General features: G+C 65.5%; 46 protein-coding genes, 1 tRNA gene and 1 pseudogene. 10 read left to right on the top strand and 38 right to left on the bottom strand.

From position 1 onward, the window contains the following. The 27 genes and pseudogenes from HMPREF3088_RS10740 to rho all read right to left on the bottom strand — a co-directional run. Positions 1 to 503 (bottom strand): annotated as a pseudogene (locus tag HMPREF3088_RS10740) (hypothetical protein); the annotation flags it as partial. Then, positions 500 to 1,720, bottom strand: a complete 1,221-nt coding sequence (mnmA, locus tag HMPREF3088_RS08250; protein ID WP_070759309.1) for a tRNA 2-thiouridine(34) synthase MnmA — start codon at positions 1,718 to 1,720, stop codon at positions 500 to 502. The pseudogene HMPREF3088_RS10740 and the gene mnmA, both read right to left, overlap by 4 nt. 29 nt (positions 1,721 to 1,749) lie before the next feature. Further along, complete coding sequence (locus HMPREF3088_RS08245) at positions 1,750 to 2,937, bottom strand: cysteine desulfurase family protein (RefSeq protein WP_070759307.1); 1,188 nt, start codon at positions 2,935 to 2,937, stop codon at positions 1,750 to 1,752. Positions 2,938 to 2,967: 30 nt separating this feature from the next. Further along, entirely contained in the window at positions 2,968 to 4,347 is a 1,380-nt protein-coding gene (locus HMPREF3088_RS08240) for an SLC13 family permease (RefSeq protein WP_070759375.1), read from the bottom strand. 210 nt (positions 4,348 to 4,557) lie between these two features. Next, entirely contained in the window at positions 4,558 to 5,508 is a 951-nt protein-coding gene (locus HMPREF3088_RS08235) for an electron transfer flavoprotein subunit alpha/FixB family protein (RefSeq protein WP_070759305.1), read from the bottom strand. Between the two features lie 62 nt (positions 5,509 to 5,570). Continuing rightward, positions 5,571 to 6,359 (bottom strand): electron transfer flavoprotein subunit beta/FixA family protein, encoded by a 789-nt coding sequence (locus HMPREF3088_RS08230; RefSeq protein ID WP_070759303.1) that lies wholly within the window; start codon positions 6,357 to 6,359, stop codon positions 5,571 to 5,573. A gap of 190 nt (positions 6,360 to 6,549) precedes the next feature. Next, positions 6,550 to 7,821: a class I SAM-dependent methyltransferase gene (locus HMPREF3088_RS08225; RefSeq protein WP_070759301.1), complete on the bottom strand. Its 1,272-nt coding sequence runs from the start codon at positions 7,819 to 7,821 to the stop codon at positions 6,550 to 6,552. 7 nt (positions 7,822 to 7,828) lie between these two features. Next, positions 7,829 to 8,743, bottom strand: a complete 915-nt coding sequence (locus tag HMPREF3088_RS08220) for an NUDIX hydrolase (protein WP_070759299.1) — start codon at positions 8,741 to 8,743, stop codon at positions 7,829 to 7,831. Between the two features lie 50 nt (positions 8,744 to 8,793). Continuing rightward, positions 8,794 to 9,654, bottom strand: a complete 861-nt coding sequence (locus HMPREF3088_RS08215; protein WP_070759297.1) for an ABC transporter ATP-binding protein — start codon at positions 9,652 to 9,654, stop codon at positions 8,794 to 8,796. 67 nt (positions 9,655 to 9,721) lie between these two features. Beyond that, the gene (locus HMPREF3088_RS08210; RefSeq protein ID WP_246818124.1) at positions 9,722 to 10,759 is read right to left on the bottom strand and encodes a tetratricopeptide repeat protein; all 1,038 of its coding nucleotides are present in this window, start codon (positions 10,757 to 10,759) and stop codon (positions 9,722 to 9,724) included. A gap of 89 nt (positions 10,760 to 10,848) precedes the next feature. Next, positions 10,849 to 11,589, bottom strand: a complete 741-nt coding sequence (gene nucS / locus HMPREF3088_RS08205) for an endonuclease NucS (RefSeq protein WP_070759294.1) — start codon at positions 11,587 to 11,589, stop codon at positions 10,849 to 10,851. Positions 11,590 to 11,624: 35 nt separating this feature from the next. Next, entirely contained in the window at positions 11,625 to 11,747 is a 123-nt protein-coding gene (locus tag HMPREF3088_RS10820) for a hypothetical protein (RefSeq protein WP_256374477.1), read from the bottom strand. A 134-nt stretch (positions 11,748 to 11,881) separates the two neighbouring features. Next, a complete protein-coding gene (locus tag HMPREF3088_RS08200) occupies positions 11,882 to 12,313 on the bottom strand; it encodes a DUF2550 domain-containing protein (RefSeq protein ID WP_141759456.1) in 432 nt (143 codons plus the stop codon). Positions 12,314 to 12,565: 252 nt separating this feature from the next. Beyond that, a complete protein-coding gene (locus HMPREF3088_RS08195) occupies positions 12,566 to 12,940 on the bottom strand; it encodes a F0F1 ATP synthase subunit epsilon (RefSeq protein WP_070759292.1) in 375 nt (124 codons plus the stop codon). Between the two features lie 11 nt (positions 12,941 to 12,951). Further along, entirely contained in the window at positions 12,952 to 14,400 is a 1,449-nt protein-coding gene (gene atpD / locus HMPREF3088_RS08190) for a F0F1 ATP synthase subunit beta (protein ID WP_012359967.1), read from the bottom strand. 2 nt (positions 14,401 to 14,402) lie between these two features. Next, positions 14,403 to 15,380 (bottom strand): F0F1 ATP synthase subunit gamma, encoded by a 978-nt coding sequence (locus HMPREF3088_RS08185; protein WP_070759290.1) that lies wholly within the window; start codon positions 15,378 to 15,380, stop codon positions 14,403 to 14,405. Positions 15,381 to 15,444: 64 nt separating this feature from the next. Then, positions 15,445 to 17,082 (bottom strand): F0F1 ATP synthase subunit alpha, encoded by a 1,638-nt coding sequence (gene atpA / locus HMPREF3088_RS08180; protein ID WP_070759289.1) that lies wholly within the window; start codon positions 17,080 to 17,082, stop codon positions 15,445 to 15,447. Between the two features lie 57 nt (positions 17,083 to 17,139). Continuing rightward, positions 17,140 to 17,958 carry a F0F1 ATP synthase subunit delta gene (locus HMPREF3088_RS08175; protein ID WP_070759371.1) on the bottom strand — a complete coding sequence of 273 codons (819 nt, stop codon included), beginning with the start codon at positions 17,956 to 17,958 and terminating at the stop codon, positions 17,140 to 17,142. 5 nt (positions 17,959 to 17,963) lie between these two features. Beyond that, positions 17,964 to 18,524, bottom strand: coding sequence for a F0F1 ATP synthase subunit B (locus HMPREF3088_RS08170; protein ID WP_012359963.1), 561 nt, complete (start codon positions 18,522 to 18,524; stop codon positions 17,964 to 17,966). Positions 18,525 to 18,672: 148 nt separating this feature from the next. Next, positions 18,673 to 18,915 (bottom strand): ATP synthase F0 subunit C, encoded by a 243-nt coding sequence (locus HMPREF3088_RS08165; protein WP_012359962.1) that lies wholly within the window; start codon positions 18,913 to 18,915, stop codon positions 18,673 to 18,675. A gap of 100 nt (positions 18,916 to 19,015) precedes the next feature. Beyond that, on the bottom strand, positions 19,016 to 19,816 hold the full coding sequence (atpB, locus tag HMPREF3088_RS08160) for a F0F1 ATP synthase subunit A (protein WP_012359961.1): 801 nt from the start codon (positions 19,814 to 19,816) through the stop codon (positions 19,016 to 19,018). A 347-nt stretch (positions 19,817 to 20,163) separates the two neighbouring features. After that, positions 20,164 to 20,676, bottom strand: coding sequence for a Cg1360 family ATP-synthase-associated protein (locus HMPREF3088_RS08155; protein WP_070759287.1), 513 nt, complete (start codon positions 20,674 to 20,676; stop codon positions 20,164 to 20,166). Beyond that, complete coding sequence (locus HMPREF3088_RS08150; protein WP_070759285.1) at positions 20,669 to 21,850, bottom strand: MraY family glycosyltransferase; 1,182 nt, start codon at positions 21,848 to 21,850, stop codon at positions 20,669 to 20,671. The genes HMPREF3088_RS08155 and HMPREF3088_RS08150 overlap by 8 nt, the downstream gene beginning before the upstream one ends. Positions 21,851 to 21,865: 15 nt before the next feature. Then, entirely contained in the window at positions 21,866 to 22,525 is a 660-nt protein-coding gene (locus HMPREF3088_RS08145; RefSeq protein ID WP_070759283.1) for an L-threonylcarbamoyladenylate synthase, read from the bottom strand. 89 nt (positions 22,526 to 22,614) lie between these two features. Beyond that, positions 22,615 to 23,625, bottom strand: a complete 1,011-nt coding sequence (locus HMPREF3088_RS08140) for a N5-glutamine methyltransferase family protein (RefSeq protein ID WP_070759281.1) — start codon at positions 23,623 to 23,625, stop codon at positions 22,615 to 22,617. After that, on the bottom strand, positions 23,626 to 24,741 hold the full coding sequence (gene prfA / locus HMPREF3088_RS08135; protein WP_070759279.1) for a peptide chain release factor 1: 1,116 nt from the start codon (positions 24,739 to 24,741) through the stop codon (positions 23,626 to 23,628). A 62-nt stretch (positions 24,742 to 24,803) separates the two neighbouring features. Beyond that, positions 24,804 to 26,528, bottom strand: a complete 1,725-nt coding sequence (rho, locus tag HMPREF3088_RS08130) for a transcription termination factor Rho (protein WP_070759277.1) — start codon at positions 26,526 to 26,528, stop codon at positions 24,804 to 24,806. Between the two features lie 537 nt (positions 26,529 to 27,065). Here rho and HMPREF3088_RS08125 point away from each other — a divergent pair. The 4 genes from HMPREF3088_RS08125 to HMPREF3088_RS08110 are packed head-to-tail and all read left to right on the top strand — an operon-like array spanning position 27,066 to position 31,898. Next, positions 27,066 to 28,835 (top strand): long-chain fatty-acid--CoA ligase, encoded by a 1,770-nt coding sequence (locus HMPREF3088_RS08125; RefSeq protein WP_070759369.1) that lies wholly within the window; start codon positions 27,066 to 27,068, stop codon positions 28,833 to 28,835. Between the two features lie 44 nt (positions 28,836 to 28,879). Next, entirely contained in the window at positions 28,880 to 29,923 is a 1,044-nt protein-coding gene (gene moaA / locus HMPREF3088_RS08120; protein ID WP_232620285.1) for a GTP 3',8-cyclase MoaA, read from the top strand. A 1-nt stretch (position 29,924) separates the two neighbouring features. Beyond that, positions 29,925 to 31,214 (top strand): molybdopterin molybdotransferase MoeA, encoded by a 1,290-nt coding sequence (locus tag HMPREF3088_RS08115; protein ID WP_015381448.1) that lies wholly within the window; start codon positions 29,925 to 29,927, stop codon positions 31,212 to 31,214. A 12-nt stretch (positions 31,215 to 31,226) separates the two neighbouring features. Continuing rightward, entirely contained in the window at positions 31,227 to 31,898 is a 672-nt protein-coding gene (locus HMPREF3088_RS08110) for a molybdenum cofactor guanylyltransferase (RefSeq protein ID WP_070759275.1), read from the top strand. A 75-nt stretch (positions 31,899 to 31,973) separates the two neighbouring features. On the opposite strand, the gene HMPREF3088_RS08105 is transcribed toward HMPREF3088_RS08110, so the two are convergent. Both HMPREF3088_RS08105 and HMPREF3088_RS08100 read right to left on the bottom strand, forming a co-directional pair. After that, a complete protein-coding gene (locus tag HMPREF3088_RS08105) occupies positions 31,974 to 32,228 on the bottom strand; it encodes a MoaD/ThiS family protein (protein WP_173362308.1) in 255 nt (84 codons plus the stop codon). 28 nt (positions 32,229 to 32,256) lie between these two features. Beyond that, entirely contained in the window at positions 32,257 to 32,826 is a 570-nt protein-coding gene (locus HMPREF3088_RS08100; RefSeq protein ID WP_070759274.1) for a molybdopterin-binding protein, read from the bottom strand. A gap of 177 nt (positions 32,827 to 33,003) precedes the next feature. Here HMPREF3088_RS08100 and HMPREF3088_RS08095 point away from each other — a divergent pair, with 177 nt between their 5' ends. Continuing rightward, positions 33,004 to 34,056 carry a ThiF family adenylyltransferase gene (locus tag HMPREF3088_RS08095; RefSeq protein ID WP_070759273.1) on the top strand — a complete coding sequence of 351 codons (1,053 nt, stop codon included), beginning with the start codon at positions 33,004 to 33,006 and terminating at the stop codon, positions 34,054 to 34,056. Positions 34,057 to 34,071: 15 nt separating this feature from the next. On the opposite strand, the gene thrB is transcribed toward HMPREF3088_RS08095, so the two are convergent. The 4 genes from thrB to argS form a co-directional block, all read right to left on the bottom strand. Continuing rightward, the gene (gene thrB / locus HMPREF3088_RS08090; protein ID WP_012359946.1) at positions 34,072 to 34,992 is read right to left on the bottom strand and encodes a homoserine kinase; all 921 of its coding nucleotides are present in this window, start codon (positions 34,990 to 34,992) and stop codon (positions 34,072 to 34,074) included. A gap of 5 nt (positions 34,993 to 34,997) precedes the next feature. Continuing rightward, entirely contained in the window at positions 34,998 to 36,338 is a 1,341-nt protein-coding gene (locus HMPREF3088_RS08085; RefSeq protein WP_012359945.1) for a homoserine dehydrogenase, read from the bottom strand. 181 nt (positions 36,339 to 36,519) lie between these two features. Further along, positions 36,520 to 37,908, bottom strand: coding sequence for a diaminopimelate decarboxylase (gene lysA, locus HMPREF3088_RS08080; RefSeq protein ID WP_012359944.1), 1,389 nt, complete (start codon positions 37,906 to 37,908; stop codon positions 36,520 to 36,522). Between the two features lie 12 nt (positions 37,909 to 37,920). After that, positions 37,921 to 39,585: an arginine--tRNA ligase gene (gene argS, locus HMPREF3088_RS08075; RefSeq protein ID WP_070759272.1), complete on the bottom strand. Its 1,665-nt coding sequence runs from the start codon at positions 39,583 to 39,585 to the stop codon at positions 37,921 to 37,923. A 123-nt stretch (positions 39,586 to 39,708) separates the two neighbouring features. Between argS and HMPREF3088_RS08070 the strand changes: the two genes are divergently transcribed. Then, positions 39,709 to 39,781, top strand: a tRNA-Arg gene (locus tag HMPREF3088_RS08070). 66 nt (positions 39,782 to 39,847) lie between these two features. Here the strand turns inward: HMPREF3088_RS08070 and HMPREF3088_RS08065 are convergent. From HMPREF3088_RS08065 to HMPREF3088_RS08050, 4 genes are read right to left on the bottom strand one after another with little or no spacing between them, the layout of a single operon-like run. Then, positions 39,848 to 42,742 (bottom strand): AAA family ATPase, encoded by a 2,895-nt coding sequence (locus tag HMPREF3088_RS08065; protein WP_070759270.1) that lies wholly within the window; start codon positions 42,740 to 42,742, stop codon positions 39,848 to 39,850. Between the two features lie 12 nt (positions 42,743 to 42,754). Next, positions 42,755 to 44,023 carry a metallophosphoesterase family protein gene (locus HMPREF3088_RS08060; RefSeq protein ID WP_070759367.1) on the bottom strand — a complete coding sequence of 423 codons (1,269 nt, stop codon included), beginning with the start codon at positions 44,021 to 44,023 and terminating at the stop codon, positions 42,755 to 42,757. Between the two features lie 13 nt (positions 44,024 to 44,036). Beyond that, positions 44,037 to 44,969, bottom strand: a complete 933-nt coding sequence (locus HMPREF3088_RS08055) for an SWIM zinc finger family protein (protein ID WP_070759268.1) — start codon at positions 44,967 to 44,969, stop codon at positions 44,037 to 44,039. After that, complete coding sequence (locus tag HMPREF3088_RS08050) at positions 44,966 to 48,145, bottom strand: DEAD/DEAH box helicase (protein WP_070759266.1); 3,180 nt, start codon at positions 48,143 to 48,145, stop codon at positions 44,966 to 44,968. The genes HMPREF3088_RS08055 and HMPREF3088_RS08050 overlap by 4 nt, the downstream gene beginning before the upstream one ends. Before the next feature lie 260 nt (positions 48,146 to 48,405). Here HMPREF3088_RS08050 and putP point away from each other — a divergent pair, with 260 nt between their 5' ends. The 3 genes from putP (at position 48,406) to HMPREF3088_RS08035 (ending at position 51,252) form a co-directional block, all read left to right on the top strand. Next, entirely contained in the window at positions 48,406 to 49,980 is a 1,575-nt protein-coding gene (gene putP, locus HMPREF3088_RS08045) for a sodium/proline symporter PutP (RefSeq protein ID WP_070759264.1), read from the top strand. 184 nt (positions 49,981 to 50,164) lie between these two features. Next, positions 50,165 to 50,719 carry an HNH endonuclease family protein gene (locus tag HMPREF3088_RS08040; RefSeq protein ID WP_246818123.1) on the top strand — a complete coding sequence of 185 codons (555 nt, stop codon included), beginning with the start codon at positions 50,165 to 50,167 and terminating at the stop codon, positions 50,717 to 50,719. A 47-nt stretch (positions 50,720 to 50,766) separates the two neighbouring features. Continuing rightward, positions 50,767 to 51,252 (top strand): hypothetical protein, encoded by a 486-nt coding sequence (locus HMPREF3088_RS08035; RefSeq protein ID WP_070759262.1) that lies wholly within the window; start codon positions 50,767 to 50,769, stop codon positions 51,250 to 51,252. Positions 51,253 to 51,430: 178 nt separating this feature from the next. Here the strand turns inward: HMPREF3088_RS08035 and HMPREF3088_RS08030 are convergent, their stop codons facing one another. Next, entirely contained in the window at positions 51,431 to 53,782 is a 2,352-nt protein-coding gene (locus HMPREF3088_RS08030) for a DEAD/DEAH box helicase (RefSeq protein ID WP_070759260.1), read from the bottom strand. A 248-nt stretch (positions 53,783 to 54,030) separates the two neighbouring features. Between HMPREF3088_RS08030 and HMPREF3088_RS08025 the strand changes: the two genes are divergently transcribed. Further along, positions 54,031 to 55,461 (top strand): amino acid permease, encoded by a 1,431-nt coding sequence (locus HMPREF3088_RS08025; protein ID WP_070759258.1) that lies wholly within the window; start codon positions 54,031 to 54,033, stop codon positions 55,459 to 55,461. The last annotated feature ends 63 nt before the right edge of the window (positions 55,462 to 55,524 follow it).

Here is a 55,524-nt window from a genome sequence, read left to right as displayed (position 1 = left end):
GAGCCGGTCGCGCTGGCCAGCCATTCGGCGGTCTCCGCCAACCCCGCGCCCAGCGTGAGGGCGATGTCCCGGAAGGCTGGGCGGTCGGCCACGATGGGATGCCCCGCCAGCTCCACGGTGGCGCCAAAGCTCCAGGGCCCGGCGGCGTTCAGCATGATCCGTGGGGCCCGACGTTCGGCAAGCACCGCGGGCACCAGGTCTCGGAGCTCCGAGAGATAAGACCGGGTTTGGCGGCCGATCAGGCTGGCCCCGTGGCTAATCTCCCAGCCCCGCGGGTTCGCGGCGAGGCTGAGCTGCGCGAAACCGGCGGTCAGGGCGGTGACGTCCAGCGCGACGTCCTTGACACCGGGCTGGCCTGCAGGCTGGATGCGGGGCAGGGAGATCCCACCCGGCGCGCCGGTATCCTCATCCACATCGACGCCGCGGAGAAGCGCGGCCTGCAGGGCGCTGTTCTGGTCCGGGTGCGTCGTGGCGAAGGACTCCCACCAGCCGAGACGTGTCATCGCTGGGCGTCCTCGCCCTGTTCGATGGCGTCGGCGTCCACCGCGCCGACGGTGCCGGGTGCGGGCTGCTCCTCAATCGGGGCCCCGAGGGCGGTAGTCGCGCGGATGGTGCCGGAACCCAGCAGGATGTCGCCGGCCTCGTCGGGGCGGTAGACCACGGCGGCCTGGCCGCGCGCCACGCCCTCCAGTGGCTGCAGCAGCTCCAGCTCCAGGCGCCACGGCAGCTCGTCGGCTTCCTTCACGCGACCCGCCGGGGTGACCGGGGCTGGGTCGTCAACGAGCCGGGCGCGGGCGGGAACCACCCCGCCGTGGGCGCGCACCTGCACCTCGCAGTCGAATTCGCGGCCGTGTACCTCCGGGTCGAGGCGCTTGAGGCGGTCGGCGATGATCCCGCCGACCCGCAGGTCCTCCCGGGTGCCGACGGTGACGGTACCCGTGTGGGCGTCGATATCCGTGACATAGCGTGGGCGGCCGTCGAGGGTTTCGCGCGGCAGGCCGAGCCCCTTGCGCTGACCAACGGTGAAGCCATACACGCCGTCGTGCTCCGCCACGGTCTCCCCGCCGGTATCCCGCACCAGGCCGGGACGCAGGCCGATCTTCGAACCCAGGAATGCCTGAGTTCGGCCATCCGGGATAAAGCAGATGTCGTGGCTATCTGGCTTATTGGCGACCCCGAAGCCGGCGTCGGCGGCCTCCTCGCGGATCTCGGGCTTGACGGTGTCCCCGACCGGGAACATGCAGTGTGCCAGCTGTTCGTCGGTCAGCACGCCGAGGACATAAGACTGGTCCTTGTCCGCGTCCACGCCCCGGCGCAGCACGCCGTCGTGGAGCTGCGCGTAGTGGCCGGTGACCACGGCGTCGAAGCCCAGCGCGATGGAGCGGTCCAGCAGGGCCTCGAACTTGATCTTCTCGTTGCAGCGCAGGCACGGATTCGGGGTCTCGCCGATGGCGTAGGAGTCCACGAAGTTATCGATCACATCGGCCTTGAAGCGGTCGGAGAAGTCCCAGACGTAGAAGGGGATGCCGAGCTTGTCGGCGACCCGCCGGGCGTCGGCGGAATCCTCCAGGGAGCAGCAGCCGCGGGAACCGGCGCGCACGGCCTCCGGGGATTGGGACAGCGCCAGGTGCACGCCGATAACCTCGTGGCCTGCTTCGAGTGCCCGGGCGGCCGCGACCGCCGAATCCACACCACCGCTCATTGCTGCTACTACTCGCATGGGTGGCACCCTACTCGGGTTTAGCGGGCTTAGGCCATTCCGGCGGCGCGAGCCTGCTCGGCCACGCGCGGCAACAATTCGGCGATGCGTTCAGCGTCCGCCATCGTGGTCTCCGCGCCGAAGGTCAGCCGCAGGGCACCTCGGGCCACCTCCACGTCCACTCCCATGGCGGCGAGCACGTGGCTGGCGCGGTTCACCCCGGCCGCGCACGCCGAACCCGTGGAGGCATCCACCCCCGCAGCGTCCAGCAGCATGATGAGGCTATCCCCCTCCGCACCGGGGATGCTCAGGTGCAGGTGGCTGGGCAACGAGGGTTCGTGGGTCCACACTTTTATCCCCTCGATGCCACGGACGGCCTCCAGCACCCGCTCGCGGATGTTCCGTAGCCGCTCGTTCTCCGCAGCCATATCCCGATGTGCCGCCGCCAGTGCTGCTGCGGTGCCCACCGCCCCGTGGACGTTGACGGTCCCAGAGCGCAGCCCGCGTTCCTGGTTCCCGCCCTTCAACGGCGAGAGGATCTTCGCATCCCGGCGCGCGAGCAACACCCCGGTCGAGCGCGGCCCGCCGAACTTGTGCGCGCTCGCTGCGAGGGTGGCGACCCCGAGGCCGTGGAAGTCGATCGGCACCCTCCCCGCTGCCTGCACGGCATCCACGTGCATGGGCACTCCCTTGTCCGCTGCGATTGTGGCAAGTTCGCCGACCGGCTGGATGTTCCCGGTCTCGTTATTCGCCCACATGCAGGTGATCAGCGCCGTCTGCTCGGGAGCCATGTTTTTTAGGACGCCGATCTCCTCGGCCGCTTCAAGATCAACGACTCCGTGTTCGTCCACGGGCAGCTCGACCCGGCGGTACCCCAAGTCAAGCGGGCCGGTGCACAGCCAATCGATGGATTCCCCCACCGCCGGGTGCTCGATGCCAGGAGCGATGATGTCGCCGGCAGTCGGGTGCAGCTTCCGGGAGCCGAAGGCCAGCCCCTGCACGGCGATGTTGTCGGCCTCCGTGCCCGAGGCGGTGAAGATCACCTCCACGGGTTCGGCGCCGAGGAGTTCGGCGATCTGCTCGCGGGACTCCTCCAGCACCCGCCGGGCGTCCCGGCCGGTGCGGTACTGACCGGCCGGATTGAGCGCGGATTCTGCCTCCCGCATCGCCGCGGCCGCCTCCGGGCGCAACGGGCTCGAGGCGGCGTGGTCGGCGTAGATGCGGGGCTGGCTTGTCATGGTTTCTAGTGTGGCATAGCCCCTGGCAAGCTAAGCGAACATCCCCATGCCCCAGCAGATGGCAACCAGCACGATGGAGAATGCCCAAACCACCGGCAGTGCGCGCTTGAGATAGTGGCCCATCTGCCCCTCGGCGAGGCCGAGCGCCAGCCAGAGCGCCGGCGAGAACGGGGAGACGAAGGTGCCGATGACATTACCCACGATGAGCGCTGCGGCAGCCCCCATGCCGCTCACACCGAAGTTCGCAGCAGTCTCCTGAACGATGGGCAGCACCGAGAAGTAGTAGGCGTCGGTGGACGTGAGAAGGTCCAGTGGGACGCCGAAGAACGCGACAATGATGTGCAGGTACTGCCCCACTCCCTCAGGCATGATCGCGATGAGCTGCAGGGCGATCTCCTCGAGCATGCCGCTGCCGTTGAGCACTCCCAGGAACATGGCGGCCGCGATGATCACACCGGCCATGGAGAGCGCATTCGGTGCGTGCCGGTTAAGCACCCCGGTCTGAGCCTCCTTGCCCTGGCAGTTCACCAGCATGGCCACGGTGGTGGCGATGAGGAAGGCCGGAGCCGGTGGCAGCAGGCCCGCCAGCAGCACGACCAGCACCGCGAGGATCAGCACGACGTTAATCACCGTCACCGCCCTGCCAGTGCGGAAGGACAGGCCGATCTCCGCCTGCTGTTGGCGCTGGTTCTCTGCGAAGTTGGCGGCCATCTTCTCGACGTCGACGTTAGCCGGGCCTGGGGTGTCTGCCCCGGCTCCCACCTTCTGCGCGCTGCGCTTGCGGGCGCGGCGCAGCTCGAGGACGCCGAGGGCCGCAGCTACTGCGAACACGCCGAGCAGCGCGATCCCCTGGGCCGGCAGCAGGTGGATCCAGATATCGTGCGGGTCCTGCGCGATGACCGAGCCCGCTCGCCCCACCGGGCCTGCCCACGGCACCATGTTCATCACCGACGCTGCCAGCGCGACGATCATCAGTAGGGTGTAGCGGCTCATGTGCATCGCCTTATACAGCGGGAGCAGCGCGGGGATCGTCAGCAGGAAGGTCGTCGAGCCCGAGCCATCGAGGTGGGCGACCACGCCGATGGCCGCGGTTCCCAACGTGATGAAGACAGGATTGCCCCTGGTGCCCTTGATCAGCGCTCGAATCACGGGTGTGAACAGCCCGACGTCCTGCATGATTCCGAAGAAGATGATCGCGAAGATGAACATCACGACCACACTCATGACGGATTTCAGCCCGTCGCTGAAGAAGTCGGAGAGTTCCTCAAAGCTATAGCCCAGGATCAGGGCTCCGATCGCTGGGATGAGGGCCATGGGCACGATCGGACTCACCTTGCCGCGAATCAGAATTGCGACGGTGAGAAAGATGATGGCGAGCCCAGCGATGGTGAGCCCGAGGGCTGACTGCATGCCCAAGTCCTTTCCAGTGAGGGAGTGGCGCGCCTTCAGCGCGCCTATGCCGTGCATCACATTGTGACAGACGTCCCAAACTGGAGCACAATCACCGAGCGCACGAGTATTCGTGCGCCCGATATAAAAAAGCCGGTGCTCCGCCATGACGGGAAACACCGACTTTTAATTTTTAGCTGCGCTCAGGGCAGCTGATTGGATTCGGGAACCTTAACGGTTCTTGATCTCCTCGGTTGCCTGCGGGGCAACGTCGAAGAGGTCACCAACGATACCGAAGTCTGCGATCTCGAAGATCGATGCCTCGTCATCCTTGTTGACCGCAACGATGGTCTTGGAGGTCTGCATACCAGCCTTGTGCTGGATAGCACCGGAAATGCCCAGTGCGATGTACAGGTTCGGGGACACGGTGACACCGGTCTGGCCGACCTGGAACTTGCCCGGGTAGTAGTCCGCGTCGACTGCGGCACGGGATGCACCAACGGCACCGCCGAGCGCGTCGGCCAGTGGCTCGACAACGTCGGTGAAGCCCTCGGAGCCGCCCACGCCACGACCACCGGAGACGACGATCTTCGCCTCAGCCAGGTCCGGACGGTCGCCGGCCTCAGCCGGAGCGAAGCTGGTGATCTTCACAGCGGTCGGGCCAGCGCCCGGCAGCTCGACTGCCTGGATCTCACCGGCAGCGTCCTGCGGCTCCGGATCGATGGAGCCGGCCTGCCAGGTGAAGACCGGGGCCACGCCTGCGGCACCGGAGTCGACGATGTACTCGCCACCGAAGACCGGCTTCTTAGCGTTGCGCTCGGCGTCGATCTCGGTGATGCCGTAGACCGCACCGGAGCCCACGCGTGCGGACACGCGGCCAGCAACCTCGTTGCCGGTAGCGGACGCAGAGACCAGGACCGGAACCTGCAGGTGAGCGGCGAGCCCGGAGAGGGCGTCGACGGACGGGGTGATGAGCAGGGAGTCAGCCTCGTCGGACTCGGCAGCGTAGATGGTCTCCGCGCCAGCAGCAGCCAGCTCGGACTTCAGGCCCTCAGCGGTGCCCGGCTTGCCAACAACGACGGCGCCGACCTGGCCGAATACGCGACCAGCGGTGATGAGCTCGCGAGTGGAGTTCTGCAGCTCACCTTCAACGTGATCAACCAGTACCAATACGTTGGTCATGGATTTTCCTCTTTCCTAATGTGGCAGGGAATGTCGGGTTATGGAACGTGAAAAGCGGTGAGCTAGATCAGCTTTTCCTTAGCGAGGAACTCGACGAGCTTCTTGCCGCCGTCGCCCTCATCGGTGATCTTCTCACCGGCAGACTTCGGTGGCTTCGGCGTGACGCCAGCGACCGAAGAGGTTGCGTTGCCGCCGCCGACGTTCGCCGGATCGACGCCGATGTCGGAGAGGCTGAGCTCCTTGATCTCCTTCTTCTTCGCGGCCATGATGCCCTTGAAGACGGCGAAGCGCGGGGTGTTGGCCTTCTCCGTGACGGAGACGATGGCCGGGGTCGGCGCCTCGAGGCCGAAGATGCCCTCCTCGGTGACGCGCTTACCGGTGACGGTGCCGCCCTCGACAGCCAGCTCCTCCATGTGGGTCAGAGCCGGGATCTGACGGTACTCGGCCAGCAGGCCCGGGATAGCGCCCGCAACACCGTCGGTGGATGCGTTACCAGCGATGATGAGCTCAATGTCCTCGATCTGGTTGAGCGCGTTGCTCAGCGTCCAGGCGGTACCCAGGACGTCGGAGCCCTCGAGGCCCTCATCGGTGACCAGGATTGCCTCGTCGCAGCCCAGGGACAGTGCCTTGCGCAGCGCCTCGGTCGCGCGGGTCGGACCCACGGAGAGCACGATGACGTTGCGGGAGGAGTCTGCTTCCTTCAGCTGGAGTGCAGCCTCGACAGCGTTCTCGTTGATCTCATCGAGAACAGCGTCGGCGCTGTCACGGTCCAGACGGAAGTCGTCCTCACGGAGCTTGCGCTCGGAGTACGTATCCGGCACCTGCTTAACCAGAACAACGATGTTCGACATGCGTTGGCCTTTCGTGATTGCGTGTTAGTTTCCAGTTCAGCTTAGCTTGAAAAACGTGAGCTTCGCCACAACACATTAATATTTTTCTAGAACCACCCCGCCATACGGGCTGGGCGTGTCACCGTCCGTTCTACCCAACCGGCACACCCCGCGCCCGCGCTTTGCGCCAACCGGCAGCGAATTCGCAGAATTAAGGCTTGTCGGGGGCTACCGCGCGGCAGATATAGGCCACCACCCCGCTGCTCACCCCGCCCCCGCGCTGCGTCGACTTCCGCTCCCCCAGCCGCGCGATGACGACCGTCGCCTCGCCCTTGCCCTTCAGCTTCAGCTTCGCGCGCAGCTGGTCCGGATTGATATCCGCCCCGCGCACGAGGATCTCCAGCTTGCCGACTCCTCGTTGCTGCAAAGTCTTGCGCAACTGCTTGACAGGCACGGTATCCAACACCTCGAAGGCCCGCATGCCCGCCGGGATGTGGTCCCCCGTGACATAAGCCAGGTTCGGGTCCACCAGCCACAGCCCCTCCCGGGCCGCGAAGTGGCGCACCAGCCCGGCGCGAATGATCGCTGCATCCGGTTCCATGATGTACCGGCCAGGCTGGCCCGCGCGAGCTGCGACGTCGTCGTGAGACAGCTCCGGCTCCCAGCTGGCTAGGACGTCCACGCTGTCCCCCTGGTTGCTGGTGTTGATCACCACAGCCCGGCGCGCCAGTCCCTCGCTATCCCGGGCTTCCGGGGACACCAGCCCGGAGGTTAAGGCACAGGCCTCCTTGGCTTGCCCGTCCACGCTGATGACATCCACCTGGCCGGCCCAGTCCTCGAGCTCGGCGAAGTTCACTCCCGGGGCGAGTTTCACCATCAGCTCGTGGCCGGGATAGGTCGCGACCAGACCGCTAACCGGGGGCTGCATGTCCTCGAGCCGGTGAATCCGCCCCGAGGAGTTGCGCCGAGCCGGGTCCGCAAGGATCACCGGCTTCTCCCCCGGTGTCCCTCCCCAGGGCTCGAGAGCATCGGCCACCCGCACCTCGACCGCCGGGCAGTTTGTGCGAGCCATCTCCACCCGAACCGGATCAATATCGGAGCCGCTGCACGCCAGCCCGGCCTCCTTAAGCGCCACAAGCTCGGTCCCCACCGAACAAGTGACGTCACGAGCCGCCTCCACCCCCAGCGCCGCGAGGTGCCGAGCACGGAACCGCGCCACGGCCAACGGGGTGGACTGCTGGGCAGCATCCTTATCGGTCCACCACCCGGCGGCGAGTTCGGCAGGCAGCTTCGCCGCCGCTATCCGGCGGGCCTCCACCAACTCGGCCACTGCGCGGGCATGTTCACCCCAGGCTTTGCGCAAGGCTGCCGTATCGGCCACCACGCTGCGCTGGCTGAGCTCAAGCTCGCCGGCCTGCGCGATGGCGGTGCCGGCGTCGGGAGAGGACTGGAGCCACTGAAGCTCCTCAAGGCTAAAAGACAACCGCGACCTACTGCAGGTAGGAGCCCGGACGGTGCTCGAATGGGTGCTCCGGCAGGTCCGCCGGGTCAACCGCGAACTTCATTCCCGGGGCGAAGACGCGCTTCGGGCGGCCGTACATTTTGGACTCCATGAGGTAGTACTCCGCCATGTACGGTTCATCGATCGGCTCGTCGAGAACGGGGTCGACCGAGAGCCCCGACGAGAAGTCCATGACCTCGTCGACCGTGCGGAAGGTGCTCAGCAGCTTCAGCTGCGCCCACGTCGGAGGCATCAGGCTGATCTTCCGGGAACGCCACCCGTCCAGCAGCGTCGACGGGCGGAACCAGCCCGTGGACGTGGCCTCGCGCGTGTCCCCGGTCGTATCCTGCCCCTCCGGCAGACGGGCGACGAAAAATGCCGTGTCGTAGCGGATCGGCTGCCCCTCCGGGGTCACCCAGTTCGCCCAGGGGCGCAGCAGGTCCGCCCGCAGGATCAGCTTGTGCCGGTCCATGAACGTAGAAAACGGGAGCAGGTGATTCTCCAGCTCCTGGCGCTCGTGCTGAAAGCGCGTGGTGTCGGCAACGATATCTCCGTCCTCGTTGGAGGCCAGGAGCGTGCCCGCCTCCTCGAAGGTCTCGCGCACCGCGGCGCACACCAGGGCGCGGGCAATCGCGGGGTCCTTGCGCAGACGGTGGGCCCACCAACGAACATCCGGGCCGGACCAGCGCACATCGGGCGAGTCCACCCCGTCGCCGTCGACGTCACCGGGCATATCGCGAGCATCCACCCCACCGCCCGGGAAGACAGTCATCTCCGCGCAGAACGCCATGGTTGACGCGCGCTCCTGCACGTAGACCTCCGGGCCGGATAGCGTGTCACGCAGCAGAATGACCGTGGAGGCATGCCGTGGCTCTACCGGACCCAACTGCTCTGCAAATCCCATCTCGAGCCGGACCTCGCTTTCAACCTAAATCGGTACTTAAAAGACTCTAGCTAATCCCGCGCCCGGTGGGCTCCACCGCGACGAAGACGGCGGGCGAACCAGCGGCCGTCCTCTTGCTTAACCTCAATGGGCTGGTGGTAGGCCTTGGTGAGGTTCTCGCTGGTCATGATGTCGGTCAACAGGCCCTGGGCGACGATGTGGCCCTCGTCCAGCAGCATCCCGTGGGTGAACCCCGGCGGGATCTCCTCCACGTGGTGGGTGACCAACACGGTCGCCGGGGAGTCCGGATCCATCGCGATCTGGCTGAGCAGCTCGATCAGGTCCTCGCGGCCACCGAGGTCCAGTCCGGCGCCCGGCTCGTCGAGCAGCAGCAGCTCCGGGTCGGTCATCAGGGCACGCGCGATGAGCGTGCGCTTGCGCTCTCCCTCAGACAGCGTGCCCCACGTGCGGTCGGCCAGGTGGTAGGCGCCCACGACCTCGAGGGTGTTGACGGCCTGCTCGTAGTCCATCTCGTCGTAGGCCTCCCGCCATCGTCCCATGACGTCGTAGCCCGCGGAGATGACGATGTCCGAGACCACCTCGTCGTCAGGGATGCGGTGAGCCAGGGCAGAGCTGGACATTCCGACGGCGGTGCGGATGTCGCGGACGTCGGAGGAGCCCAACCGCTCGCCGATGATGTCCACGGTGCCGGTGGTCGGGAAAAGCTGCGCGCTGGCCAGACGCATCAGGGAGGTCTTCCCAGCACCATTGGGTCCCATGATGACCCAGCGCTCGTCGAGTTCGACCTGCCAGTCCAGCTCATGCAGGATCTCGTTGCCGCCCCGGCGCAGCGATACACCACGCATGTCTAGGATCAGGTCCTCCGGCGCCGCCGGCTGGGTTTCCGGGGTGGAAATGACATTGCGTTGCATGGTGGTTCTCGCTACCTCAGGGGCTCGTGGGATCGGATGGGGTTACTCCGGGCTGACAGACGCGGATTTAGAACAGAGCGCTGGCCATGTTCGTGCGGGCCGCGATGACCTCCGGGTCGGCTGCGTCATAAAGCTCGAAGAGCTGCAGCAGTTGCTGCTTCGCGCGGTCCTTCTCCTCGCCCGCGGTGTGACGCATCGCGTTGACGAGAACGTCGAAGCCCTGGGCCTTCTCGCCGCGCAGGGCGAGCAGCTCGGCGGCGGCCGTCGCGGCGTCGACGTCGCCCGGTTCTGCCGCGACCTTCTCCAGGGCTTGCTCGCCGGTCGCTGAATCCCCGGCGCGTTCCGCGAGGATGGCGTTGGCACGTGCGGCCCGTGCGGTCGCCGCGAGCTCGGGTTCGGTGTTCGGGTCGGCCAGGATCGCGTCGTAGGCGGCGATCGCTTCCTGGGTCTTCCCCTGCTCGATGAGGGCTGCGGCCTCGTCAAGGCGGGAGTCCTGCGACTCGGCAGCGGCGCCCGAATCCGCAGGCAGGCCCGGCAGCTTGCCGTCGACGGCCTGAATCACCGACTCCAGCCACTGCTCCACCTGCTCCTGCGGCTGGGCGCCCTGGAAGGACGTCGCCGGGCGGCCAGCCACCAGGGCGAGCACCGTGGGCACGCCGCGTACCCCGAGCGCCTGCGCCATCTCCGGCACGGCATCGGCATCGATGTAGCGGAAGACCCACTTCAGCTGCTCCTGAGGCACGTCCGGCATCTCCACCAGGCGGGCGAAGAAGTTCTTCAGCTCCGCGCTGGCCTCGGAGCGGGCACTGCCCACCAGGAGGACCACCGGGACCTGGGTGGAGCGGACCACAAGGTCCTGTTCGAAGGATTCTGGGGTGACGTCCGCCGAGCGGGCGACGTAGTCCACACTCACGCCGGCTTCCGCCGCCTGCTGCGCGTGCCTCTCGCGCTGCACTGCTTGCTGCTTCACCGTGCCCAGGTCAATCGCTCCTGAGACGAAGCGCTGCGGCGCCTGCGGCTGCCGAGGGGAAGATGGCTGCGCCTGCGGGGCGCCGCTCTGCGGACGAGAGGCCGGTTGGGAGGAAGGATCGTGCGGTACAGTCATGCCCTCCATAGTAACGGCTTCCGACCGCGGGGCGACCGCGCCCAATCCCCCGGCCGACTGGGACGCTTCGACCCCATGAGCACCGGGTCCTAGAACAGCCGAAACTCCGAATCATCGGTGCCACGCATCGCCGCATAGTCCAAGGTCACGCAGCGAATTCCACGGTCTTCGGCCAGGATGCGGGCCTGAGGCTTAATCTCCTGGGCGGCGAAGACACCCGTCACCGGGGCAAGCAGCTCGTCACGGTTGAGCAGCTCGACGTAACGGGTCAGCTGCTCGACGCCGTCGATGTTCCCGCGGCGCTTAATCTCCACCGCAACGGTCGCCCCCGTCGCGTCCTTGGTGAGGATGTCCACCGGCCCGATGGGGGTCGGGTATTCGCGGCGCACCAGCGAATAGCCCTCCCCCAAGATCTCGATCTGCTCGGCCAGCAGCTCCTGGAGATGGGCCTCCACACCGTCCTTCTGCAGCCCCGGATCCTCGCCAAGGTCGAAATTCTGGTCGGAGTGCACCGCGAAGAGCTGGATGCGCAGCTGCTCGCCCTTCGGATTCTCGACGACCCACAGGGCCTCGACGTCCTCGTCTTCCAGCTCAGGAAGAGTGAGGAAGGGGTCCTTGCCGTCTGTGGCCTCGGCGAGAACTTCAGCGCGGCGATATTCCGTCGTCGTGCAGGGTGGGGTCATCCAGTTCAGGGGCTTATAGGCCCGGTCATCGGCATGGATGGAGACCGCACCGTCCGCTTTCACCATGATCAGGCGATCGGCGCGCGGCAGATGAGCTTCCAGTCGACCGACGTAGTCGACAGCACACGTGGCGATGATGAGACGCATTTTTCCAACGCTACCCCACGGCAGGCGGCAACGGGCTATTCGTAGGGTGTCGTGGTCAGCACTCCGTGGTGCAGGTACAGGCGGCGATCGCAGAGCCGGTCGATGCCCAGGGGCAGTGTCTGGCGGATGGTCTTATCAGCGGTGACGTCGATACCCACCTGGACCTCCTCGCTATTCGTCTTACCCCTTCTCTCCAGACGGCGCGGTGGGCAGCTGGTCAGCCCCGTTTTCTCTTGCCAACGCAAAAACCCCGCCCGGGTAGCCCCGGTCGGGGTAGAAACAATCAAAATCTTTAAGAAAATCGCGTCGTGCGCACCCAGCGCTCTGAAGGCGCGGACTCCAGCCAGGAGACGAAGGCGTTATCCCCCTGCTCGTCGATGGCGATCTCGTACTCCTCGCCACGATGCGAAATCTTCATCACGTGGCAGTAGCCCTCGATGAAGGGGCGCTCCTTATCCACAATGTCCCGGCGGGACACCACGGTGGTTCCCAACCGGGTCAATACCAGGTCCGACCCGGGCCGCAGGCTGCGCAACTTGTACAGCCGAGCCGAGGTCCTCGAATAAACCAAAACCCCGTGTCGCCAGTGCCTTGCCTCCTCGGCGGGAAGCGCACGCAGCAGCACGGGGTAGCCTTCGCTCCGCAGGTAGAAGAAGCGCCACAGGATGACGCCAACGAGCAGCAGAAGAAGAACAATTCCCAAAAGCACAAGAATCGTGGTCAACGTTTCCGCCTCTTCGCCGTCGCATCATCCCGCCAACCCGGCGGGCAGGAAAACCAGGAGTGTTTCAAGGCTGCAATACCTTAAACAAAATTTAGCCCCATGCCTGGATATTAACAATTCCCTCCCACCGGTGGGCTGCCTTCCGCACTCAGCGGGAGAAAACCGCATCCTTAGGGCGAAAAGCACAAAGGCCACCCCGCGCGGGTCACCCCACGCGACGTGGCCTTTGGCCGGTAGTCCGAAAACCTCGGTCTACTTCTCCTTGGAACGCTTCACAGCGCGCAACTCGGACTCTGCGCGAGACTTCTCCTCCTCGGAGGACGCCTCACGCACCCGAGCCTCAGCATCAGCCTGGTCGACCTCATCGGCCCACACAGCGCTATCAGCGAGAACGGTGATCTTCTGGGTGGACACGGACAGGAACCCGCCCTGTACCGCGGCCACCAGCTTCTCACCCTCAGTGGTCCGGATGATCACGACGCCATTCTCGACCAGCTGGCCGAGCAGTGGCTCGTGACCTGGAAGCACGCCGATCTCGCCCTCGGTGGTCTCCGCGATGACGGCCGTTGCGGTGCCAGACCACAACGCCTTCTCCACAGCCACCAATTCAGCGGCAATCTCAGCCATGTGTGCTCCTCTTACTTGTCCGTGAGCTTCTTGTAGGCGGCCTCGACGTCATCCAGACCACCCAGGCCGTTGAAGGCCTGCTCTGGGTAAGCGTCGAACTCGCCATCACAGATGCGCTCGAAGGCGTCGATGGTCTCCTCCAGTGGAACGAAGGAGCCCGGGATGCCCGTGAACTTCTCTGCGACGAAGAAGTTCTGGCCCAGGAAGCGCTCGATACGACGAGCACGCTGGACGGTGATCTTGTCCTCCTCAGACAGCTCGTCCATACCGAGGATGGCGATGATGTCCTGGAGCTCCTTGTTCTTCTGCAGGATGTTGATCACGCGCTGCGCAACCTCGTAGTGCTTCTCGCCGACGATGCCCGGCTCGAGGATACGAGAGGTGGAGGTCAGCGGGTTCACTGCCGGGTAAATACCCTTGGAAGCGATCGCACGGTCCAGCTCGGTGGTTGCGTCGAGGTGGGCGAAGGTCGTCGCCGGTGCCGGGTCGGTGTAGTCATCGGCCGGCACGTAGACGGCCTGCAGGGAGGTAATGGACTTACCCTTCGTGGAGGTAATGCGCTCCTGCAGGACGCCCATCTCGTCAGCCAGGGTCGGCTGGTAACCCACTGCGGACGGCATGCGGCCGAGCAGCGTGGAGACCTCAGAACCTGCCTGGGTGAAACGGAAGATGTTGTCGATGAACAGCAGCACGTCCTGGCCCTGAACATCGCGGAAGTACTCCGCCATGGTCAGACCGGACAGAGCCACGCGCATACGGACTCCCGGCGGCTCATCCATCTGGCCGAACACCAGCGCGGTGTCCTGGAGCACGCCCATCTCCTCCATCTCGAGGAAGAGGTCCGTACCCTCACGGGTACGCTCGCCGACGCCGGCGAACACGGAGGTACCGGAGAACTCGCGGGCGATACGGGTAATCATCTCCTGAATCAGGACGGTCTTACCCACACCTGCACCACCGAAGAGGCCAATCTTGCCGCCCTTGACGTAAGGGGTCAGCAGGTCGATGACCTTAACGCCGGTCTCCAGGATCTCGGTCTTACCCTCGAGCTCGTCGAATGCCGGCGGCTCGCGGTGGATGCCCCACTGCTCGCCGTCGCGGCCGAGGCCCGGCTCGTCCAGGCAGTCGCCCAGGGCGTTGAAGACGTGGCCCTTGACGACGTCGCCGACTGGCACGGAGATCGGCTTACCGGTGTCCTTGACCTCTGCACCGCGGACCAGGCCGTCGGTCGGGGCCATGGAGACGGTGCGCACCAGGTTGTCACCCAGGTGCTGTGCGACCTCCAGGGTAATGGTCTTCGCAACTGCCTCGAGGTCAACCTCGACGTGCAGTGCGTTGAATAGTGCTGGCTGCTGCCCACGCGGGAACTCCACGTCGACAACCGGGCCGATCACTCGAACGACGCGGCCGGCAGCAGTCGGTGCAGCAGAGTTCTGCTGCTCCTGAATTGCTGTAGTCATTATTAGTCACTCTCTCCGCTATCGCCGAGCGCAGACGCGCCACCGACGATCTCTGTGATTTCCTGGGTAATCTGCGCCTGGCGAGCCTGGTTTGCGATACGAGACAGGTTCTCCACCAGCTCGCTCGCGTTGTCCGTCGCCGCACTCATAGCGGTACGACGCGCGGCCGACTCGGAGGCTGCTGCTTCGAGCAGCGCGGCGAAGATGCCGCGGGATACGTACTGCGGAAGCAGGTTCGCGAGAAGCGTGTCTGCGTCCGGTTCGAAATCCACCTCAGCGGAGACCTGGTCTGCGGAGTCCGACACCATGTCGGAACCCAGCTCCATCTTCTCCTCTTCGACGACAGTCTTGATTGGCAGTAGGCGGTGTGCCTTTGGCACCTGGGAAAGCATCGAGTGGAACTCGGTGTAAACCATGTGGACCTCGTCGAAGCCCGGCACCTGGTCACCCTCGGCGTTAACGCCGTCGACGACGTCGACAGTGCCCTCCGAACCGGCGAGGAAGCCGCCGATCAGGTGGTTACGCAGGTTCGCGGTTTCGGCGTAAACCGGGTCCTGAGAGTGCCCGGTCCACGCTCCACTGATGTCTTCGTTGCGGAAGTTGTAATAGGTCACGCCCTTGTTTCCAAGGATGTAGAGAACAACTTCCTTGCCCTCGTCCTCAAGCAGCTTGCGGAGCTCCGCAGTGGTCTTGAAGACGTTGTTGTTGTAGCCACCGCACATGCCACGGTCACTCGAAACCACGAGGATGGCTGCGCGCTTCGGGTCCTTCGGCTCCCGGATCATCTTGTGATCCAGGGAGCTGGCGGACGCCAGACGCTCGATCACCTTGGTGATCTCGTGAGCGTAAGGCTGCGAAGCGTCGACGCGAGCCTGCGCCTTCGTGATCCTCGAGGTGGCGATAAGCTCCTGGGCCTTGGTGATCTTCTTGGTCGAGTTCACGGACTTGATACGTGACCTGAGTTCGCGAAGATTAGCCATGCGCTACCGCCTCCCTTCTTGTCCGTAGTTAGTCATGGTGCTTTGTCGATCCCTTTCCGCGGCCTTAAACGGTCTTGCGGGTAACGGTGATCTCGGACTGCTTAACTTCGTCCTGCTCCATGGCGCGAGCCTCCGGCTCCCGGATGATCGGGGTGCCGTCGGTGGTCTGGAAACCACGCTTGAACTCGCTGGTGGACTGCTTCAGCTGCGCCTGGGACTCCTCGGTGAACGGGGTGCCGCCGGCGATCTGGTCGAAGACGCCAGATGCGTTGGAGCGCAGGTGCTCGATCAGCTCAGCCTCGAAGCGACGGACATCCTCAACTGGGACGTCGTCGAACTCGCCCTCGCCGGCCAGCCAGATGGAGATCATCTGGTGCTCGACGGACTGCGGCGCGTGCTCGGTCTGCTTCAGCAGCTCGACGAGGCGCTCACCGCGCTCCAGCTGAGCCTTGGAAGCGTCATCCAGGTCGGATGCGAAGGCAGAGAATGCCTCCAGGTCGCGGTATGCGGCCAGGTCCAGACGCAGGTTACCGGACACCTTCTTCATGCCCTTGGTCTGTGCGTCACCACCGACACGAGAAACGGACACACCAACGTTAATTGCCGGGCGGACACCCTGGTTGAACAGGTCAGACTCAAGGAAGACCTGACCGTCGGTAATGGAAATAACGTTGGTCGGAATGAAGGCAGACACGTCGTTTGCCTTCGTCTCGATGATCGGCAGTGCGGTCAGGGAACCGCCACCCAGCTCGTCGTTCAGCTTTGCAGCACGCTCGAGAAGACGGGAGTGCAGGTAGAACACGTCACCTGGGTATGCCTCGCGGCCCGGTGGGCGGCGCAGCAGTAGGGAGATCGCGCGGTAGGCCTCAGCCTGCTTGGTCAGGTCATCGTAGATGACGAGGACGTGCTTGCCCTGGTACATCCAGTGCTGGCCGAGGGCTGCACCGGCGAACGGTGCGAGCCACTTGAAGCCTGCGGAGTCGGATGCCGGTGCGGCAACGATGGTGGTGTAATCCAGCGCGCCGTGCTCTTCCAGGGTCTGGCGGATCGACGCGATGGTCGAACCCTTCTGACCAATCGCAACGTAGATGCAGCGCACCTGCTTCGATGGGTCGCCGGACTCCCAGTTGTCACGCTGGTTGAGGATGGTGTCGATGCAGACGGAGGTCTTACCCGTCTTACGGTCACCAATGATCAGCTGACGCTGACCGCGGCCAATCGGCGTCATTGCGTCGATAGCCTTGATGCCGGTCTGCATCGGCTCGTTCACTGGCTGACGCATCAGGACGGATGGAGCCTGCAGCTCAAGTGCGCGCTCCTCCGTGTCGGTGATGTCGCCAAGGCCGTCGATCGGCTCACCCAGTGGGTTGATAACGCGGCCGAGGAAGTTCTCCCCGACCGGAATGGAAAGGACTTCTCCGGTCCGCTTTACCTCGTCGCCCTCTTTAAGGGTCTCGTAGTTACCCAGGACCACGACGCCGACAGAGTCGGTGTCCAGGTTCTGTGCGACGCCAATGACGCCGCCTGGGAACTCGAGCAGCTCGTTAGCCATCACCGATGGCATGCCGCTCACGTTGGCAATGCCGTCGGCTGCCGTCGTGACCACGCCGACCTCCTCGCGGGAGGCCTCCGGGGAGTAGCTCGAGGTGTAGTTCGCAATCGCGCTACGGATCTCATCGGAGGAGATCGTCAGCTCCGCCATGTTTTTCCTGCTCTCGGTTTCGTGTTCCAGCAATTCGTGTTCTCGCTTGGTCGGTCGTTATGCGAGGGAACGACGCATACGCTCCAGCTTGCCAGCTGTGCTTCCGTCGATCACTTCGTCGCCGACCCGGACTACGGCACCGCCGAGGAGGCTGGAGTCAACCTCAGTGTGAACCGCAATCTTGCGACCATAAATCTTGTGCAACTTCTCGGAGAGGCTTGCCTTCTGCTCCTCGGACAGCGGGCCGGCGCTGGTAACGCGCGCGACCTCGTAGCCGTTGAGGGAAGCTGCCTCCTGGCACAGGTCATCCAGCAGCTCGACCGGCGCCTTGCGAGCGCGACCGACTGCCTGCAGGGCCAGAGCTTCAGTCACCGAGGAGACCTTGCCGTAGATGACCTTCGCGAGAAGATCACGGCGGTCGTCCACAGCTGCTGCTCGATCGGAGAGCAGAAGCTCGAGCTCGGACTCGCGCTCGAGGATGCGGGCGAGGGAGAACAGCTCTTCCTCGACGCGCTCGAGCTGGCCCTGGGCCTCAGCCGAACGAAGCAGTGCTCGGCGGCCGAGACGCTCCAGGCCGGTCCGGAAGTCCTGCGAGTTTGACCAGTTTTGGGATACCGCAGCGGACACGATCTCTTCAGTAGAGGCCGTGACCTTGCCGGACAGCAGGGTCTTGACGAGTTCGACACGCTGTTCCGGGGTGGCAGCGGCGTCGACCATTGCGACGCGCAGGCTGCGCTCCTGATCCAGGACGTCGACGACATCGAAAAGCTCGGTGCCGGTCGTTGCTCCGTTGCCTACTGCGTTATCAGACTCCTTCAGACCCTGGTCCAAGGTCTTGATGAGTCGCTCAAATGCCTCGCGGCTCGCTGCGTGCATACCGATCACTTCCCAGCAGTGCCGACGTTGTCCAGCCCGGCGAGGAAGTTGTCGATGGTGCCCGAACGCTTGACGTCATCGTTCAGCTGCTCGCCCAGCAGGCGCTCAGCCAGGTTGATGGAGTTCTCCCCCATCTCCTTGCGGAGGTCAGCAACGACGGAAGCGCGGTTGGCCTCCAGCTGCTTGTTACCAGCCTCAACGATGCGGTTGGACTCCTCGGTTGCCTGCGTCTTCATGTCAGCGATGATCTTCTGCCCCTGGGAGCGAGCATCATCACGGATCTGAGCCGCTTCGGTGCGTGCCTCTGCGAGCTGCTTGTTGTACTTCTCGAGGGCTTCCTGAGCCTCGGCCTTAGCGGCCTCGGCACGCTGAATGCCACCCTCGATTTTGTCCTCACGCTGAGTCAGCACTTCCTGGAACTTCGGAAGGACGACCTTCGCGAAGACAAACAGGATGACGGCAAACGGGATAATGGACCAGACGATGTCATAAAGCGGTGGAATGAGCGGGTTAATCGGCTCTTCCAACGGCAGCGTCTCAGCTGCCAAGAAAAAGGTGTTCGTCATAGTCTCCAGCTTTCGCTTTAGTGCGTTGTTCTTGAAAGTCCTAAGTTTTTAAAACTTTTTCTCACGATCGGTGCCGGTTCGCTGGCTCCTCGCAGGGAGGAGCCTTGAGAGCCCGAGCAATCCCCGACCGCTTCTTGAGCGGACTGTCTTAGAACAGGAAGCCGGCGACGAAACCAATCAGGGCCAGGGCCTCAGCGAACGCGATACCCAGGAACATGGTGGTGCGCAGCTGGCCAGCCATCTCCGGCTGACGTGCCATAGCCTCAGCGGTCTTACCTGCAACGTTACCCACACCGATTGCGGAACCGATTGCTGCGAGGCCGTAGCCGATGGTGCCGAAGCCCTCGAACTTGGTGACAGTGTCCTGAGCCAGGAAGAGGATGTCGTTCATTTGGTTTCCATTACCTTTCTGGTGACCGATCTTCCCGCTTGCTGCGGGTGGTTTGTGGCGATCGGTTCAGTTGTTCAGATTTCAGAGTTACTAACCGGGGTTAGTGTGCGTCCGCGTGCAAGCTCAGCTCGATGTACACAGCCGTCAGCAGGGCGAAGATGTACGCCTGCAGGAAGACGATCATGAGCTCGAAGAGCGAGAATGCGATCGCGAAGACCATCGTGCCGCCAGCCACCAACGACCAGCCGTTCAGCTGCCAGAAGAAGAAGTTCGTGGCGCTGAAAAGCATGACGAGGATGATGTGACCGGCCAGCATGTTGGCCATAAGACGAATGGTCAGGGTTACCGGACGGAGGATGAAGGTCGAGAAGAATTCGATCGGTACAACAATGAAGTGGATGAAGGTCGGCAGGCCAGGAATGACCAGCGAGGACTTCATGTACTTACCGAACCCGTAACGCTTCACACCCGCGTAGATAAACACCACATATGCCACAAGCGCCAGTACCAGCGGGAGGCCGACACGGGCGCTTGGGGAGATGTTCAGGAACGGGATGAGGGTCGGCAGGTTCGCAGCCACGACAGTGAAGAAGATTGCCGCAATCACCGGCAGGAACCGGCGACCTTCCTTCTTGCCTAGAATTTCCTCCGCGATGTGGATCCGCACGAAGTCCAGAGCGATTTCGCCAACGTTCTGGATACCGCGGGGAACCAGCTTCGGCTTGCGCATAGCGATCAGGAAGAAGATCACCACGATGGCGATCATCAGGATACGCACGAGCATGAGACGGTCGAGGGCGAAGATATCGCCCGCGAAACCGGTCAGCCACAGCTGATTTGGATCCACCTGCCCCGGGAAGAATTCGTGCTCCAATGAAGGGGGATGAAACTCACCCTTCATTGCCAAGGTTGTTACACTCAGCGTTCTCTCCCGTGATTGGGCCGCGTGAACTTTTAGAAAAGTTAGGCGGTGCGATGGAGGTCTATTTCTTGGTATTACCTCTCCCCCAGGACTCCGTCGCACGTCCATGAGGGTGGGTCGGTGCCGAATTACGCTGCCTTGGTGGCAATACGCCCAGCAGCCCAGTTGGCCCGCTACGACTCTACCAGGAAACCCCCAAGAAACCATAAGCGAAACCCCGCAGGATGTGATCACATTCACCTGCGGGGTTTCGCTCATTCCCTGTACGCCGGATCACTGGCCCGAACAGCCCTCTTGCGCTGCTTGCCGTCGGCTGAATTCGCGGCCTATTTCTCGGGGATATACATCAGCTTCGTGCGTGTAATTGCCATGATTTCCGAGCCGAGCATCGCAACAAGCACCAAGATGATTGTGACGCCCAGCGCCGTGTTGTCATAGAAGGTCTTGTCCTTGATGACGATCAGCACAACCAGCAGCAGCGCTGCCTTGAGGAGCCACGACCCCAGCACCGCCCCCAGGGTGACCTGCGGGGAGGAATTGGCAGTCACCAGCACCACGCCGATCGTCATCAACAGAAAGCCGCCACCAATCGCCGCACCGATGAGCGCGCCATAGATCCCCGGAAGGTCGCGCGTCGCGCCCCACAGGGCCAGCGAGAACACCGTCACCGCAGCCAGAGCGATGAGACCACCCCGGGCGGCACGGATCAGCGGACGGCGGGAATCACCGACGTCCGGGTCGTCCTCAACGGGAGGCAGCGGGGACTGCGCAGCTTGAGGGTCGTTTGCCCCGGGCTGGTCTGGCTGGCGGTCATTGTGACCTGCAAAATCTTCACTCACGTCGGATTACTCTATCTTCCGCTTCCCCAGATTTCCACAACGGGATCGCCGTGCTCACCACGGCCACGAGCAGCAGCACCCCGACCAGGATCGCGGTCAAGTTCGTTGGCAAGACCGTGGAACCCACCGCGCTGAACGCCGCCACCCCGACCCAGGTATAAAGCACCAGGACAACCTGCTTTTGGGTGTGCCCCAGCCGCAGCAGGCGGTGATGCAGGTGCTTCTTATCCGGCGCGAACGGGCTCTTGCCAGCCGCCACGCGTCGCACCACAGCGAGCACGAGATCCAACAGCGGGATGAACAGCGCAGCCAGCACCACGATCACGGGAGACAGCAGCGCGAACATGTCCGCCACACCGTAGAGCGAAAGGTTAATGCGTCCGGAGGCCGACACGCAGGCGGCCGAGAGCAGCGTGCCGATGAGCATGGACCCGGAGTCTCCCATGAAAATCCGCGCGGGTGAGAAATTATGCGGCAGAAAGCCCATGCACACCCCAGCGAGCACGGCAGAGATGATCGCCGGCGGGTACGCGGACACCGCCCCACCCTGGTCATGCAGGATCGTCAGCGAGTAGATCAGCACGGTACCCGCCGCGATCAGCCCCAGACCGGCAGCCAGGCCGTCCAGGCCGTCGACGAAGTTCATCGCGTTGATGATCGTGACCGTCAGAAGAACGGTCAAGATCGTGGACTGGACCTGGTCCAGGATGAGGGTGGTCCCCTCCCCGCCCGGCCAGTAGATCAGATACCAGCTCAACCCCAGCAGGCTCATGAGCGTCGCCCCCACGACCTGCCCGCCGAGCTTGACCCACCAGGCGATGTCCCGCAGGTCGTCGAGAATACCGACGATGACAATCACGAAGGCTGAGGCCAGCACCGCCGTCATATCCGGTGTAACCGGCGGGAATCCGCGATTCAAGGCAGGCAGCTGAGCTGCGGCGACAATCGCGACAACCACGCCGGTAAACATCCCCACCCCGCCCAAGCGAGGCGTGGGAACCGTGTGCACGTCGCGCTCCCGGGGCATGGCCATGGTGCCGTAGCGGACCATGAGGTAGCGCACGCCGCCAGTGGTCAGGAAGGTCACGGTACAGCCGACCAGCAACACGAGCGCCAGCTCGCGCAGCGGCACGCCAGCGCCGGCCACCGGCGTGAATCCCTGAGCCACAAGCATCCCGTTAGCCCACCTTTAGGACTTCGAACGCAGCTCGCTGGCTGGCATCTGAAGTACCTCGCCGATCTGTTCGGCACTGATCGCGCCCTCGCGCAGGATGCGTGGCCGGTGGCCAGCCAGGTCAACGATCGTGGAGGGCTCCCCGATGGTCGCCTTCCCGCCGTCCAGGTACACCGCCACGGAATCCCCGAGCTGCTCCTCAGCCATGGCCACGGTGGTGGCCGGCGGCTGGCCGGAAACGTTCGCGCTGGACACCGCCATCGGGCCCGTGCGCTGCAGCAGGTCGATCGCGATCGGGTGATTCGGCATGCGCAGCATCACGGTGCCGCGGGTGTCCCCTAGGTTCCACGGCAGGCTCGGAGCCTGCGGCACGACCAGGGAAAGCCCACCGGGCCAAAACGCCTCGACCAGCCGGCGCAGGTGCGCGCTGAACTCCGCGACCAGCCCCTCGACGGTGTCCCAAGATCCAATCAGCACGGGCACGGGCATATCCGGGCCGCGGTGCTTGGCCTGCAGCAGAGCCTCGACGGCGGCGTTATCGAAGGCATCGCAGCCGATGCCATAAAGGGTGTCCGTCGGCATGACGATCAACCGACCGCCCTTCACCGCGTTCTCCGCTGTGACGATGGCGCCCTCCCGGTCTCCGGGGTTTGTCGCGTCTACTCGCTGGGCCATGTGCTTCCTTCTCCCTTACTTGGGAATTGTGCGCTGTTTTCTTCTTCTAGAGTGTAGTGCCCCGCCCGGTGCTGCCCGCGCGGTACCTGCTATTGGCTTGCCTGCCGTGGTGCTGCTCGCCCGACGACGAAGCGGTCGCGGTCAGCAAAATCCTGTTTCTTCTCGACGTCGCTCAGTCCCGCCGCAATGAGGATCTCCCGGGTCTGATCCCCGGTGGCATCGTCGTGTTCGACGGCGACCTGCGCCCCGGGGGCGGCGGCGCGCACGATCGCGGTGGCGACGTGGGGCATGAGCTCGAGGCCGTCGTCGCCGGAGAAAACGGCGATCGCGGGGTCGGCGCCGGTCTCGACGTCCGTGCGGCTGCCACTGGGGACGTAGGGCGGGTTCGCCACGACGAGCTGGGCACGACCGGCAAGCCCGAGGTCGTCGAGAAGCCCCAGATCGCGGACGTCGCCCTCCACGAGGCGGACGTCCAGCTGTTCGCCGAGCAGACCCGCCCGGCGGAAGTATGTGAGATTCTCCTGCCCCAGCTCCACCGCCGCCGGATCCAGCTCGATGCCGGTCACCTCAATTGTGCGGAGCCAGCGGTAGTCGGCGGGGCTGGACGTAGCCTGCCCGCGGAGGAACTCCGCGAGCTGCGCGGCCAGCGCCAGGCCGATGGTGCCGGGGCCGGCGCACAGGTCCACCACGCGCACCACCCCGTCTGCCGGGCGCAGGTTTGGCTCGGCGGCGGCGCGCTCAAGCCAGGCACGGATCCGCCCCAACGCGTACTCGGTGAGCAGTTCGGTTTCAGGTCGCGGGATGAAACCACGGGAATCGCTGTAGAGGTCGTAGCCGAAGAAGGGCGCGGCCCCCACGATGTGCTGCAGGGGCTCGCGACGCGCCCGGCGGGCCACCCACTCGGCGAAGATCACCGGCTCCGGGTCGCCACTGGCGGCGAAGACCTCGGTCAGTCCGGCCGGGGTGCGCGGCGAATCCGCGTTGCCCTCCCCGGCCAGGGCGTAGGCCATGAGCCAGCGAGCGTCGTTGAGCGGAGACGCCAGTCCGGCGTCGGAAAACTGCCGCGCAGCGGTGCGCACCGCCTCGCTGACGGTGGCCATTTAGGCCTCGGCCTCGAGGCGCTCGATGCGCTCGGCTTCCTTCAGAGCCGCGAAGAGGGACTCCAGGTCCCCGTCCAGCACGGAATCCAGGTTATTGGCCTTGTAACCGATGCGGTGGTCAGAGACGCGGGACTCCGGGAAGTTATAGGTGCGGATGCGCTCGGAGCGGTCCATGGTGCGGATCTGTGCGGCGCGCCCCTCCGCTGCCTCTGCCTCGGCCTCTTCTTCCTTCATCTGCTGCAGGCGAGCTGCCAGCACCTGCATCGCGCGGGCGCGGTTCTGGATCTGGGAACGTTCCTTCTGACAGGTCACGACCACGCCGGTCGGCAGGTGGGTGATGCGGACTGCCGAGTCGGTGGTGTTCACGCCCTGGCCGCCCTTACCGGAGGAACGATAGACGTCCACACGGATGTCCTTCTCGTCGATCTCGACGTCCTCGACCTCGTCCGGCTCCGGGTAGACCAGCACACCGGCGGCGGAGGTCTGGATGCGCCCCTGGGACTCGGTGACGGGCACACGCTGCACGCGGTGGACGCCGCCCTCGAACTTGAAGTCGGCCCATGCGCCGTCGCGGGAGGGCTGCTTGGAGCGGATGGACATGGTCATGTCCTTGACCCCGCCCAGGTCGGTCTCGTTGAGGCCCAGAATCTCGGTGGCGAAGCCGTGACGCTCCGCGTAGCGCTGGTACATGCGCGCCAGCTCTCCAGCGAAGAGGGCCGCCTCCTCGCCACCGGCGCCGGACTTGATCTCCATGATGATGTCGTCGCCGTTCTTGGGGTCCCGCGGGGCGAGCAGATCGGTGAGCTTTTCCTGCAGCTCCTCGATCTCCGCCTCCAGGCGGGTGGCCTCCTCAGCGAACTCCGCATCCTCGCTGGCCATTTCGGCCGCGGCCTCGTGATCCTCCCGCGCGGTGTTCAGCCGCTCGTAGGTCTGGATCACCGGCTGGAGCTCCTGGAAACGCTTGCCGACCCGGCGCGCCGCCTTCGGGTCATTGTGCAGCTCCGGGTCCGCCAGCTGGGCCTCCAGCCCCTGGTACTCCGAGAGGATGTCATCCATCACCGACGGGGTGTGGTCGAGCGCGGAATCCTTGCTCGAGTCTTTGCCTGCCTTGGACATGCTTTTAGTCTCTTCCTAATAGTCCTGGTCCACTGGTCAATGCTAGCCGGTTGGCGTGCGGACTAGTCATCCTCTTCATCCGCGAGCGGGGCGGAGCTGGCGATCTGGATCATGAAGTCGCGGTTCGTCTTGTTCTTCCGCAGCTGCTTGATGAGCAGGTCGATCGCGGCCTGCGGATCCAGGGCGGAGAGGATGCGGCGCAGCTTGTGCATGACACGTGCCTCGTCCGGGCCGAGCAGAAGTTCGTCCTTGCGGGTGCCGGACGGGTTGACGTCCACGGCCGGGAACACGCGGCGCTCGGCGATCTTGCGGTCCAGCTTCAGCTCGGCGTTACCTGTGCCCTTGAACTCCTCGAAGATCACCGTGTCGCCAGCGGAGCCGGTCTCCACCATCGCGGTGGCGATGATGGTCAGGCTGCCGCCGTGCTCGATGTTGCGAGCTGCGCCCAGGAAGCGCTTCGGCGGGTACAGGGCGTTGGAGTCGACACCACCGGACAGGATGCGCCCGGAGGCCGGCGAGGAGTTGTTGTACGCACGGCCCAGTCGGGTGATGGAGTCGAGCAGGAGAACGACGTCCTTACCCTGCTCGACCAGGCGCTTCGCGCGCTCCACCGCGAGCTCCGCGACGGCGGTGTGCTCCTTCGGCGGGCGGTCGAACGTCGAGGCGATGACCTCGCCGTTGACGCTGCGCTGCATGTCCGTGACCTCCTCCGGCCGCTCGTCGACGAGGACGACCATGAGGTAGCACTCCGGGTTATTGGTGGAGATCGCGTTGGCGATGTCCTGCAGGATCGTGGTCTTACCGGCCTTCGGCGGGGAGACGATGAGCGCGCGCTGGCCCTTACCGATCGGCATGATCAGGTCGATCACGCGGGTGGTCAGCACCTTCGGGGTGGTCTCCAGGCGCAGGCGCTGATTCGGGTACAGCGGGGTCAGCTTGGAGAAGTCCGGGCGCTGCGCTGCCTGCTCTGGGGACAGGCCGTTGACTGTCTCTACGGAGTGCAGCGGGGTGAACTTCTGGCGGTTGCGGCCGCGGCCACCGCCCTGCTTTGCGTTCGGACGGATGGTGCCAACGATGGCGTCGCCGTGGCGCATGCCGTACTTGCGCACCGTGTTGATCGGGACGTACACGTCCGTCGGCCCCGCGTGGTAGCCAGTGGTGCGGATGAAGGCGGTGTTGGCGTCCGCGAAGTCGAGGATGCCCGCGACCGGGGCCTCCTGTGGCTCCGGCTTGTGGTCCTGTTGGTCCTTGCGGTTCTCGCCACCATCCTCGTGGTTTCCGCCATCGCCGTGGCCACCGTTGTTCCGGTGCCCGTTGTTGCGGTCGTGGCCCCGGTCTCCCCCACGGCGGTTGCGGCGGTTCCGGCGGTGACGACGCCGGCGCCCCTGGTGGTTATCGCCGCCATCGTTGTGACGGTTGTTGCGACGATCCTCCCGCTCGTTGCTGCCCGAGTTCTGTTCCTCCTGCTGGCCGGAGTTGTTCTCTGGTTCCTTGGAGGATGGGCGCCCGTTTTGCTGATCATCGCGACGCTCGGCCTGCTTGCCTTCTCTGTGCTCGCTGCGCTCGTTGCGCTGCTCAGCCTTCTTCTCGGCCTTCTGTTCGGGCCGGTCGCTGGCTACAGCGCCGCCACCCTTGCCAGCGTTCTCGATGGCTGCCACGAGGTCTCCTTTGCGCAGTTTCGACGTTCCCTTGAGCCCCTGGGCCGCTGCAACTTGCCGCAGCTCGGCCAGCTTGAGGGAAGCCAGCCCATTGGCCTGACCCCGCTCGATGATGTCGGACAAGCTCACGAAAGTCCTTTCCGTCGCACAGCATCCTTGGTCGACACCAGCCAGGACTATTGGCCAGTGCATCTCACGCGCTGCGCAGAATTTTCATTGATTTTGGCCGACGACACACGCCGGCCCAGGTGGCGGCCACTCAACAGATGCGCCAAGCAGGCAACAACCCGGAATTATTCTTGAGTATTAAAAGAAATTGCCCTCCCACGATCCCGCACATCTGGCAGACGCCCACTGCCTGGGGTCGGCCGGGGAATCGCGGTGGCGGTGCGGCTGCCGCGGGGCCAATAACAACCCGGCCCACGAAGCGGCGCTGGCGATTGAACGCCCCACACCCTGGAATCCTCCTGGGCCCCGGCTGATCGCACGGTGCCCTCGAAGCAGCTGCAAGTGTAACACCCGGCGATCGCTCACACACCTTTGAACCCAGCTTGAGTCACGACTCCCCTTGGCCAGGACGCATCAACGATGGCCGAGCCGCCGGGTTGGTGGGCTGGTGGCGTCATAAAGAAAAGGAACACCCAACCGCGGGCTAAGGTGGACACCATGGAATCTACGATGCAGGAACGCCCCTTTTCCGTATCGCAAATCTTGACCTACGGCACCAATGCGCACCGCAACAGCACGGTGACCACCTACCTGGGAACCGAGCCTGAGGTCACGACCTTCAAGGAGATCGGGGCGCGCGTTGCCGCACTCGCGCACGCGCTTGCCGAGGATTTCGGCATCCGCATCGGCGACCGGGTGGCAACCCTGATGGTCAACCGCACCGAGCACCTGGAGGTGCTGCTGGCGGCCCCGTCGATGGGCGCGGTCTTCCAGCCGCTGAACCGGCAGCTGGCCGACGACCAGGTCATCCACACGATCAATCACGCCGAGGATCGCGTCATCGTCTGTGATGCGGTGGACGCCGACCGCCTGGTCGAGATGCTCCCCCAGTGCCCCACCGTGGAGGGCGTGGTCCTCGTCGGGGCCAGCCCCGCGGATATCACCCGCATCCAGGACCGGATCACCCTCACCTTCGCCGAGGCTGACCCCGATCGCCAGGTCCACGTGGCCGACTACGAGTCGCTACTGGATGAGCGGCCTGCGATCTACGACTGGCCGAATCTGCCGGAAACCGCACCGGCAGCACTGTGTTATTCCACCGGCACGGCCGGGGCGCCGAAGGGCGTGGTGTACTCGCACCGCTCCCTGTGGCTGCACTCCCTGGGGCTACGCACGGCCGATAGCTTCGGCATCCAGAACGACACCCCATTCCTCCTGGGAGTGCCGATCTATCACGTCTTGAGCTGGGGCGTTCCGCTCGCTGCGTTCATGTCCGGCGCGCCGATGGTGATGACCGGGCACACCACGGACCCCGAACACCTCGCCCACGTCATCGAGGACGCCATGCCCCGCCAGGCGCACGGGGCCTCGGCTGTATGGATGAGCCTGATCGTCCACTACGAGAAGACCCCGCCGCGGCGCATGAGCCTGCAGACGATCTATTCCGGCGGCTCGCAGGTACCCCCGGCCCTCATCGACGCCTGGGAGGCCCGCTACGGCGTGGACATGATCCACTGCTGGGGAATGACGGAAACCTCGCCGATCGGCACGGTCGCCCACCCACCTGCCGGCGTGGCCGGTCAAGCTCGTGCCGCTTACCGCTACTCCCAGGGTCGCTTCCCCGTGGGGCTGGAATACCGCATCGTCAACGACGCCGGCCGCGCCCTGGAATCCCACGACCGCAACGCCGGCGAGCTGCAGGTCCGCGGGAATACCGTGGCCGCTAGCTACTACGAGTCCCCCAGCCAGACGGGCGACGGCGCGGCGAGCGTCTTCCGGGGCGAGGCGGTGGACGATGGCTCCAGCCGCTTCACTGTCGACGGCTGGCTGCGCACCGGGGATATCGCCACCGTGACCCAGGACGGTTTCCTCGTCATCCACGACCGGAAGAATGACGTGATCCGCTCGGGCGGCGAGTGGATCTACTCCGCCTCCCTGGAGAACTACCTGCTGGCCTATCCCGGGGTGAACGAGGCGGCGGTCATCGGCATCCCGGACGATAAATGGGGCCAGCGACCCCTGGCCGTCGTCGTCCTGGCCGCGGGCTACGAACCAACGGAGGAGACCGCGACGGATATCCGCAACTCCCTGCTGCCGCAGGTTCCCGCGTGGATGGCCCCGGAGAACTTCTGTTTCGTGGAGAACATCGAGCGCACGAGCGTGGAGAAGTTCGACAAGAAGGAGCTGCGCCGGCTGATGCGCCGTGGCGAGTTGGAGATCATGACCCTGCCGGATCCCAACGAAGAAGCTGAGTTCGGCGAGGACTAGTGGCTGCTACGGGCGTTGACAGTCCCACTAGAATGAGCCCCACGATGACTCACAATTCCTCTGCTCCCCGCCCCCGCCAGCTGGTCGACTCCTTCGGTCGCGTGGCCCGGGATCTGCGGGTCAGCCTCACCGATCGCTGCAACCTGCGCTGCACCTACTGCATGCCGGCTGATGGCCTGGAATGGCTGCCCACGGAGCACTCGCTGAGCGATGCGGAGGTCATCCGGCTGGTGCGCATCGGCGTGGAGACGCTGGGCATCCGGGCGGTTCGTTTCACCGGTGGCGAGCCGCTTCTGCGCAAGTCCCTGGAGGAACTGGTGGCGGCCACCGCCCAGCTGCGCACCGACGAGGGCCAGGTGCCGGGCATCGCCATCACGACGAATGCGCTCGGCCTGGACAAGCGGGCAGCCGGGCTTAAGGCAGCTGGCTTGAGCCGCATCAATATCTCGCTCGACACCACGGACCCGCAGACCTTCGCAGCGCTCAGCCGGCGGAATCGCCACGAGGATGTCCTCCGCGGCATCGACGCCGCGCTGGCTGCCGGTCTGACCCCAGTGAAAATCAACTCGGTCGTCCTGCCCAGCGAGAACGAGGACTCGGCCGCGGATTTGGTGCGCTTCTGCCTGAGAAAGGGTCTGCAGCTACGTTTCATCGAGCAGATGCCGCTGGGACCGCGCGGCCAGTGGACCCGGGAGGGCATGGTCACGGCCGATGCTCTCCTGGAGCGGTTGGCGACCGAGTTCACCCTCACTCCTGCAGAAGAGCCTCGCGGCTCCGCGCCCGCTGCACTATGGGATATCACCGACGGGGAGTACTCCGGGCAGGTGGGCATCATCGCGAGCGTCACCCACCCCTTCTGCGGGGCGTGCGACCGCACCCGACTGACCACCGACGGGGCGATCCGCTCCTGCCTATTCTCCAAGGCCGCCGACGAGGTCTCCCTACGGGACATGATGCGGCAGGGCGCAAGCGACGAGGAGCTCGCGGATGCGTGGGCCGGTGCGATGGCGCGCAAGAAGCCGGGACACGGCATCGATGATCCCGGCTTCCTCCAACCGGAGCGCACCATGAGCAAGATCGGCGGCTAACGTGGCAGATCTAACTTCCATCGCCCAGCACCGCGCTCGAGTGCTCGCACTGGCCCGGCCGAAAGTCTGCCAGAGTGTACCGCTCGACCGGGCTTATGGCCACGTGCTGGCGGGCGATGCCCGCGCCATACTGGCGAATCCAATCTTCGATAACTCCGCGATGGATGGCTTCGCGCTGCACGCGGCGGATGTCACCGATCCCGGCCCCTGGGTGCTGCCGGTGGCCGGTGATATCCCCGCCGGCGCCCCGCGCATCACGTGCCCTCCCGGCCACGCGGTCCGGGTTATGACGGGTGCCCCGGTGCCATCGGGAGAGGACATCCTCGTCGTTCCTGTGGAACAGACTTCCGTCCCCGCCGGGCCGCAGACCCTGCCCGAGCAAATCACGGTGCGCACGGTGGATGTAAACCGCAGCCACATCCGCCTTGCCGGGGGCAAGCACGCCGCCGGGGTGGTTGTGGCAGCAGCGGGCATGCGGGTGGATGCGGGCACGCTCGCCGCGCTGACCTCGGCGGGGGTTCAGGCCGTGGATGTATATGCCCGGCCCACGGTGGCGGTGATCTCCACCGGGGACGAGCTGGTGCCCTGGCCGGATCTACCGGGTGCCTCCCAGCTGCCGGATTCCAACCTGCCGATGATCGCCGCGCTGGCCGCGGAGCATGGGGCAGCTGAGGTGCGAAGGTTCCACAGTGGGGATCGCGGCAGGGGTTTGGCGGAGCTGCTGGACGAGGCGAGTGCGTGCGACGTGATCGTGACCACCGGCGGGATCAGCGCAGGGGCCTTCGACGTGGTGCGGGAGGTGGTGGCCCCTCGCGAAGGGTCGTGGTTCGGCCCGGTCGCGCAGCGCCCCGGCACCCCACAGGGGGTGGCCTCCTGGGGTGAAGCCACGCTGGTCTGCCTGCCGGGGAACCCCGTGGCGGCTTATGTGTCTTTCCTGCTTTACGTGGCCCCGCTGCTCGCGGTGCTGGGCACGGGTAACCGGGCGGCCCAGGCGTTTCGGCCAATCCGGGCGGTCGCCGGACCTGGATTCGCTGCCCCGCGAAAGGGCCGCTCACTGGTCGTTCCCGTCCGCCTAACCGAGGGGGACGGTGCCCCGGTCGCAGTACCGTTTTCCACTGGCGCTCATAATTCCAGCGACGTCACCGCGCTGACCGGCATCGATGGCTTCACGGTCATCGAGCCCGTTGTCGATGCTGCTGCAGACGGCACGGCGGGGGTCGCAGCCCCAGGCGAAGGGGAACCGTTGCTCGTCTATCTGCTCGGCCGCTGCAACGCCGGGCAGTGGCTCTAGGCATGGTCGAGAATGTCGGCCCCTCACGACGCCAGCGAGCCCACCAGCGTGCGCCCCGGCGCGCGCTCCACCTTGCCGGATGACGTGCTTGCCAACCTTGGCATCGTGGTGTTGGCGGGCGGAAAATCAACCCGCATGGGGGCTGATAAGGCCCAGGTCACAGTGGATGGGCGCAGGCTCATCGACCGGCTGTGGGAGTCCCTCCCCTCCCACTGCCCGCGGGTGGCCGTGGCCCCAAAGAATCTGGGGGTGCCGACGGTCAGCGAAACCCCTCCCTTCGGTGGGCCAGTGGCGGGCATTGCCGCGGGGCTAAAAGAGCTGGATACCGAATGGGTGGCGGTATTGGCCGTCGACGCCCCTGGCTCTGCCGCGCTCCTGCCCCAGCTCGCCGAGGCCATTGGCGCGGCGGACTGCGCGGTGGTGGTCAACGCCGAGGGTTTCGACGAGCCGCTGTGCGCTCTCTGGCGCCGGGCCAGTCTCATCGCGGCAATAGCGGAGACCGGAGCTCGGGAGGTGCCTGCTGGCTCGCTGCTGCGGGCCACCGGGCGGGTTGTGCGGGTGCCGGGAACAGGCGCGGAGCGAGACTTCGACACCCCGGCGCAACTCGCGGAGCTGGGTGACGTCGAACTGGGTGGGACTGGGCTGGGTGATCAAGCCGGGTTCGGCGACGTCGGACGTGAATGACGTCGGACTGAGTCAGGCTGGGGTGGGCTCATCCGCGCAGCCGGGCGCGGCCGACACCGAGCGCCGAATAAGCCCCTATCCCCCGGCGAAGGGTGGCAAGACGTCCACGCGCTGAGCGCCATCAAGCACGAATGCGCGCTCGGCCCGCTGGCCATCGACGAGGAAGGTGCAGCGTTCCAGGATGTCGGCAAGGCTCAACCCAGAGTCCGTGCGACCGGTATGCCGCGCTGCCGCATCGTCGAGCAGCTCGCCGAGGGTGTCGAAGCCCTCGCTGGTTTCCTCGCTGACCCCAGTGGCGGCGCGGGCGGCGGCAAAGTAGTGGATACGCATGTGCACCATGCTAGCCCGTTCTTAGGCGCTATCGGATCCAGCCCGAAATGCTGGGCCAGACCGCCAGGATGACCTTCAGACAGTCCCGCATTCCGCCCGAGGACGAGGAGGCGTTGACCACCAATGTGCCGCCCGGCTCTCGGGAGGTCAGCCCGATCACGCCGCGCGACATCGAGGCCTTGGGCGTATTCTTCAGCCCCTCCACGAGTACCTGGGTTTCCACGGTCTCCAGCCGGGTGGAGATGACCTTCAGTGTTTCTTCCGGGGTGAGGTTCCGCGGCCCCAGCCCCGTTCCACCGCAGGTCAGCAGCAATGTCACCCCATCAGCGATGCCTCGTTCGAGCTCTTTCCGGATGGGCTCGGCGCCCTCGGGCACGACGAGCAGGTCGGTGACGCTGAACCCGGCCTCCTGCAGAATCGCCGCTGCGTCCTGCCCGATTGTGTTCTCCCGCTCCCCGCCGGCGATGCGGTCGGAGACGACGACGATCTTCGCGCTCTTGCGGTGGGCCGTATCATCGCGCGAGTCGGCGATCTTGCGCTGGATCGTATCAGCGCTCTTGCACTGTGCTGCGTTGTTGTGTTGGTCTGTGCCGCTCATCTGCGCTCCTCAAGTTCTTCTCGACGCCGCCTGCACGAGCCGCAAGAACCAATGCTTTCTGCGGTGTCGCGACGGGCTACCGGGTCCCATTTTAGGGCTACAGTGGAAGGTCGCCTGCGGGGTATAAATCCTCGCGAGCACAAGCCCGCACATTATCCCCCCCAAGGAGCATGAAGATTGTCCTCGCACCCCGTCGACGCTGCAGGCTCAGCAAGCGCCAGCGAACGCTATAGCCGCCAGGTCACCCTCATGGGCCCACAGGCCCAGGAGAAGCTGGCTGCCTCGCGGGTCGCAGTGATCGGAGCCGGCGGGCTGGGTTCCCCCGCGCTGCTGTACCTCGCCGCGGCAGGCATCGGTCACATCACACTCATCGACGATGACACCGTGGAGCTCACCAACCTGCACCGCCAGGTGATCCATAGCTCCACCGCCGCCGCGACGGGTGAGTCGAAGGCTCATTCCGCCCGCGCGCGGATGACGGAGCTCAACCCCGATGTCCACATCGATCCGGTCGTCGAGCGACTGACCTGGGAGAACGCGCTGACATTCCTGGAGGGCGCGGACCTCGTCCTCGACGGCACCGATAACTTCGACACCCGGCACGTCGCCAGTCACGCGGCTGCCCGGCTGGGCATCCCGCACGTCTGGGCCTCGATCCTGGGCTATCAAGCGCAGCTATCGGTGTTCTGGGCTGGTCATGGGCCGATCTACGAGGACCTCTTCCCCACCCCGCCCGCGCCGGGTGCAGTGCCCTCCTGCTCGCAGGCGGGTGTCCTGGGCCCGCTGGTGGGCATCGTGGGTTCAGCGATGGCCCTGGAGGCCATCAAGCTCATCACAGGTGTGGGCCGCCCACTGCTCGGCCGGCTCGCTTATTACGACAGCCTGACCGCGAGCTGGGAGGAGATCCCGGTGGCAGCCAACCCGGCGGTGACCGAGCAGGTGCGCACGGGCACGCCCCCGCATGGTCCGGTGGAGGTCACCGAGGTTCCCCCGGGGAGCACGATCATCGACGTGCGAGAGCCCAAAGAGTTCGCGGAATTCCACCTGCCCGGGGCGATCAATGTACCGCTGGCCGAGATCTTGGGCGGCTACACCCCGCCGGAGGTGGAAAACGGGGCGGTCGTGGTCTGCGCGCGCGGGTCTCGTTCCGCCCACGCGGTGGATGCGCTGGAGCGACGCGGCGTCACGGGGCTGGCCAGCCTGCGCGGCGGGCTGATCCGCTTCCGCTAGTTCGCGGTCAGCCGCTTAGGCGTCCTCGACGGTCACCGGCCCGGCCACCGTCAGTTCTTCGACCCGGATGCCACGATCGCGGGCCTCCTGCAGGAGCGCCTCCTCCACCGGCTCGGTGGACAGCACCAGCACGGTCGGACCCGCCCCGGAGAGGAACGCCGGGTAGCCCTGGTTGCGCAGGCGGTTGACCCACTCGGAGGAGATCGGCAGCACCTCGGCGCGGAATGGCTGGTGCATCCGGTCCCGGGTACCCTCCCACAGCAGGCTCGGGTCCTTGGACAGAGCAACGAGCAGCACGCCGGTGCGGGACACGTTGAAGCGGGCGTCCAGGTGCGGAATATCGCTCGGCAACACGCGACGCACAGCCTCGGTGGAGGCGTGGGAATTCGGAATCAGCGCGGTGGCGCGAATATCCGGGTGCACCGTGACCGGGGAGGCGTGGTACGTCGGCTCGGTGCCGTCGACCGGGATGTTCGTCCAGGACACGACAGCGCTGCCGAGGACGGAGGCCGCGACGTTATCCGGGTGGCCCTCGAAGGTCGAGGCAAGCTGAATGATCGTGTCCGTGTCTAGGACGTCCCCGGCCAGCGCATTGGCCGCCACCACGCCCGAGACCGCGGCGGCGGCAGAGGAACCCAGGCCACGGGACTGCGGGATGGAGTTATTGCAGCGCACCCGCAAGCCACGGGCGATAACATCCGCCTTCTTCAACCCGGCACGGATCGCGCGGACGACCAGGTGTCGCTCGTCCAGCGGCACCTCGCCCTGCCCCTCGCCGGTGACCTCCACCTCGAGGCCGGAGTCGATGACCTCGACCTCGACATGGTCGTAGATGCTCAAGGCCAGACCCAGCGAGTCGAATCCGGGGCCCAGGTTCGCGGAAGAACCCGGAACCTTGACCCGAACCTTGCGGCCGACGGGGATCTCAGTCGCCATTGCTGTTACTTACCTTCCATACGGATGACGGAGTGGACCTCGCGGACGGCGTCGAGCTCGTTGAGCGTGGCGACCGTCTCCTCCAGGTCCTTCTCGGTGGCGCTGTGGGTCACGACGACGAGGCGGGCGCCCAGGTCGTCCTTGTTCTCCTGGCGCACCGTCTTCAGGGAGACGTTGTGCTTAGAGAAGGCGTTGGAGATCTCGGCGAGCACGCCCACACGATCCTCCACCAGCATGTCAACGTGGTACCGGGTCACGACGTCTCCAAAATCAGCGATCGGAAGGGCGGCGTAGGTGGACTCGCGCGGACCGCGGCCACCGTGGATGATGTTGCGGGCCACGGCGACGACGTCGCCGAGGACGGCGGAGGCGGTCGGGCCACCGCCGGCGCCGTTGCCGTAGAACATCAGGCGACCGGCAGACTCGGCCTCGACGAAGATGGCGTTATAGGACTCGGAGACGCTGGCCAGCGGGTGGGACAGCGGGACGAGCGCCGGGTAGACGCGGGCGGACACACCTGGGGTGCCGTCGGCCTGGGTGACGCGGTCGCACAGGGCGAGCAGCTTGATGGTGCAGCCTGCGGCGCGGGCGGCCTCGATGTCCTGGGTGGTGATGTTACGGATTCCCTCGGTGTGGACGTCCTCGCTGGAGACGCGGGAGTGGAAGGCCAGGGATGCCAGGATCGCAGCCTTGGAGGCTGCATCGTGGCCATCGACGTCCGCGGACGGGTCGGCCTCGGCGTAGCCCAGCTCGGTGGCCTCGGCGAGCATCTCGTCATAGCTGGCCCCACGCTCATACATGGCGTCGAGGATGTAGTTGGTGGTGCCGTTGACGATGCCCATGACGGACTCAATCTTGTCGCCAGCCAGGGATCGCAGCAGCGGGCCGACGACCGGGATGGCCGCGGCGACGGCTGCCTCGAAGAAGAGGTCAGCGCCGGTGGACTCGGCGGCCTCGGAAAGCTCGCCGGAGTGGGCGGCGATGAGGGCCTTGTTCGCCGTGACCACGGACTTGCCGGCCTTCAGGGCCGCGTTGACGACCTGGCGTGGGTAGTCGATGCCGCCGATGACCTCGATGACCAGGTCGATGTCCTCGCGCTGCACCAGGGAGAGCGCGTCGTCCGTCAGCAGCTCGGGGTCGACCCCCTCGCGCGGGCGGGACAGATCGGAGACCGCAACACCGCGGACCTCCAGCGGCCCGCCGATACGGGCCGCGAACTCGTCGGCACGCTCGTTGAGCAGTCGGTAAACCTCAGCACCGACTGTGCCCATGCCCAGCAGTGCAACACCAATAGTGGCGTCGAGTCCTTTACCCGGGCGGATGGTGGGCGCCGATGCGTCAGTCATGAATATTCTCCCAATGTTGTTGTTGGTTTTGCGCTCGCCTTTGGTGGCGTCGGCTAGCCATTCTAGCGAGCGACAGTAGGCCAAGCTGTTATTCGCTTAGGTCAGAGGTTAACCCACATAGACCAAGCTGTCTAGTTTTATGTTTCACGGGTGTGCCCGGCGTTACCGGGGCAGACCTTCCCTAGCCCTCGAGGGCCAAAATATCCTCCAGGCGCTCCCGGCGAATCATCACCCGGTCCTGGCCATCAGCCACGGTAATCACCGGCGGGCGCAGGAACATGTTGTAGCGGGAGGACATCGAGTAGCAGTACGCCCCCGTAGCCGCGATGGCCAACAGGTCGCCCGGCGCGACGTCGTCGGGAACCGGGACATCGTTGATCAGAATGTCGCCGGACTCGCAGTGGGAACCGACGATACGGGTCGGGACGAGCGTGCCGGAGACCTCACGGTTGACCACCCGGACGTCGTACTCCGCCTGATAGAGGGCCGGGCGAATGTTATCGCTCATCCCGCCGTCGACGGAGACGTACCGGCGCACAGTGTGGTCGCTGGTCTCGACGTCCTTGACGGTGCCGACCCGGTAAATGGTCACCATGGCCGGGCCTGCGATCGCGCGCCCCGGCTCGACGTTGACGATCGGGGTCGGCACGCCCGCTTCTTCGGCCGCCTCGGCGACCTTCGCGAGCAGGTTGCGTGCCACGGAGGCCACGTCAAGCGCCTCCTGGTCCGGGGTATACGCGATGCCATAGCCGCCGCCCAGGTCGAGGACGTTGAAATCCGCCCCCGTGGCTTCGTGGGATAGCAGCTGCTTCCACAGGCCCAGCAGGCGCTCGGCGGCGAGCACGAAGCCGTCGGCATCGAAAACCTGGGAGCCGACGTGGCAGTGCAGGCCGCGCAGCACCAGGCCATCAGCGGCGAGGCACTCCTCGGCCGCCTGCTTGGCCTTGCCGGAGGCCAGGGAGAAGCCGAACTTCTGATCCTCGTGGGAGGTCGCGATGAACTCGTGGGTATCGACGTGCACGCCCGGGGTCACGCGCACCAGGACGTCCTGGGTGGTGCCCAGGTCGCGGGCCACGCGGGACAGTTCGGCGATCTCCTGGAGCGAGTCGATCACGATGAGCTCCACGCCCGCCTCGACGGCGGCACGCAGGAACTCTTCATTCTTGTTATTGCCGTGCACCGTGATGCGCTCGGCCGGGAAGTCGGCGTGCAGGGCGATGCGCAGCTCGCCGAGGCTCGCGACGTCCAGGCTCAGCCCCTCCTCAGCCACCCAGCGGCACACGGCCGTGGAGATGAAGGCCTTGGAGGCGTAGTGCACCCGCTCTCCCCCGCCGAAGGCTTCCGCCATCTCGCGGCAGCGGGAGCGGAAGTCGGCCTCGTCCATAACGAAGCTCGGGGTGCCGTGTGTGGCGGCGAGCTCGGGCAGGCTCACGCCGCCGATCGCCACCTCCCCGTTCTCTGCCCGGCGCGTGGTGCGTGGGAAGACGTGAGCCGGGATGAGGTTGAATTCCTCGGTGGTGGCGGTGCGCCGGCGCAGTGGTGTGGGTTGTTGTGCTGTGACCGGATCCATACGGGTTTAGCCTTACATCCTTTCTGGTGCGGACACGCCGACCAGGCTCAGTGCATTCTCCAGCACCTGGCGGGTGGCGGCGGCCAGGGCCAGGCGGGCGTGGAAGACCGGTGCGGCGTCCGCGCCGGTCGGCTCGTCGGCCTTCGGCAGCACCTGGCAGGCGTCGTAGAAGCGGTGGAAATCCCCGGCCAGCTTCTCCGCGTAGTGGGCGATGCGGTGCGGTTCGCGCAGCTCAGCGGCCGTGCGGACCACCTTCGGGAACTCGCCCAGGGAACGGATCAGCGTGCCCTCGCGGTCGTGGGTCAGCAGCGAGAGATCGGCGCCGCCAAAGTCCACGCCCTGTTCGTCGGCCTTGCGCTGCAGGGAGCACAGGCGGGCGTGGGCGTACTGGACGTAGAACACCGGGTTCTCGTTGCTCTGGGAGGCCCACAGGTCCATGTCGATGTCCAGGGAGGAGTCCACCGAGGAGCGGATTAGCGCGTAGCGTGCCGCGTCCACGCCGATGGCCTCGACCAGGTCGTCGAGGGTGATGATGGTGCCGGCGCGCTTGGACATGCGCACGGCCTCGCCGTCCCGGACGAGGTTGACCATCTGGCCGATCATGACCTCCACCTGCTTCGGGTCGTACCCCAGTGCCGCTGCGGCGGCCTGCAGGCGGGCGATGTAGCCGTGGTGGTCCGCGCCCAGCATGTAGATGCACAGGTCGTGGCCGCGGTTGATCTTGTCCGCGATGTAGGCGATGTCGCCGGCGATGTAGGCGGCATTGCCGTCGGACTTGATGACGACCCGGTCCTTGTCGTCGCCGAAGTCGCTGGAGCGCAGCCACCAGGCACCGTCGGCTTCGTAGAGGTTGCCGTTGGACTTCAGCTCCTCGATGGCCTTGTCCACCGCGCCGGATTCGAAGAGGGAGTTCTCGTGGAAGAAGACGTCGAACTCGGTGCCGAACTGCTTCAGCGTGGTCTTGATGTGGTCGAACATCAGCTCCACGCCCTGGGCGCGGAAGAGCTCCTGGGCATCCGCGTCGGAGAGCTCGCCCCAGGTCGGGTTCGCTTCGGCGACCTGGGCGGCGATGTCCTGGATGTACTGGCCACCGTAGCCGTCCTCCGGGGTGGGCTCGTTGCGCGCGGCGGCGAGCAGGGACTTCGCGAAGCGGTCGATCTGGCCGCCGTGGTCATTGAAGTAGTACTCGCGGGTCACCTCGCCACCCTGGGCGGCCAGCAGGCGGCCAAGAGAGTCGCCGACGGCGGCCCAACGGGTACCACCCAGGTGAATCGGACCGGTGGGGTTAGCAGAGACGAATTCCAGGTTGATCTTCGTGCCCTTGTAGGCATCTCCGCGGCCGAAGCCCTGGCCAGCGGCGAGAATGTTCTCCACAATCTTGCCCTGCGCGGCAGCGGCCAGGCGGATGTTGATGAATCCAGGGCCGGCGACGCTGGCCTCGTCGATCTCCGGGCTGGCGGCCAGCTTCTCAGCGAGCCACGTGCCCAGCTCGCGGGGGTTCGTACCGGCCTTCTTGGCGGTCTGCATGGCGACATTGGTGGCGTAGTCGCCGTGCTCTGGGTTGCGCGGGCGCTCGACCGTTGGGTTATCGGGGACGACGGAGGCGTCCAGTCCGCGCTCGGTGAGGACCTCGCGGGCGATGCGTGCAATGAATTCGGAAAGTTCTGCTGGAGTCACGCCTAAAGACTTTATCAGCACGTAATGCGGGTTCGTCGCCCCCATCCGTATGCGCTGGGCACGCTGTTCGGCGGGGTGCTTTTGCCTCCGCTTGCACCCAGGGTGCTAGACTACCGATCTGATGCCTCCGTAGCTCAGGGGATAGAGCACTGGTTTCCGGTACCAGCGGTCGGACGTTCGAATCGTCTCGGGGGCACGTTTTATTGCCCGGGAGGCGGCGCGCGAGATGCGCGTCCCACCCGGGCTTTTTCATGCCGCGGGGCTACTCCCCACCACGGCGCAGCTGAACCATGTCCACCTGCTTGGCGCCCACCACGCGGGAGAAGCGCTGCGCATCGCATGTCAGCACGATGATCTGGTGCTGCTCGCCCAGTTGGGAGAGCACCACGTTCATGTCCCTGCTGCGCTGCGGGTCGCTGTAACCGAGGCTGTCGTCAATAATGATCGGCACTCCCCCACCCCGGGCCACCAGCGATGCCACCGCGAGCCGGGAAAGCAGGTTGATCTGCTCCCTCGCACCACCGGACAGGGAGGACACGTCGAGGGCCACGCCGTCGTCGATGCGGCGACTCACCTGCAAGTCCTCGTCGAACTCGAACTGGACCCCCGGACCGTAGATGGTGCGAGCAAGGATATGGAAGGCCTCGGACAACGGGCGGGAGTAGCGACCCCGCAGCTCGGCACGAGCCTCATTCATCGTCTCCCACAGAAGCTGGGCGGCCTCCGCCCGGGCAGTGACGGCAGCCAGGGTGCGAGCGGCCCGGTCCGCCCCGGCTGCCGCTTCACGCTTGGCCTCCGCAGCGCCTTCGCGGCCGGCCAACTCGGTGCGCAGGCGGACGAGCTCCTGGCCGCGTTGCGTGGCGTTTTTCTGCAGCACCCCGAGACCCGCCTTCTCACCGTTAAGGAGGCCCTCAAGCTGCTCGGCGGTGGCGGCGGACTCGTATTTCTCCTTCTCCTCATCGCGAATCGCGGCAGCCTCCACCAACGCGCTGTTCTGCACGGCGACGGCCTCCGCCAGCTGCTCGTCGCTGGCCTCTTCGCGCTGCTGCGCCAACTCGTTCTCTGCGGCCGCGAGCTGCTGCGCCTGCTGCGTAGCATTGAGTTCTGCCAGCTTGTGCTCCTGGAGGATCTGCGAGTGCTCCGTCGCATCCTTGGCCTGCTGAGCTGCGGTGTACCGCGCCTCGCTGCGCTCGAGGAACAGTTGTGCTGTTTCCAGATCGACCACGAGCCCCGCAAGCCCATCGTTGTGCCCTGGGTCCTGCTCCCCCGCAGTCTGGGCCTCAGCGACCTGCGGCTCTGTGTCCTCCGTCGCTTCTCGCGACGAGTCCCGCGTTAACTGGGCGAGCTGTTCTTCCAGCTCGGGTTCAAGGCCGAATTCCTCGGCCCGCTCTGCATTCCCGCCCAGCTCCCGCCAGATATTGGCCGCGGCGCGGGCCCGGTCGGATAGCTTCTCACCTGCGGTGACCAGCTCTCGGCTGGACTGCTCCACACTGAACTGCAGGTCCTGGGAGCTCACGCCCCCGGTGATTCCGCGCAGCTCCAGCTGTGCCTCGTCGCGATCGTTTTCCAGGGCGCGCCGTTGCTGGGCCAGCCGGTGAGCGGCCTCCGTGTCCCCGTCCTCGATGCCGAGGGCCTTCGATGCCTGGGCGACCTGCTCCCGAGCACGGCTCACCGCGGTCTCCGTCTCGCTGGTGTCTCGGGCCGGAGTGACCGCAACGCGGTAGTCCCCGAGTGCGAACTGACGCGGGGAACTCACCAGGGTGCGGTATCCCTCCGCCGTGAGTTCGACATCCTCCTCGCCGTCGCGCACCGTGCCAGCAGGACCGGTGATCTTCACCTCGGTGGCGATTGCCTCCTGCTGCGCGGTCGCCACGGCAAGCTGGGTGTTGGCGCTACTCAGCGCGTCCAGGGCCTGCTGGGTCGCCGGGTTCTCCGCGAGCTTATTCTCCAGCTCCCGCAGCCTACCCACCGTCTTTTCTGCCTCCGCTGCGCGCTCGGCGACGTTCTGGTGGTTCTTCTCCGCCGCTCGGTATTCGGTGCCAGCCTGCGCCCAGGCAACGTAGCCTCGTGCGAATCGCTGCTGCGCGGCAGCGCTGGAATATTCCGCTTTCAGCTTCTGCTGTTCTTCCTCAGCCTTGGCCGCCTTCGTTGCGAGCTCATCGCGCCGCTCTTGTTCCTTCTCGAGCTCGGCTCGCTTGCCAGTCACCGCTTCAACCTGCTTCTTCCGCGCGTCATGGCGGTACTTCGCTAGATCGAGTGCCTGGTGCGCGTTCTTGACCTCGCGTTCGAAGCCCCGAAGCTTTTCCTGGGCCGCCCGGGCGGTCTGCAATTGTTCCTCGAGTTCCTCGACGGCCCGCTTCGCCTCGGGCAGCTCCGCCGCAGCCTGGCGTTCCTCCTCTTCCAGTTCCGTGATCGCCCGGATCTGCCGCTGTGCTCCGTCATAAGTCTCGGTGGCTTCCACCAAAGCTCGTTCTGCGGCCTCGTGCTCGTCCTGGGTCGCCTGCAGCTCACCGTTCCTCTTCACCGCCCCCTTGGCGGTGAAATAGCGATCGTATTCCTTCTCGATCGCCGCGAGCAGCTCCGCGGCCGTCGCATCCACTTCGTGGCCGGTATCGGCCTCCGCGCTCTGGTCACTCTGTGCCGCCAGAACGGTGCTGAGGGATTGGATTCGGCCAGCGGAGAAAGCCTCCAGGCTCGCGCCCTGCTCCACTGTCAGCGCATCCAGCAGCGTGCGGTCCACCGTCTCGTTGAGGATCTCCGCGAAACGTTCCTCAGCCTCCCGGTCCACCAGGTTCTCCACAGCGGGCGCCGAGACATCGAGTGTGGCCGCGTGTCGGCCGGTGCCGAAGCTCTTCTCGATCCGCAGCCGGTAAGCCCCAATGCTCATCTCAGCGGCGACCGTGGGCTTGCCATTGCTGCCTGCCGGCTTGAGCGCCATGACCTCCTGCTTGCGGGTTTTGGTGTTCACGCTCGTGTTGAGCAGGAGCTTCATAGCCGTGAGCAGGGTCGATTTTCCGGATTCGTTGCGCCCGTGCACCACGGTGACCCCGGAATCCGCCAGGTCGAGGTCGACGTGGGGCACTCCCGCGAAGTCGTCCAAGGTCAGGCGGTGGATGGCCAGGCCGGCCCCGGTGTTGTGCTGCTGTGAGTTTGTCATTGTCCTCGTCACCTAGCTTTCCTTGACCTGCACGCCGGCGGCCAAGCGGTAAAGGAGCTTCAGGGCATCCGTGGCTTGATCTCGAGTCCCTTGGGCCTGACGCTGGTCCTCGGCGAGGGCGAGCAGCTTCTCCATCGCGATTTCTGGGTAGCCCCGCAGCTGGAGGGCCCCACGCAGCTCCGACAGTTCCGGGGACACGTGCAGATCCATCAGCCGGGTGCGCTCGTAGAGCGCGGCGAAGCGAGGGCGCTGCTCGGCCAGCGCGGTCTCCAACCGGATGTCTGTCATCAGGTCGATGCTCCCCCGCAGCGCGTACTTGACCACGGTCGATCGCGGCTGCGGCAGGCTGGCCAGCTTCGCCAGGAAGTCCTCGGCGTCCTCTGGGGAGTTGATGTCCTCCGTCATCGCCAGGAAACGCCACTGGCCGATCTCAACCTGCTCCACTGCAACGGTCGCGGGCGCAGCCGGGTTCTCCGGGTCGATGCCGACCTCCACGACCAGCGCCTTACCCGAGTTGGACTCGCCACCGCCGTCGGGCTCCTTGAAGTCGGTGACCTCCGGAGCGCCGGAGTACCACACCACGCCACGGTCATCGAGGGGCATCGCGGAGTGCGTGTCCCCCAGGGCCACGTAGTCGACGACGCGCTGCCGGGCGAGCTCGCTGAGCCGGGCGACGTCGATCACCGACGGATCCGCGACACTGTCCCGCGACTCCGTGTGCCCGTGACCAACCGCGATGCGGATTGTATTCTCTGCCGGCGACAGGTCTGCAAGCGCCCGGTACACCAGATCCTCGCTGGCCACCTTGCTCAGCAGCGGCGCGCCGATGATCTCCACCCCCTCGCGCAGTGGCCTTGGGTTCGAGTCCCGCAGAACAGTCACCTTCCCGCCATTGTCTGGGGACAGCTGCTGCAGGCTCGGCTGGTGGTAAATGCTCGCCGGGTTGAGCGGATCGTGATTGCCCGGCAGCAGGTAGACCGGAACCGGGGCGTTGCGCAGCACATCGAGGATCCGCGTCCAGGTCTTTTCCGCCAGGAGGTTGTCGTCGAAAACATCCCCGGCGACGACGATGGCCTCACACTTCCGGTCGGCAGCCACCGCGAAGAGCTTCTCCACGGCTGCCAGCCGCGCCTCGTCGAAGAGCCGCTGGTTATCCTCGCCGAGGAAGCGCCGCCCCATCCCGATCTGCCAATCGGAGGTGTGCAGGAAGCGCACCGAATGCGCACCCACGCCGGCATCGCGTGGCCGGGAAGACGCCGTTGTCAGCTGTGCATCGCTCATGTTCTTCACCTTGTCACTTCATCCTCGTGCCCGTCACCGGGCGGGCCCACGGGGTGGGGTCGAAACGCCCGGAGTCATCGGTGATCATCTCCAGGCACAATTCCAGTTCGTGCATCGTTTGCAGTTGATCAACGCTGGTCCAGCTCAGGCTGCGCAGAGCCCGCATCAAGGCATCGCGATCCCCGAGCTCCAGCCCGCTTTCCACGGGCGGCGCCGACCAGCTCACCCGGCGTTCCTCCGAGCCCCAGAACTCCGCCTGGTCGAGCACCTCCGGGGCCTGTTGGGCGGAGCTTCTCGAGTTCGGCTGGGTTGAGCTGCTCTCCTGCTCCCCGGCGTGGCTGAGCTGGACGCTGCGCAGCGCCTCGGCTGCTTCGACCCCACGCCACTGCAGGATGGCTGCGGGATCGTGGTTAAAGGTATCCGCCAGCTGATAGGCCACGGCGACCGCGTGTTTACACACCGGCGCCCCATCCGGGCACGTGCAGCCCTCGAAGCGGATCTGATCGGGCCGCAGCAGCATCGCGGCGAGATCCGTCGGGGGCGCATCTCCGCGGATGATGGTGCGCAGGAGCGCTGGGTCGGCGGCGACCTCCGCGGCGATGAAGTCCCTTCTCTTCGCACTCAGCGCCGCCACCTTGATCACCACCTCAAAGGGCTGTGGTTGGGTGCCGGCGACCAACGCCACCACCGTGTTGGTGCTCAGCTCCATGCTCTGGACGTGGCCGCCCCAGTGATAATCCCGGCCTCGCTCCAGCCGACCGCGGTCGGTGGCGCCAGCGACGGCTTCCAGCAGCTGCGCCCCGGCCCAGCTTTCTGGGCCCAGCGGATCGGCAGGAATGGGAATCGACGGGCGCGGGGTGACTGCCTCCGCACGGCGGCGGGCCCCGAAATCCGCGAGGATGACGTTGCCTTCCCAGGTGGTCCGAGGAGTGTTCTTCCTACTCATCTGCTGCCTCCTTCCGACTGGTTATCCGCTCCGGGAACCTTGGTAGCCACAGATGTAGCATCCGCAGCAGACACGTCCGAGGACTCTCGTAGCTGCCAGAGCTCGGCCAGGTCCTCGTCGCTCAGGCTCGCGATCCAGCCTTCGCCTTCACCCACGACGGCTCCGGCGAGGTCCCGCTTGCCGGTGATGATCTCATGGATGCGTTCGTCGAGGGTGCCCGCCGAGACAAATTTATACACATCGACGTCACGCTCCTGACCGATGCGATAGGCGCGGTCCGTCGCCTGATCCTCCACCGCCGGATTCCACCAGCGGTCGATGTGAATCACCACGGAAGCCCTGGTCAGGGTGATTCCAGTACCCCCGGCGCGTACCGAAAGCAGCATGACCCCCGGACCGGTATCGCGCTGGAACTGCGCCACCAGCTCCGTGCGCCGCGACCTGCTCACTGAACCGTCGAGTTGGAGGACGGGCATCGCGTACTCGGCTTCGATCGCGGGCGCGAGCATCCGACCAAAGGAGGGGAACTGCGTGAATAGAAGCACCTTCTTGCCCTCCGCCACGGCCTGGCCGATGAGCTCGAAAATCCTTTCGATCTTCGGCGAGCGGTGCTTCCCGCCACGCAGGATCCCCGAGCCATCTCCCGCGAAGTGCGCGGGGTGGTTGCAGATCTGCTTGATCTTGACCAGGGAGGCCAGGATCAGGCCACGGCGACTGGCAGATCCCTGCTCCAGGGCCTCCTCGACCTGCGCGATATAGGCCTGGTAGAGGCTTGCCTGTTCGGCGGACAGTGGCACGGTTTCCACGTGTTCCCGCTTTTCGGGCAGCGCCACCCCCACTGCAGGGTCTGTTTTGAGACGCCGGAGGATGAAAGGCTCCACGATCCGCTTGAGACGTTCGGTTGCGCCGACGTCCTGATAACGCTCGATGGGGATAGCAAGGCGGTTCTGGAACGCGGCGGCCGAGCCCAGAATCCCCGGATTCGCGAAGTCCATGAGGGCATAGAGGTCGGAGAGCCGGTTTTCGACCGGCGTGCCCGTGAGCGCAATGTGGTGATTGGCGGGGATCCCGCGCACGGCCTGGGACTGCTTCGTCGCGGGGTTCTTGATGTTCTGTGCTTCGTCAGCAACCACGCGGCGCCACCGAATCTTCTGATAGCGCTCCGGGTTGCGGGCGACCGTCCCGTAGCTGGTGACGACGAGGTCCGCCTGCCGGGCATGCTCCGGGAACTCGGCGTCGGTCACCTTCCCGGCCCCGTGATCCACCAGCACGGAGAAGCCGTGGATGTGACGGGTGGCCTCCGATTGCCAGGCAGCCAGCACGGAGGTGGGCGCGACCACCAGGGTCGGACCCATGGCATCCTCGCCCGAGCCCGCCGGCGAAGATTCCTCCTTTTCCCAGGCCAGCAGGGCCAGCACCTGCAGGGTCTTCCCCAGCCCCATGTCATCGGCAAGGATCGCCCCCAGGCCGTGCTCCGCCATCCACGCCAACCAGTTCACACCGCGGCGCTGGTGTTCGCGCAATTCGGTCAGCACCGTCGCTGGCAGCTCCACCTGCCGGGCGGGAGCAACGACGTTCTCACGGTCGAAGAGCTGACGCACCCAGCCGTCCATATCCACCCGGATGTTGTGGTCCGGGTTTTCGCCCCCGTGAGCCTCGGCGGCGGCCTCCGCCTCCAGCAGCTCTGCCAGCGTGACTTCGCTGAGCTCCGCCGCGTCCTTCTCCGCCGCGTCTGTGAGAGCGCTGAGCCACCCTCGGGCCTTGCTCAGCGAGCTCTTGTCCAGGAAGACAAACTGCCCGTTGACCTGCACGATCTGGTGGGCAGAGCTGATGAGTTCCAGCTTGTCCGACTCCCCAACCGGGGTGCCGTCCACCGAGAGGTTCCATTCGAAGTCCAGGAGCTGGTCCATCCCGAGCTTCCCGGAACCCGGCCCGGAGCCCACCGCCTGAAACTTGGCCCCCACCTGCGTGGTCTTCGGTGCCCAAGCCCGTGGGATCATGACGGGAAAACCCGCCTCCTGCAGCTGGCTCGCCTTCGTGTCCAACAGATCCGCCACGTCGTCGAGGTCCACGCTGAACGCCAGCTGGCGGTCGAGGGCGGGGTCCCCGGTATAGGCAGCTTCCGGTGGGACCCAGCGGCCCACGGTTGCCCACCGGTCGACGGGGCCTAGGTGCCTGCCCAAGCGCGGCCACACCTTCGCCGCCTGGTGTAGCCGCTGCTGGATCTTGCGCGCCTGCTCATTGCCGGCGGTCGTGGTGTTGACCGGTTCGGCGGGTGCCCCGTCCACCGACAGCCCCACCTCCAGCCGCCAGGTGAATTGCTTCGCCGCATCCTCCCCTGCCCGCTCCTGCTCGTGTTCCCTGTTGGCGGTGGAGCGGTCTTCCGCCAGGGACGACGCCACCACCGGCTCCCCAAGCTCCCGGGCATCAGCCGGATCCGTGAGCCGGAAGACCAGCTGGGTGGCTGCATCCCTAGCGCTGCTACGCCACTCGTTGAGCGCGCTCACCGTTGCGGGCCCCGCCTTCGCGGTGGCCCGCCCGGCGAGGAGGTCGGTGACCAGAGGGCTCTCCAACTCCTCATATTCCGGCGGCCGGGCGCGGTCGGTAACGAGGCTCACGGCCATCCAATGCGCCCAGTCGTCTGCGGCATCCCCCACCACGTCCCCGTTGCCGTTGCGCGCCAGCACTCCGGGGAGTTGCGCCCGGAACTCATTGAGCACCGCGGAATGCTCCCCGGCGGTAGCCAGGGTGAAGCGAGGGTGCCACTGTTGATCCTGCCGCTCCATCCGAACCATGACCCGCCCTGCCTTCACGGTGGCTTCCACGTATTCGAATAGGTCGATGAGGAAGATCACCTCGGGGCCCAGGCCCTCGCGAACCTCGGGATCGGTGGCGATCCGGCGCAGCTGCTCCATCAGCGCGATGGATTGTTCTGGCACCCACGCCGCGGTGGGGATGGCGAGGGTGGTGGGCTTACCGCTCGGGGTGGAGACGAGCACCTGGCCTCGGGAGCGCAGCGGTTTAGCAGCCAGCACGGCGCGCAGCTCTGCGGGCCACTGCCCGTCGGGGATGTCCTCGGCGCGCATGACGATCTGGCGGCCGGCCACCTTTTCGGCCCACAGCTGCACGCCGCCCCCGGCCGGCACGAGCGCGTGCAGCAGAAAAGCAGATCCCATAGTTATAAGGGTCTACCATGCCCCGCGGACACACCGAATCGGCGCACGTAGACTGCCCATTTTCCTCTCATTAAAGCCCAGCAACACGGCATTCTTTCGGTCTTTTTTCAGGATTTTGGCAGAAAAGCGTTGAGAATTCTGGCATCATGGCCATGCTCAAGTTTTAAATATTGACTTCGACTAACCATTCGGCCGGCTCTTCATCGGCCCCGGGTGGTCTTTCAGGAAGTCTCGACCCTACAAAGAAAGAGACATTCTGTATGACAGACCAAGCATGGTTCGTCACAGCAATGGTGATCTATCTGATCGCCATGATGTTCATTGGACTCCTCGGTTATAAGCAGACCGACGAGTACGAGGACTACATGCTGGGCGGCAGAAACCTTAACCCGTTCGTCGCAGCCCTGTCCGCTGGCGCCTCCGATATGTCCGGCTGGCTGCTGATGGGCCTTCCCGCCGCGATCTTCGTATCCGGCTTCTCTGAGCTCTGGGTGGCCATCGGCCTGCTGCTCGGTTGCGCACTCAACTGGTGGTTCACCGCACCACGCCTGCGCGCCTACACCGAGATCGCGGACAACTCCATCACCGTGCCGAGCTTCCTGGAGAACCGCTTCGAGGACAAGTCCCACGTGCTTCGCGTGGTCGCTGGCCTCGTGATTCTGCTGTTCTTCACCTTCTACGTGGCGTCCGGCATGGTCGCCGGTGGTCGCTACTTCGAGTCCACCTTTGACTCCTCTTACGCCGTCGGCATCGCCGTGATCGCCGGTGTGACCGTGATCTACACCTTCGTCGGTGGCTTCCTCGCTGTGTCCTACACGGACGCGGTGCAGGGCTGCATCATGTTCATCTCCCTGATCCTGGTGCCGATCTTCGCGGTTCTGCACATGGAGGACCCGAGCGCCATCTTCAGCTTCCAGACGGAGAACGCCTACGCTGCCTCCGGCCTGGAGCCGAACCCGAACTGGTTCTCCCTGGTCAACGGCGTGGGCTTCGTGACCATCATCTCTGGTCTGGCTTGGGGCCTGGGCTACTTCGGCCAGCCGCACATCATCGTGCGCTTCATGGCGCTGCGTACCCCACGGTCTGCTCGCAAGGGCATGTTCTACGGCGTGACCTGGATGGGCCTGTCCATGGTCGGTACCGTCTTCGTGGCGATCATCGGCCCGGCATTCTTCACCGAGAACCCAGACATCAAGATCGTCGACCAGATCAACTTCGAGACGATCTTCCTGGACATGGGCCAGATCCTGTTCCACCCGCTGATCGCGGGTCTGGTGCTCACCGCAGTGCTGGCGGCCATCATGTCCACGATTTCCTCCCAGCTGCTGGTGGTCTCCTCCGCACTGATCGAGGACATCTACAAGGGCCTGTTCAACAAGAACGCTTCCGATCGCCTGCTGCAGGTTCTCTCCCGCTTCGCAGTGCTCGTCGTCGCCCTGCTGGCGGTGTTCATCGCGGCCAAGCCGGATTCCGGCGTGCTGAGCCTGGTCGAGTTCGCGTGGGCCGGCTTCGGTTCCGCATTCGGCCCGGTCATCATCGCCTCCCTGTACTGGCGTCGCCTGAACGCCCCGGGCGCGATCGCCGGCCTGGCTGCCGGTGCGATCGTCAGCTTCCTGTGGGGCGGCCTGGCTAACTTCGGCATCGCCGATAAGCCGTTCGGCCTCTACGAGATGATCCCGGGCGTGCTGGCCAACGTGGTCTTCATGGTCGGCGTGACCCTGATGACCAAGGAGCCTTCCGCGAAGGTTCTGGATGAGTTCGACAAGTCCATCGAGCTGAGCAACAAGGCCGATCGCCTCACCGAGAAGGAGTTCGTGGAGGAGGCCGCTAAGTAGCCCCTCCCCTCCCTGCGGAAAATTTTTCCGCAACCTCGGGAACCAAACGTCGCCTCGCGTTGTCTAAGACAACATGGGGCGACGTTTCTTTTTCTCTCTAGTCTTTCTCTCCGCCGTGGCTGGTCTGTTGTTTTTCACGACGTCGGTTCCGGTGCCAACTGGTTGGTTGCCTGGGGGCCGCTCTGTGGATCAGCGCGCGCAGGAGCTGGCCCGCCAGGCCCTGGCGCGGGTGGAGGTCGTGCCCCAGCGGATCCGAGTGGTGGGCTACGACCGCACCCGGTTTCTGCAGGGCTGGGCGCACAGCATCGCACCTGATGGCAGTTATTGCTCGACCCGTGAGCTGGTGCTGAACCTGAACTTCCCCACCGACCCCGCCAGCCCCTGCCCGCGGGCCACCGGCGAGGCATCCGATGAGTACTCCGCCGAACCGGTACGCCCGCAGGGCACGGATATCGACCACATTGTTCCACTCGCCGCGGCCTGGGATTTGGGGGCACACGCCTGGACAGCAGAGAAGCGTCATCGCTTCGCCAATGACTGGCACTACAACCTGGCGGTCACCGCCTCGGAGCTGAACCGGGAGAAGTCTGATGCGACGCTGGAGGCCTGGTTGCCGCCCAACCCTGCGGCCCGCTGCCCCTACGTGGCCCGCTACCTGGAGGTGGTGGCCCGCTACGGGCTGGCGATCACCGCCGGCGACGCTGCTACTGCCCGCGAGGCCTGCCAGCTGCCCCGCTGACCGGGGGTTTTGTGACTAGTCACGAATTTTTTGACAGAGTGGTTCACATGGATCAATTTATTACTGCTCTCCACGTCATCGCTGCGATCCTCCTCATCGGACCGGTCGCGATCGCTACCTCGGCATTCGCACCTTCCCTGCGCGCCGCGCAGTCCGGCTCCGCCAAGGCGGTGGGCTCCGTGGCAACCCTGGCTGGCATGACCCGCCGCTACGGCTACATCTCCCTGCTGGTCCCCGTGCTGGGCCTGGTCGCCTTCATGACCGTGGACGGCGCAATGCAGAACTACGCCTTCCACGCCGCCATTCTCACCTCTCTGGCGGCCTGGCTGGTCCTGCTGCTGGCGGTGATCCCGCAGCAGCGTCGCGGCCTGATCTCCGTTGATGGCCTCGACGAATCCGACACCCCGGCGAGCGAGGACGAGCTCGCCGCCGTCCAGGGCGATGCGGCCAAGGGTCTGCCCGGCAAGGCTGCCATGTTCGGCGGCATCTTCAACCTGCTGTGGCTGATCACCGCGGTCCTGATGTTCGTCTAGTCCACGCATTTTCGCAGGCGCTCGCATGCAGCGCGCGAATGCCACATAGCCGTGGGAGTGAAACTCACTCCCACGGCTATTTCTCTATGCCTTGCTTTGGCCACCTGACCCAGCCGACCCCTACGAAAAATCCGGCTGACGTGGCCTCTTCCACGTCAGCCGGATTTACAGGTTTCGGCTAGTAGCGTCCCCCGCGGCGGTTATTACCGCGGCCGCCACGCCCCTCAAAACCGCGGTCGTCCCGGTGGCGGCCACCGCCACGGCGATCCCCACGGGAGTCTTCGAAGCGGTTGTGGTGCCCACGGCCGCGCCCACGCCCACCGCGGTCGCGGTCGCGGTCGAAGCGTCCGCCGCCCCGGCGCTCCCCCCGGCCCCGGTCGTCGCGGTAGCCACCGCGGCGACCATCGCGGTCGCGGCGGTTGCCACGGTGGGAGCCCGGGCGGCCCTTCGGGGCACCCGGGTCCGGCTCGATATTGATCAGCTGACCGGACACGCGGGTCTGGTCGAGGGCCTCAAAGACCTGCTTCGGCAGGTCCGCCGGCAGCTCCACCAGGGAGTGCTCGGAGAAGATGCTGATGCGGCCGAAGTCGCGGGAGTTCAGCCCGCCCTCGTTGGCCAGGGCACCCACGATTGCGCCCGGGCGCACGCGCTGGCGGTGGCCGACGGAGAGGCGGTAGACCTCCATCTCGTTGCCGTTGCGATCCGTGAACCGGGGGGCTGGCTTGTTGAAGCGCTCCTCGAAGGAGCGGTACGCCCCGCCACCACGGCGATCGGCATCGCCGTAACGGTCGTCGCTGCGGCGCTTGTGCTCGCGGCGCGGAGCCTCCTCCATGAGGAACTTCTCCCCGCCCTGGGCCCCGGCTGCCAATGCCGCAGCGATGTCCTCCAGGGTGACTCCGTTGTCCTCCGCGTAGGTGGTCACCAGCTCGCGGAACACGGAGACCTGCGGATCCTCGAGGTTCTTGGTCAGCTCGCGGTTGAACTTCGCCTTGCGGGCCTCGTTGACCTGGTCAACGCTCGGCAGCTCGATCTCGTTGAGGCGGGACTTCGTCGCGCGCTCGATGGACTTCAGCATCCGGCGCTCACGCGGGGTCACGAACAGCACGGCGCGGCCGGAACGCCCCGCGCGCCCCGTGCGGCCGATGCGGTGCACATAGGACTCGGTGTCACGCGGAATGTCGTAGTTGAACACGTGCGTGATGCGCTCGACGTCCAGGCCACGAGCGGCGACGTCGGTGGCGACCAGGATGTCCAGGCGACCGTCCTTGAGCTGGTCCACGGTGCGTTCGCGCTGCGCCTGGGCGATATCGCCGTTGATGGCGGCAGCCTCGTAGCCCCGGGCGCGCAGGCGCTCCGCAAGCTCCTCGGTGTCGTTCTTGGTGCGGACGAACATGATCATCGCGTCGAAGTCGGTGACCTCGAGGATGCGGGTCAGCGCGTCCAGCTTCTCGCGGTGGTGCACGATCAGGTAGTCCTGCTCGATATTCTCCGCGGTGCGCTGGGTGGACTTGACCGTCACTTCCTGCGGCTCGTTGAGATAGCGCTTAGACAGGTGACGGATCGCGGACGGCATCGTCGCCGAGAACAGCGCGACCTGCTTCTCCTCCGGGGTGTCCTCCAGGATGCGCTCCACGTCCTCCTGGAAGCCCATGTTCAGCATCTCGTCGGCTTCGTCGAGCACCATGAAGCGCAGCTCGGAGATGTCCAGGCTGCCCTTCTGCAGGTGATCGATCACGCGACCCGGGGTGCCGACGACGACGTGCGCGCCGCGGCGCAGGCCCGAGAGCTGCGCGCCGTAAGGCTGGCCGCCGTAGATCGGCAAGATGTTGACCCCACCCATCTTCCCCGCGAAGTCCTCGAAGGACTCCGCGACCTGCAGCGCCAGCTCACGGGTCGGTGCCAGCACCAGGGCCTGCGGCTTGCGGGACTTCAGGTTCAGCCGGGACAGGATCGGCAGCGCAAAGGCGGCGGTCTTACCGGTACCGGTCTGCGCGAGGCCGACCACGTCCTCCCCTGCCATCAGCAGCGGGATGGTCTGCTCCTGGATTGGGGACGGCGAGGTGAATCCGACGGCACGGACGGCGTCGAGCACCTCCGGCGACAGACCCAGGTCACCGAAACCGGCACCGTCGTCGTCCTTGTCTTCCTTCGCGTTGTCTGCCTGCTCGTCGTCCTTCGCGACGGCGACGTCCTGGATGGACGCGGTCGGGGTGGTGTCGTTGTCGTTGTTGTTTTCTACGGTTTCCGCCTGCTGATCGGCCACAGTGTCCTCTGGGTTCTCGTTCTTGTTCTTCTCGTTGTTGAGATTGTCGGTCTTCCCAGAATCTTCTGCGCCCTCGGCTACAGCGGAGCCACCGGCGAATTCCATCGCGGAATCTTCGGTGTTCTCCCCCAACACATCAGAGATATTCAGCGGCGCATCGTTGACCGGCGCCTGCTGAGCCTCTTCCTGCAGATTGTTCTGAGCTACCGAGTAATCGTTATCCACCGGCTTGTTGACGTCGCCGGAGACGCTATCAGTATCACTCATCGCACTTGACAGTACGCTCTGCGGCCAGCAAAAGCCATACCGCGCCACCCGGTGGAAGGCAGATCGCAGCCTGCACTGATTGTGGCTGCTGGCAGTACTGACCCCAGTGCTGCCCCAGCACTGACCCCGGTGCAGCCCCAGTACCAATCCAGCACCGACCCGAATCTTTCGCCCGGAGTGTGACGTGGCATACTACGGCTGATATCGATCTGACTTTCGCGGCTTGACGGAATCCGGAGGACAATCCCATGTCGCAACAACCAGCGCCCGAGGCCGCCACGGCGGGCGAATCCACGACTGACAGCCACCAGGGCGAGCTGCGGCGCGCGCTGCGCCACCGACACATCCACTTCATCGCGCTGGGTTCGGCCATCGGCACCGGGCTGTTCTACGGTTCCGCCGGCGCGATCGGCGCGGCGGGCCCCGGTGTCATCTTCGTCTACCTGCTCGGCGGCGCGATCGTGTACTTCATGCTGCGCGCCCTGGGCGAGATGTCCGTGGCCCACCCCGTCGCTGGCTCTTTCGCGGAATATTGCCGCCGCTACCTGGGCGGATGGGCCGGGTACATCACCGGCTGGATGTATGCCTTCGAGATGATCATCGTGTGCCTGGCCGACCTCACGGCCGTGGCGCTGTATATGAAGTTCTGGTTCCCGGAGACGGCCTCCTGGGTCTGGGTCGCGGTGGCGCTGATCATCGTGGGGGCGGCGAACCTCGCCTCCGCCCGCTGGTTCGGTGAGCTGGAGTTCTGGTTCACGACGATCAAGGTGACCGCGGTGGTCGCCATGATCCTCGGTGGTGCGGCCATCCTCGTGTTCAACGTGGACACCGGCGGCACCGTCGGCATCTCGAACCTGTGGAACGACGGCGGCCTGTTCCCGAACGGCTTCACCGGCGTGCTGTCCGCCCTCATTCTGGTGCTCTTCGCCTTCGGTGGCACGGAGATCATCGGCGTGACGGCCTCCGAGGCCGAGGACCCGGAGAAGACGATCCCGAAGGCCATCAACACGGTGCCGATGCGCATCCTGCTGTTCTACGTGCTCGCGATCTTCGTCATCGTCGCGGTGATTCCGTGGCGCGAGATCACCGGCGAGCAGTCCCCGTTCGTGCAGATCTTCAGCTCCCTGGGCATCGGCTGGGCCGCTGCCCTGCTGAACGTCGTGGTTCTCTCCGCGGCACTGTCCGCGATCAACTCGGATCTCTACGGCGCCGGCCGCGTGATTCACGGTATGGCTCGCCAGAAGCTCGCCCCGAAGATGTTCGCCAAGATCGACCCGCGCAACGGCGTGCCGGTCTCCACGATCAGTGCCCTGCTCATCGTGCTGGTCATCGGCATCGTGTTGCAGCTGATCAACCCGACCGCTGAGCGCCTGTTCCAGGACATCGCCGCGCTGGCCACCTTCGCCACAATCTTCGTGTGGCTGATGATCCTCATCAGCCACCTGGCCTACCGCAAGCACCTGAACTCCGAGGACGTCGCCCACGCGCACTTCACGGTGCCGCTATGGCCGCTGGGTCAATACTTCGCAATCGCCATGATCCTGCTGACCTTCGGCACGATGTTCTGGATGTCGGATTTCCACTCCGCCCTCATCGCAGGCGTGGTGTTCACGGTGGCAATGTCCATCCGCTACTACTTCATCGACCGGAGGAACAAAGCCGAGGCCGCCGCAGCCTAATCCCCCCTGAAGCAATGAATCCCCGCAGAGTGAACTAGCCCCCGAAAGTTGGACTGGTTTAAT

This window comes from Corynebacterium sp. HMSC22B11 (genome assembly GCF_001815965.1).
Lineage (GTDB): Bacteria > Actinomycetota > Actinomycetes > Mycobacteriales > Mycobacteriaceae > Corynebacterium.
This window is presented reverse-complemented; position numbering and strand designations above follow the sequence as displayed.

Bases quoted from the DNA above. Each gene is read 5' to 3' on its own strand.
- mnmA (WP_070759309.1), bottom strand. From the start codon at position 1,720: ATGCGAGTAGTAGCAGCAATGAGCGGTGGTGTGGATTCGGCGGTCGCG.
- HMPREF3088_RS08245 (WP_070759307.1), bottom strand. From the start codon at position 2,937: ATGACAAGCCAGCCCCGCATCTACGCCGACCACGCCGCCTCGAGCCCG.
- HMPREF3088_RS08240 (WP_070759375.1), bottom strand. From the start codon at position 4,347: ATGCAGTCAGCCCTCGGGCTCACCATCGCTGGGCTCGCCATCATCTTT.
- HMPREF3088_RS08235 (WP_070759305.1), bottom strand. From the start codon at position 5,508: ATGACCAACGTATTGGTACTGGTTGATCACGTTGAAGGTGAGCTGCAG.
- HMPREF3088_RS08230 (WP_070759303.1), bottom strand. From the start codon at position 6,359: ATGTCGAACATCGTTGTTCTGGTTAAGCAGGTGCCGGATACGTACTCC.
- HMPREF3088_RS08220 (WP_070759299.1), bottom strand. From the start codon at position 8,743: ATGGGATTTGCAGAGCAGTTGGGTCCGGTAGAGCCACGGCATGCCTCC.
- HMPREF3088_RS08215 (WP_070759297.1), bottom strand. From the start codon at position 9,654: ATGCAACGCAATGTCATTTCCACCCCGGAAACCCAGCCGGCGGCGCCG.
- HMPREF3088_RS08210 (WP_246818124.1), bottom strand. From the start codon at position 10,759: ATGACTGTACCGCACGATCCTTCCTCCCAACCGGCCTCTCGTCCGCAG.
- nucS (WP_070759294.1), bottom strand. From the start codon at position 11,589: ATGCGTCTCATCATCGCCACGTGTGCTGTCGACTACGTCGGTCGACTG.
- HMPREF3088_RS08195 (WP_070759292.1), bottom strand. From the start codon at position 12,940: ATGGCTGAGATTGCCGCTGAATTGGTGGCTGTGGAGAAGGCGTTGTGG.
- atpD (WP_012359967.1), bottom strand. From the start codon at position 14,400: ATGACTACAGCAATTCAGGAGCAGCAGAACTCTGCTGCACCGACTGCT.
- HMPREF3088_RS08185 (WP_070759290.1), bottom strand. From the start codon at position 15,380: ATGGCTAATCTTCGCGAACTCAGGTCACGTATCAAGTCCGTGAACTCG.
- atpA (WP_070759289.1), bottom strand. From the start codon at position 17,082: ATGGCGGAGCTGACGATCTCCTCCGATGAGATCCGTAGCGCGATTGCG.
- HMPREF3088_RS08175 (WP_070759371.1), bottom strand. From the start codon at position 17,958: ATGCACGCAGCGAGCCGCGAGGCATTTGAGCGACTCATCAAGACCTTG.
- HMPREF3088_RS08170 (WP_012359963.1), bottom strand. From the start codon at position 18,524: ATGACGAACACCTTTTTCTTGGCAGCTGAGACGCTGCCGTTGGAAGAG.
- HMPREF3088_RS08165 (WP_012359962.1), bottom strand. From the start codon at position 18,915: ATGAACGACATCCTCTTCCTGGCTCAGGACACTGTCACCAAGTTCGAG.
- atpB (WP_012359961.1), bottom strand. From the start codon at position 19,816: ATGAAGGGTGAGTTTCATCCCCCTTCATTGGAGCACGAATTCTTCCCG.
- HMPREF3088_RS08150 (WP_070759285.1), bottom strand. From the start codon at position 21,850: ATGCTTGTGGCTCAGGGATTCACGCCGGTGGCCGGCGCTGGCGTGCCG.
- HMPREF3088_RS08145 (WP_070759283.1), bottom strand. From the start codon at position 22,525: ATGGCCCAGCGAGTAGACGCGACAAACCCCGGAGACCGGGAGGGCGCC.
- HMPREF3088_RS08140 (WP_070759281.1), bottom strand. From the start codon at position 23,625: ATGGCCACCGTCAGCGAGGCGGTGCGCACCGCTGCGCGGCAGTTTTCC.
- prfA (WP_070759279.1), bottom strand. From the start codon at position 24,741: ATGTCCAAGGCAGGCAAAGACTCGAGCAAGGATTCCGCGCTCGACCAC.
- HMPREF3088_RS08125 (WP_070759369.1), top strand. From the start codon at position 27,066: ATGGAATCTACGATGCAGGAACGCCCCTTTTCCGTATCGCAAATCTTG.
- moaA (WP_232620285.1), top strand. From the start codon at position 28,880: ATGACTCACAATTCCTCTGCTCCCCGCCCCCGCCAGCTGGTCGACTCC.
- HMPREF3088_RS08110 (WP_070759275.1), top strand. From the start codon at position 31,227: ATGTCGGCCCCTCACGACGCCAGCGAGCCCACCAGCGTGCGCCCCGGC.
- HMPREF3088_RS08105 (WP_173362308.1), bottom strand. From the start codon at position 32,228: ATGCGTATCCACTACTTTGCCGCCGCCCGCGCCGCCACTGGGGTCAGC.
- HMPREF3088_RS08100 (WP_070759274.1), bottom strand. From the start codon at position 32,826: ATGAGCGGCACAGACCAACACAACAACGCAGCACAGTGCAAGAGCGCT.
- thrB (WP_012359946.1), bottom strand. From the start codon at position 34,992: ATGGCGACTGAGATCCCCGTCGGCCGCAAGGTTCGGGTCAAGGTTCCG.
- HMPREF3088_RS08085 (WP_012359945.1), bottom strand. From the start codon at position 36,338: ATGACTGACGCATCGGCGCCCACCATCCGCCCGGGTAAAGGACTCGAC.
- lysA (WP_012359944.1), bottom strand. From the start codon at position 37,908: ATGGATCCGGTCACAGCACAACAACCCACACCACTGCGCCGGCGCACC.
- HMPREF3088_RS08065 (WP_070759270.1), bottom strand. From the start codon at position 42,742: ATGACAAACTCACAGCAGCACAACACCGGGGCCGGCCTGGCCATCCAC.
- HMPREF3088_RS08060 (WP_070759367.1), bottom strand. From the start codon at position 44,023: ATGAGCGATGCACAGCTGACAACGGCGTCTTCCCGGCCACGCGATGCC.
- HMPREF3088_RS08055 (WP_070759268.1), bottom strand. From the start codon at position 44,969: ATGAGTAGGAAGAACACTCCTCGGACCACCTGGGAAGGCAACGTCATC.
- HMPREF3088_RS08050 (WP_070759266.1), bottom strand. From the start codon at position 48,145: ATGGGATCTGCTTTTCTGCTGCACGCGCTCGTGCCGGCCGGGGGCGGC.
- putP (WP_070759264.1), top strand. From the start codon at position 48,406: ATGACAGACCAAGCATGGTTCGTCACAGCAATGGTGATCTATCTGATC.
- HMPREF3088_RS08035 (WP_070759262.1), top strand. From the start codon at position 50,767: ATGGATCAATTTATTACTGCTCTCCACGTCATCGCTGCGATCCTCCTC.
- HMPREF3088_RS08030 (WP_070759260.1), bottom strand. From the start codon at position 53,782: ATGAGTGATACTGATAGCGTCTCCGGCGACGTCAACAAGCCGGTGGAT.
- HMPREF3088_RS08025 (WP_070759258.1), top strand. From the start codon at position 54,031: ATGTCGCAACAACCAGCGCCCGAGGCCGCCACGGCGGGCGAATCCACG.